Consider the following 56,631-nt stretch of genomic DNA (forward strand, 5'->3'; position numbering starts at 1 on the left):
TGCCCGGGCCGTGGCGGGCAGCCGGCCCGGGGCCTCCGGGCCCGGCGCGGCGCAGCGGCGCCCGCAAGGGGCGGCCGGCCCGCACCCCAGACCCGAGGCGGCCTCGGGGGGACGCCCGGTACGGGACCGTCAGCAGACGCCCGCGCCCGGCCAGCCCGGCGGCCGTGACCGCGGACGGCCCCGCGACCGTCAGCACACCCCCGCCCCGGGGCGGCCGACCACCCCGCGGCAGCGGCTGCTGCGGCAGCGGCTCGTCGTCTTCGTCACGGTGACGATCGGGGTGGCGCTCGCCATCGCGGCGGCCCAGGGGTGCGAGAACCGCAGCAACCAGGGCATGCGGCCCTCGGGCCTGCCGACGATGGTCGTCCTCCCCACCGGGCTGTCGGTGGACGGCGCGGCAGTGCCGGGCACGGCCTCGGCGACGCCCTCGGCGACGGCGTCGGTGACGGCCTCGGCGACGGCCTCGGCGACGCCCGTGGCGGCGGCGGCACGAGGCGGTACGGGAGCGGGCGCGGCGGCTTCGGGGACGGGTGCGGCCGACCTGGGGCTGGCTCCTGCGCAGGCGCCGGGCCCGGCCGTGGACTGGCCCAACCGGACCTACCCCGACGGCGCGGGCGGCCCCGGGATCGCCCTGCACGAGGGGCGCTCGGCCGCGGGCGGGCCGCAGGTGTCGCTCAGCTCGGTGCTGCCGACCCGGTACAAGGGCTCGCCGGCGACGGTGGTCGTGCTCCGCCGGGCCGAGGGCTCGGTACCGGTCGACCTCGTACAGCTGTACACCTTCTCCGGGGACAACCCGGTCGCCGCCGCCGCCCGCTCCTCGACGGCCGATCCGCAGGCCACGGCCTCCTGGCGGCTCGACGCCGGAGCGGTCGTCCGGGAGGAGCGCGTCGCCCAGACCGGGGCCGTCACCTCCACCCGCTACACCGTCCGCCCGGACGGCTCCCTCGACGAGTCCTGGCCCGGGGCAGGCGCCTCCGGCGGCACCGGCCTCACCGCCGCTCCCCCGGCCGCCGCGGCCCCGGCCCCGCCGACCACCGCAGCGGGCTGACGGCGGGCCGCGGGGGCGGAGCAGCGGGGAGTTCCGGCCATCGTCTCGCGCCCCCCTGATAACCCGGGGACCAGCACCACGCGAGACCGGACGGCAGGACGGCGAGCAGTCGCGGGCATCGGCCTTCCGCACCGCGCAGTTCCCCGCGCCCCTTGAAACGCCGAGGACCAGCACCACACGAGACCGGACAGCGGGACCGCGAGCAGCCGCGGGCATCGGCCTTCCGCACCGCGCAGTTCCCCGCGCCCCTTGATGACCCGGGGACCAACACCACGCGAGACCGGACGACGGGACGGCGAGCAGTCCCGGGCATCGGCCTTCCGCACCGCGCAGTTCCCCGCGCCCCTTGATGAGCCGGGGACCAACACCACACGAGACCGAACGGCAGGACCGCGAGCAGTTCCGGGCCGCGCAGTTCCCCGCGGGCGAGGGTGCGGCGGGCCGCTGCTACGGGGTCGTCACGGCATAGAAGGCGACGGCGGCGGCCGCGCCGACGTTGAGGGAGTCGATGCCGTGGGCCATCGGGATGCGGACGGCGTGGTCGGCGGCCTCGATCGCCCCGGGGGTGAGGCCGTCGCCTTCGGCGCCGAGCATCAGGGCGGTCTTGGGCAGGCTCTGCGGGGCCAGGCTCGACAGGTCGACGGCGCTCTCGGCGGGGGTGAGCGCCAGGAGGGTGAATCCGGCGTCGCGGACCGTCGTCAGGGCGGCGGGCCAGGGGTCGAGGCGCGCGTAGGGGACGGCGAAGACCGCGCCCATGGAGACCTTGACGGCGCGCCGGTAGAGCGGGTCCGCGCAGTCGGGTGAGAGCAGGACGGCGTCCATGCCGAGGGCGGCGGCACTGCGGAAGATCGCGCCGAGGTTGGTGTGGTCGACCAGGCCTTCGAGGACGGCGACCCGGCGGGCGCCCGCCAGCACGGCGGCGGCGTCCGGGAGGGGCTTGCGCTCCATCGAGGCGAGGGCCCCGCGGTGCACGTGGTAGCCGGTGACGGCCTCGGCGAGGGCCGGTTCGACGACGTGGACGGGGGCGTCGGCCTCCGCGATGACGTCGGCCATGACGTCCAGCCACTTGGAGGTCAGCAGCATCGACCGCATCCGGTAGCCGGCGGCGAGGGCGCGGCGGATGACCTTCTCCCCCTCGGCGATGAACAGGCCCTCGGCGGGCTCGCGCCGGCGGCGCAGTTCGACGTCGGTGAGGCCGGTGTAGTCGCCGAGGCGGGGGTCGGCCGGGTCGGTGATGGTGCTGGGTTCGGACACCCTGCGATCTTGCCAAGGCCGGGCGGTGAAGGCCAAACGGCGGAAAGAGTCGGACGGTTTGGCCTTGGCCCCGCGCCGATCGGAGTGCAAATATGACCGTATGGCCCGTTTTCCGGGTCGATCCTGGGCTCCGTCGGCCTCTGGTGCTTCTGGATCCGCCGGCTCCTCCGGTGGACGCCCTCATGGTCGGCAACAGCAGCAGAACGTCCGTCGCGCGTGGCCGGTGAACCTCCGGTCCGTGGCCGGTCAGGTGTTCGTGCTGCAGATCCTCGTGGTGCTGCTGCTCGTGGTGGCCGCCGGGGTGGCGCTCGTCGTGCAGTCCCGCAACGACGCGGACAACGAGGCCCGCAACCGGTCGGTCGCGGTCGCGCAGACCTTCGCCCACTCGCCGGGGATCGTCGAGGCGCTGCGCTCCCCCGATCCGACGGCGATCCTGCAGCCGCGGGCGCAGGCCGCGCGGGTGGCGTCGGGCGTCGACTTCATCGTCGTCCTGAACAACGACGGCATCCGCTACACCCACCCCAACCCGGCCCGGATCGGCCAGAAGTTCATCGGCACCTACGAACCCGCTCTGCAGGGCCACGTGGTGATCGAGCAGATCAGCGGGACGCTCGGCCCGCTGGTCCAGGCGGTCGTGCCGGTGTACGCGCCGGACGGCTCGGTGGTCGGGCTGGTGTCGGCCGGCGTGACGCTCGCGAACGTGAGCACCGCGAGCCAGCGGCAACTGCCGGTGGTGCTGGGCGCCGCCGCGGGCGCGGTCGTGCTGGCGACGCTCGGGACGGCGCTGATCAGCCGGCGGCTGCGGCGCCAGACGCACGGCCTCGGGCCGACCGAGATGACCCGGATGTACGAACACCACGCGGCCGTGCTGCACGCGGTGCGCGAGGGCGTGCTGATCGTCGGCGGGGACGGGCGCCTGCTGCTCTGCAACGACGAGGCGCACCGGCTGCTCGGCCTGCCGGCGGACGCCGAGGGGCGGCTGGTGACCGAGCTGGGGCTGGAGCGCGCCCCCGAGGAGCTGCTGACCGCGAACCTGCCGGTCACCGACCAGGTGGTGATGGCCGGGGAGCGGCTGCTGGCCGTCAACATCCGGCTCACCGACCGGGACGGCGGCCCGCCCGGCTTCGTCGCGACGCTGCGCGACTCCACCGAGCTGCTGGCGCTGTCCGGCCGGGTCGAGGTGGCGCAGCGGCGGCTGCGGCTGCTGTACGACGCCGGGGTGACGGTGGGGAGCACGCTGGACGTGACGCGGACGGCGGAGGAGCTGGCGCACGTCGCGGTGCCGCGGTTCGCGGACTTCGTGACGGTGGACCTGGCCGAGCAGGTGCTGGCGGGCGAGGAGCCGCCGCCGGGTCCGTCGCTGGGGCGGATGCGCCGGGCGGCGGTGGCGGGCGTCCGATCCGACGCGCCGTTCCACCCGGTGGGGACGGTGCTGGACGTGGTGCCGGCGACGCCGCTGGCGGGGGCGCTGCACAGCGGGGAGCCGGGCCTGGAGCCGCGACTGGCCGAGGCGGTGGAGTGGCGGGAGCAGGATCCGGAGCGGTCGGCGCGGGTGCTGGCGTACGGGGTGCACTCGCTGCTGCGGGTGCCGCTGCGGGCGCGCGGGGTGCTGCTGGGGGTGGCGCGGTTCTGGCGGGCGGACCGGGCGGAGCCGTTCGAGACGGACGACCTGGCGCTGGCGGAGGAGCTGGTGGCCCACGCGGCGGTGTGCATCGACAACGCGCGGCGGTTCACCCGCGAGCACGCGATGGCGGTGACCCTCCAGCACAGTCTGCTGCCGCGCAGCCTGCCGGTGCAGAACGCGCTGGACGTCGCGCACCGCTACCTGCCCGCGCAGGAGGGCGTGGGCGGGGACTGGTTCGACGTGATCCCGCTGCCGGGTGCGCGGGTGGCACTGGTGGTCGGGGACGTGGTGGGCCACGGGCTGCACGCGGCGGCGACGATGGGGCGGCTGCGCACGGCGATCCACAACTTCTCGACGCTGGACCTGCCGCCGGACGAACTGCTGGGGCACCTGGACGACCTGGTGAACCGGATCGACCAGGACGAGGCGGCGAGCGGGGAGAGCTCCGAGCTGGCCGGGGCGACCTGCCTGTACGCGATCTACGATCCGGTGTCGCGCCGCTGCACGCTGGCGAGCGCCGGGCATCCGCCGCCGGCCGTGGTCGGCCCGGACGGGCGGGTGGAGTTCCCGGAGCTGCCGACCGGGCCGCCGCTGGGGCTGGCGGTGCTGCCGTTCGAGACGGCCGAGCTGGAGCTGGCCGAGGGCAGCCGGCTGGTGCTGTACACGAACGGGCTCGTGGAGGACCGCGACCGGGACATCGACGAAGGGCTGGAGCGGCTGCGGGCGGCGCTGACCGGGCCGCCGCGCACGCCCGAGCAGACCTGCGCGGACGTGCTGGGCGCCCTGCTGCCGGAGCGTCCGCAGGACGACATCGCGTTGCTGGTGGCGCGGACCCGGGTGCTGGCGGCGGAGCGGGTGGCGGAGTGGGAGGTGCCGTCCGACCCGGCCGCCGTGGGGCCGGTCCGCAGGGCGGTGGCGGACCGGCTGGAGTCGTGGGGGCTGGACGAGGCCGCGTTCGTCACCGAGCTGATCCTGAGCGAGCTGGTGACCAACGCGATCCGGTACGGCTCCGGGCCGATCCGGGTGCGGCTGCTGCGGGACCGCTCGCTGATCTGCGAGGTGTCGGACGGCAGCAGCACGTCACCGCACCTGCGGTACGCGGCGACGACGGACGAGGGCGGGCGCGGGCTGTTCCTGGTCGCGCAGTTCGCGGACCGCTGGGGGACGCGCTACACGGCGACGGGGAAGGTGATCTGGACGGAGCAGCCCCTGGAGTAGCCGCCGGGGGACGCCGTCCGGGCGAGGAGTGGGACGTCGGACGGGCCGACTTCCCACTCCGCCAGGACTCCTACCGTCCGCCGGGACTCCTACCGTGCGCCGGGACTACTTCCGGAAGGCCGCCGCGAGGACGTTGACCACGTCGCCGATGACGATCACGGCCGGCGGCTTGATGCCCTCGGCCTCGACCACGGCGCCGACGGTGGCCAGGGTCGCGTCCACCCGGCGCTGGGCCGCGGTGGTGCCCTCCTGGACGATCGCGACCGGAGTGTCCCCGGCGCGGCCGTGCGCGACGAGCTCCGCCGCGATCGCGGCGATCTTGTCGACCGCCATGAGCAGCACCAGGGTGCCGCTCATCTTCGCCGCGGCCTCCCAGTTGGTCAGCGAGCGCTCGTCGCCCGGGCCGACGTGGCCGGAGATCACGGTGAACTCGTGCGTCATGCCGCGGTGGGTGACCGGCACCCCGGCGGCCGCCGGGACACTGATCGAGCTGGAGATGCCCGGCACGACGGTGACCGGCAGCCCGGCCTCGGCGCAGGCCAGCAGCTCCTCGCCGCCGCGGCCGAAGACGTACGGGTCGCCACCCTTGAGCCGGACCACGAACTTGCCCGCCTTGGCGTGCTCGATCAGCGTCCGGTTGATCGCCTCCTGGGCCATGAAGCGGCCGTAGGGGATCTTGGACGCGTCGATCACCTCGACGTGCTCGGGCAGCTCGGCCAGCAGCTCGCGCGGGGCGAGGCGGTCCGCGACGACGACGTCCGCGTCCGCGAGCAGGCGGCGGCCGCGCACGGTGATCAGGTCCGGGTCGCCCGGGCCGCCGCCGACCAGGGCGACGCCGGCGCCGTGCGCGCGGTACTGGCGGGCGGCCAGCGAGCCGTCCCGCAGGCCGTCCACGATGGCGTCGCGCAGGCCGGCGGAGTGGCGCGGGTCGCCGGTGAGGACGGCGACGGTGGCGCCCGCGTCCCGGCCGCTGGCCGGGGTCCAGGCGGTCGCGGCGGCGGCGTCGTCGCTGCGGGCGCAGAACACCCGCTCGCGGTCGGCCTCGGCGCTGACCCGCGCGTTCACCGCCGGGTCGTCGGTGGCCACCAGGGCGTACCAGGCGTCGGCCAGGTCCCCGTCCTGGTAGGGGCGGGCGTGCCAGGTGAGCTCGCCCGCGTCGGCCATCGCCTGGACGGCCGGGGTGGTGCTCGGCGATATCAGGTGCAGCTCCGCGCCGGTCGCGATCAGCGCGGGCAGCCGGCGCTGCGCGACCTGCCCGCCGCCGACCACGACCACGCGGCGGCCGGCGAGCAGCAGCCCGACCGGGTAGGGGGTACGGCCTTCGGTGCTGGGGTGCGGGGTGGGCGCGCTCATCGGCGGTGCTCCTGATCGGGAATGCGGGGTTGGGGTGCGGACAGACGCCGCTCCGCGGACCGGCGCGCCCTCGGGCCGGTCCGCGGAGCGGTGACGGGAACGTCAGGCCTTCTCGGTGACCCCGGCGGAGTCGAAGGTGGCTACATCGTGCATCGCGCGGGCCGCACTCTGCACCAGCGGCAGGGCCAGCAGGGCACCGGTGCCCTCGCCGAGCCGCAGGTCCAGGTCGATCAGCGGACGCAGACCGAGCCGCTCCAGCGCGGCCTGGTGACCGGGCTCGGCGGAGCGGTGACCGGCGATGCAGGCCGCCAGCACCTCGGGGGCGATCGCCTTGGCCACCAGGGCGGCCGAACCGGCGATCACGCCGTCCAGCACGACCGGGGTGCGCAGCGAGGCGGCGCCCAGCAGGAAGCCGGCGATCGCGGCGTGCTCCAGGCCGCCGATGGCGGCGAGGACGCCGATCGGGTCGGCCGGGTCGGGCCGGTGCAGGGCCAGCGCGGCACGGATGACCTCGACCTTGCGGGCGTGCGTCTCGTCGTCGATGCCGGTGCCGCGGCCGGTGACCTCGGCCGGGTCGAGGCCGGTGAAGACCGAGATCAGGGCGGCCGAGGCGGTGGTGTTGGCGATCCCCATGTCGCCGGTGACCAAGGCCTTGTTGCCGGCCGCGACGAGGTCGCGGGCGGTCTCGATGCCGACCTCGATCGCCTGGACGGCCTCCTCGCGGCTCATCGCCGGACCCTGGGTCATGTCGTCGGTGCCGGGCTTGACCTTGCGCGGCAGCAGACCGGTGGCCCGGCCCTGCTGGACGGCGTCGGGCAGCTCGGCGGCGACGCCGACGTCGACCACGCAGACCTCGGTGCCGATCTGCTTGGCGAAGGCGTTGACGACCGCTCCCCCGGCGAGGAAGTTGCCGACCATCTGGGCCGTCACCTCCTGCGGCCAGGGGCTGACGCCCTGGGCGTGCACGCCGTGGTCACCGGCGAAGATCGCGACGCAGGCGGGCTCCGGGACCGGCGGCGGGCACTTGCGGGACAGGCCGCACAGCTGGGCGGAGATGATCTCCAGCATGCCGAGCGAGCCGGCCGGCTTGGTCATCCGCTTCTGGCGGTCCCAGGCCTCGCCGAGCGCCTTGGCGTCCAGCGGGCGGATGCCGCGCAGGGTCTCGGCGAGCAGGCTCTGCGGCTCCTCGCCGGGCAGCGCGCGGTTGCCGTACTGCTCCTCGTGGACGACCCAGGACAGCGGGCGCTTCTTGGCCCAGCCCTGCTGCTCCAGCTCGGGCTCGTCCGGGAAGGAGTCGACGAAGCCGACGCACAGGTAGGCGACGACCTCCAGGTGCTCGGGCAGGCCGAGCTCGCGGACCAGCTCCTCGTCGTCGAAGAAGCTGACCCAGCCGACGCCCAGGCCCTCGGCGCGGGCGGCCAGCCAGAGGTTCTCGACGGCCAGGGCGGCCGAGTACGGGGCCATCTGGGGCTGGGTGTGGCGGCCCAGGGTGTGCCGGCCGCCGCGGGTGCGGTCGGCGGTGACCACGATGTTGACCGGGGTTTCGAGGATCGCCTCGATCTTGATCTCGCGGAACTGCTTGGCGCGGCCCTTGGGCAGCGAGTCGGCGTACGCCTCGCGCTGGCGCTCGGCCAGGGCGTGCATGCGCCGGCGGGTCTTCGCGGAGCGGATCACCACGAAGTCCCACGGCTGGGAGTAGCCGACGCTGGGCGCGGTGTGGGCGGCCTCCAGGACGCGGATCAGCACCTCGTGCGGGATCGCGTCCGGGCGGAAGCCGTTGCGGATGTCGCGGCGCTCGCGGATCACCTGGTGGACGGTGTCGCGGCCGGCGTCGTCGTAGCCGGGGGCGGCGGGGCCGCGGGGCTCGGCGGGCTCCTGCTCGGCGTCCTGGGGCTCGACCTGGGCGTCGTCCTGGACGTCGGCGGGCTGCTCGGCGGTGTCCTGGGCGGGCTCGGCGGCGGGCTCGGCCTCGACGGCGGCGGGCTCGGCGGGGACGGGCTCGGCCACGGGCTCGACGGCGGGCTGGGGCTCGGCCTCCGGGGTCTCGGCGACCGGGGCGTCCTGGACGGGCTCGGCCGCGGGCTCGACGGCCTCGGGGACCTCGGCCACCTCGGCGACGGACTGGGGCTGCTCGGCGTCGGGCACGACGGCCTCGACCGCCTCCACGACCTCGACCACCACGGCCTCGACGGCTTCGACGGCCACGGCCTCAACGGCCGGGGCCTCGACCGGAGCGGCCTCCTCCGGCTGCTCGGCCTCGACCGCGGGGACGGCCTGACCGGACGGCATCTCGCCGGTACCGGCGGCGGTCTCGGCGGCGGCCTGCGGCTCGGCGTGAGCGACCTCGACGACCTCGGCGGTCTCGGGGGTGACGGCCTCGACCGCCGCCACAACCTCGACGGCCACGGCTTCGGCTGCTTCGACGACCACGGCCTCAACGGCCGGGGCCTCGACCGGCGCGGCCTCCTGCGGCTGCTCGGCCTCGACCGGCACCGCCTCGACGGCGACGGCCTCGACCGTCTCGGCGGGCTGCACCGGCTCGGGCTCGACGACGCCCTCCGGCGTGCCCTCGGCGGGCGCTATGGGAGCGGGCTGCGGCGCGACGGCCTCCTCGGCCACCGGCGCCTGCTCGGTCGCCTCGACCTGCGGCAGGCCGTGCGGGGTCGGCGCGGCGAGGAAGGCGGAGATGCGGCGGGGCGGCTGCGCGGCCTGCGACTGCTCGTCGGCGGCGGGCGCCTCGACGGCCTCCGTCAGAACCGGCTCGACGACGGGCTCGACGGCGACCGGCTCGACAGCGACCGGCTCGACGACGACGGCCTGCGGCGCAGCCTCGGCCACCGGCTCGGCGGCGGGCTCGGTCACGAACTCGGCGACGGCCTGCGGCACGGCCTCGACCACGGCCTCGGCCACGGCCACGGCGACGGCGGCCTCGACCACCTCGACGACCTCGATCGCCCCGGCCGTCGGCACGGCCACGCCGCCCGTGACCGGCTCCCCGAGCGGCACCTGCACGCCACCCGGGATCTCCTGGGCGGCCTGCTGCGGGAGGTGGACGTCCGCCACCGCGAGCGGGACCTCGGCGACCGGCACGGCGTCGACGGCCGGCGGCATCGGCGCGACCGGGACGGGCTGCGCCAGGGGCGCCGCCATCGGCGCCTGGGCCTCGGCCGGGCGGCCGACGACCGGGATGCCGTGCGCGGGGGTGGCGCCCAGGGACGGGCCGCGGTCGGCGAGCGAGCGGACCGGCACCTGGCCGGTCATCATCGACGGGTCCGGGATCGGCGGACCGGCGTGCAGCGGGCGGCGCGGCGGCTGAGCCTGCGTCACCGGCTCCTGGAACACCGGGGCCGCCGGGGCGACGGGGGCGGCCTGCACGGCCTGCTGGTACTGCTCGGCGCCCGCCACCGGCGGGTCGACCGGCGGCCAGGACGGCTCGACCGGCGTGCCGTCCTGGAGCGGCGCGACCATCATCTGATCGGCCGGCAGCTGCTCGGCGGGGACGGCCACGGCCGGCTCGCCCCACGAGCCCTGCGGGCCGGGCATCAGCAGGACGTCGTCCTCGTCGTCGAGCCCGTCCGCCTGGTCGGGCTGGTCGAGGAAGTGGAAGGCCGGGCGCGGGGCGCCCTGGTCGACCGCCCAGCCCTCGCCGGGCACGCCGTACGCGGGCACGCCCTGCGGGTGGCCCTGCGCCGGGATGACGCCGACGGCGGGCGGCACCGCGCCGTGGAGGCCGGGTCCGGGCACCGAGGGGTTCGGGATCGCTCCGCCGTCCGTCACAACACCCGGCACGGGTGCGACGCCCTGCACGGGTGCAGCGACGACCCCCTCCGGGCCGCCGAGCGGGTCGGGCCCGGTGTGCAGGTGCTCCGGCAGTCCCTCGCCCGGGACATGGCCGCCATCGGTCATCGTCAAAGCTCCTTCCAGGCCGCTGCCGCGCCCTCGGCGACACGATCACCGACCGCAGCGCCCATCCGCACGGGCCGGGCCTGCACCGACCCGCCCCTCAACCACGTACGGCCGCCGCGCCGAGGCGCTGCGGCCAAAGTCATTCCGGTGAGCTGCCGCGCCCCGGCCCACGCACCTCCCCCTGTGGGGCGGCCCGCCATCTGAAACAACGACAACCCGGGGCGACCGGCACCACCGCACCGGACCCTACGGCATTCTCCAGGTCCGGCACGCGGCCCGTCGAATTGCCCACACTCCGAGCGCGGCCGGATAGCACCACGTCAAAAGGGTGACAAACCGACCGGATCGGGCAGGTCACCGACCACCGCCGCCGACCAGGACGCCACACTACCGGCCCGGCGCCGTCACCTCTCGAATCAGTGTCCGGATGCGACCTGGATCACCGCCGGCCCCCCTGCGGCATCCTCACCCGGAACACCGGCCGGGCCCCGGGCCTTCACACGATCTGCTCACCCCAGAGCAACAGCGCGCCCGCTCCGTCCGCCCCCAGTGCCACCCCTCCGCCGTCGGCGGCGAGCAGCGGGGCCGACTGCAGCAGGGCGCCGTCCGCCCGGTAGCCGGCCTCGGTGATCGCCCGGCGGAACTCCTCGGCCTCGGCGAAGGTGCGGGCCACGGTGACGAACCGTTCGGGTCTGCGGGCCAGCACCGCGCGGACGACCTGGAGGCCGCCCGCCTCGACCACGGCGACGTCCGGCTCCGGCAGTCCGCCGAGCACCTCGGGGCCCTGCCCGTGCACCGTCTCCACCTCGACGCCGTAGCGGCGCGCGTTGACGGTGATCCGGGCGCAGGCCGAGCGGGAGGCCTCGACGGCGACGACGGCCGCGCCGAAGCGGGCCGCCTCCACCGCGAGGGCGCCGCTGCCCGCGCCGACCGACCAGACCAGGTCCCCCGGACGAGCACCCAGACGGGCCAGCACCAGGGCGCGCGCGTGCGCGGGAAGCGCCTCCGATGCGCCGGGGTCGTCCGCCGCGCGCCCGGCGCCCGCGTAGGCGTCGCCGGGGAGCGCCCACCCGCGGTCCGCGCCGGGGAAGCCGAGCGGGCGCCCGGCGAGCCAGCCGGCCGCCTCGTCCACCGGCACGGCCGGGGCGCCGCTGTTGCCGCCGATCACCAGGACGACGTTGGGATCGCGCCACGCGTGGTCGGCGATCCGGTCGGAGGTGAGGACGGTGACGTCCTCGTCCGGCGTGCCGAGGCCCTCGCAGACGACGAACGTCCGGTGCACCCCGCGCAGCATGAGGGCGAGTTCGCCCGGCCCGGCGCCGGGGGCGGTGAGCACCGCGACCTTGGGATGGGCCCGGCAGATGTTGGCCGCGCGGCGCAGCCGACCGCCGTGGGCGCTGACCACCTGGGCGTCCTCCCACGGCATGCCGGCCCGGGCGAAGGCGGTGGCGACGGAGGAGACGGCGGGCAGGACCTCGAGTTCGAGGCCGTACTCGGGGCGGCGCAGGGTGCGGACGACGCCGAAGAAGCCCGGGTCGCCCTCGGCGACCACGACCGCGGCGCCGCGGTGCTCGGCGATCCGGCGGGCGGCCTGGCGGATGTTGCCGAGCACGATCCGCTCGGCGGCGGGCGGCACCGGAAGTGCGCCCAGTTGGTAGGGGGCGCCGGCGACCAGGGTCGCCGCGGCGAGGGCCGCACCGGCGGCCTCGGTCAGCGGCGTGCCGTCCCACCCGATGACCGTGATCCGGTCAGCCATCTGCGGCCGTTCTCCCTCGACTCGGTGCGCGCCCCGGTGCGCACCTCGGTGCGCCGACAAACCGCGCCGCAGTACGGCGCCGGACAGAGGCTACCGGGTGTGTTCCCGCCCCGCGCCGGGGGCACCTCCCGGCCGTCGGGCCGGGGGAGTGCCGCACACGTGTGCGCGAAGCCCGGGGGCGGCCCGGTGGGGAGTCAGTCGCGCAGGACGTAGCGGTGGTCGCCGTGCCGGCCGGAGTGCTCGGGCTCGGGGGCCTCCATGTCCTCGGGCAGGAGGCTCCACAGGATGACGTCACTGCGGCTCTCTCCCCCAGCCTGGCGGCCGGGAGGTGCCCCCACCACCTCGCCGGACTCCCCCCGGACTATCCAGGCGCTGCGCAGCACGCCCTCGCTGATCCCGCCGATCTTCTGGGCGACCTGCTGGGCGGCGGTGTTCCCGGCGGCGGTGCGCATCTCCAGGCGCAGGAAGCCGCGGTCCTCGAAGAGCCACTGGGCGACGCCGAGGACGGCCTCCGGCGCGTAGCCCTCGCCGCGCGCCCAGGCGGCGGTGACGTAGGCGATCTCGGTGCTGCGCAGCCGCCAGTCGGTGGCGCGCAGCTCGACCAGGCCGACCAGGCGCTGGGTGAGGTGCTCGGTGACGGCGAAGACGATGCCGCGCCCGGCGGCCCGGTGGGAGGGGGCGAGGGTGCGGGCGAGGTCGGCCGCGTACTGCTCGGTGAAGGGGTGCGGCAGGTCCGTCCAGGCGAGGACGAGGTCGTCGGCCATCATCGTGGCGAGACCGGGCGCGTCGTCCTCCGAAAGCGGCCGCAGCAACAGCCGTTCGGTGCTGATGGCGGTCTCGGGGAAGCTCGCTGCCATGCCGTCTCTCCTCGCCGGGTCGTGAACACAACACCGTACGCCTCCGGCGCGCCCCGGGTACCACGTGGTGCGCCGCCCGCACGACGGTACGTCAGAACGCCCCCGGGCCGGGCGCCCCTGGTGCATACTGCCCGACCGGGCCCCCGCCGGAGTGCGGCGGGGGCCCGGTCGGGCGGCACGGCGTGCGGAGTTGTCCGACGATCAGAAGGCCGGGACGACCGAGCCCTTGAAGGTGTCGTCGATGTACTTCTTCACCTCGGGCGAGTGCAGCAGCTCGGCGAGCTTCTTGACCCGCGGGTCGTTCTCCTTGCCCTTCTTGACGGCGAGGATGTTGGCGTACGGGTTGCCCTCGGCCTTCTCCAGCACGAGCGCGTCGGTGGCCGGCTTCAGGCCGGAGTCCAGCGCGTAGTTGCCGTTGATGACGGCGGCGTCGAGGTCGGCGACGGAGCGGGGCAGCTGGGCGGCCTCCAGCTCCTTCCACTTGAGGTGCTTCGGGTTGCCGGTGACGTCGGCCGGGGTGGCGGCGGTGGTGACGCCGTCCTTCAGCGTGATGAGCTGGTTGTCGGCGAGCAGCTTGAGGGCGCGGCCCTCGTTGGTGGCGTCGTTCGGCAGACCGACGGTGGCGCCGTCCGGCAGGTCGGCGATCGACTTGACCTTCTTGGAGTAGACGCCCAGCGGCTCCAGGTGCACCGGCTCGACCGAGACGATGTCGGTGCCGTGCTTCTTGTTGAAGTCCTCCAGGTACGGGACGTGCTGGAAGTAGTTGGCGTCGGCCGAGCCGTCCTGCACCGCGGTGTTGGGGGTCACGTAGTCGGTGACCTCCTTGATGTCGAGCTTCAGGCCCGCCTTGTCCGCGAGGTTGTCCTTGACGAACTTGAGGATCTGGCCGTGCGGGGTGGGGCTGGCGACGACGGTCAGCGGCGCGTTCGGGTCCGAGGACGACGAACCGGAGCTGCCGCAGGCGGCGAGCGAGAGGGCGATGCCCGCGGTGGCGAGGACGCTGGTGAACTTCAGGGCGTTGCGCACGAAAAGTGCCTTTCTGCGTGATGCGGGGAGCCGCGGCCGGAGTCGGGCGCGGGAGGTCTAGGGGGCGACGAGGTCCTCGTCGCGGGCCGCCGGGGTGCCGCGCAGCAGGCGGGTCCGGCCGCCGCCGGAGCGGCCGCGGTTGGCGAGGCGGCGGACGGCGAAGTCGCCGATCAGCTGGACGGCGGTGACGATGATCACCAGCTCGGCGACGATCACCCACATGAAGGCCGTCTCGAAGCGCTGGTAGCCGTAGTTGACGGCCAGGGTGCCGAGGCCGCCGCCGCCGACCGTGCCGGCCATCGCCGAGTAGCCGATCAGCGTGATGATCGTGGTGGTCACCGAGGCGGCCAGGCCCGGCAGCGCCTCCGGCAGCAGGGTCTTGCGCACGATCGTCCAGGTACCGGCGCCCATGGACTGGACGGCCTCGACCAGGCCGCGGTCGACCTCGCGGACCGAGGTCTCGACCAGGCGGGCGAAGAACGGGATGGCGCCGATCGTGAGCGGCACGGTCGCCGCCTGCCAGCCGATGGAGGTACCCACCAGCCAGCGGGTGAACGAGATCAGGGCGATCATCAGGATGATGAACGGCACCGAGCGGGCGATGTTCACGACGAAGGCGACGGCCTTGTTGACGGCCCGGTTGGCCAGCAGGCCGCCCTTGTCGGTCAGCACCAGCAGGACGCCCAGCGGCAGGCCGAGCAGCACCGTGAACAGCGCGGACAGGCCCACCATCTGGAAGGTCTCCTGCGTGGCCGGCCACATCAGGGCCTGCATCTGGTCCCAGGTCATGCCACCGCTCCGTCCGCCGCGCCCAGTACGTCCACCTGCAGGCCCTGCTCGCGCAGGTAGCCGATCGGCACCACGTTGTCCTGGTGGCCGCCGGACAGCTCGACCCGCATGCGGCCGACCATCCGGCCGGCGATGGTCTCCACCGCGGCGCCCAGGATGTTGATGTCGATCTGGTAGGTGCGGGCGAGCTGGGAGACGAACGGCTGGGCCGGGGCGTCGCCCTGGAAGGTGATCTCCAGCACGGTCGAACCGGGGTGGCCGGTGCCGAACTCGCTGAGCGGGAACAGCTCGCGGGCCAGCTCCGAACCGGGCTTGGCGAGCAGGTCGGTCAGCTCGCCCGCCTCGACCACCCGGCCGCCGCGCATCAGGGCGGCGGAGTCGCAGACGGACTTGATGACGTCCATCTCGTGGGTGATCAGCAGGACGGTCAGGCCGAGCTGCTGGTTGAGGTCGCGCAGCAGCTTGAGGATCGAGCGGGTGGTCTCCGGGTCGAGCGCCGAGGTGGCCTCGTCGGAGAGCAGCACCTTCGGGTCGCCGGCCAGGGCACGGGCGATGCCGACGCGCTGCTTCTGGCCGCCGGAGAGCTGGTTGGGGTAGCTGCGGGCCTTGTCGCCGAGGCCGACCAGGTCGAGCAGCTCGGCGGCCTTGCGGCGGCGCCCGGTGCGGTCGAGGCCGATGATCTCCAGCGGGAGCTCGACGTTCTGCTGGACCGTCCGCGAGGCGAGCAGGTTGAAGTGCTGGAAGACCATGCCGATCCGGCGCCGCGCCTCGCGCAGCTCCTTGCCGGCCCGGTTCTCGCCGCCGGACAGCGCGGTCAGCTCGACCCCGTCCACGGTGACGGTGCCGGAGGTCGGGCGCTCCAGCATGTTCACGCAGCGGATGAGGGTGGACTTGCCGGCGCCGCTGGTGCCGACGACTCCGTAGACCTCGCCCGGACGGACGTGCAGGTCGACACCGGCGAGGGCGGTCACCTCGCGGCCTCGGGAGCGGTAGACCTTCGTGAGGTCCGTGGTGGTGATCACAGCAGCTTCCGTGGGTCGGGGGCGGGCGGCGCGTCGACCGCCCGACCGGGTTGCGGTCGGCGGCGTCTACGGCGCTTCGCCAGGGGGATCCGGACCTGCCACCCCTTGATCGTGGCCGCTGGGCGGCCGGGCCGCGCGACGGCGTGGCCCTTACGAGTCATCGGCAGCCGCGGGTGGGCGGGCATGCGGACGCAGGGGGGTGCGGCAGGCTGGGCGCGCTCACACGAACGGGAGCGGCGCCGGGGTCTCGCTTCGGGGCGCGAGGAGTGGGGACGGTGGCCCTCAGCAGTGACACATTCGACGGCACATGGCACGCTCACCTGCCGGCATGGTGCCGGTGGGGGTCCAATTCGTCGTCGCAGTCATGTGAGCCAGTAAATCAGATGGGCTGTTCGAGGCCCAATTATCTGGATGCGCTGTCCGCAATGCGGACACGAATCGCTTTGACCTGCAAAAACGCGAATCGGCGCCGCCTCGGGACAGGCCGCATCGTGGCTGTCCTGGTCGTGGCGGCGCCGAATCCGCGGGGCGGCGCGAAGGGTTCAGGCGGTCGCGGCGAACGGCGTCGCGACGGGCTTCTCCAGGTGCACGAAGCTCAGGCTGCCGCTGACCTGCTCGACGCCCGTCTGCAGGTAGCCCTGGCGGGCGTACAGGCGAAGGTTCCCGAGGCTGCGGTGGCCGGTGAACAGGCGGTAGGCGGTGACGTGGCCACCGTCCTCCGCCAGGCGGCGCTCCAGCGCCTCCAGGAGGCGGCCTCCGAGGCCGTGCCGCTGCATCCGGGGGTGGACGACCAGACGCCCTATCCGGCCGATGCCGTCGTCGTCGACCCGGCCGCGGACGGTGCCGACGACCTCGTCGCCGAGGCGGGCGACCAGGAAGTGCTGCTCGGACAGTTCGGCGCGCAGGCTCTCCAGAGTCTGCGTGAGGGGCTCGATCGCCCAGTCGCCGTACAGCTCGGCCTCGGCCTGGTAGCCGAGGTACTGGAGCTTGAGGATCTGCTCCGCGTCCTCGGCGTCCGCCGCCGAGATGATCACGCTCATGCCCATGTGCTGGGGCCTCCCCATCGTCGTGCCCGGCGCGCAGAGGGTGACGCGCTCACGCTCAGTATCCGAGTGATCGCGACACCGTCAAGAGCTGGGTTCGCCAGCGCTCTACCCGGGTGTCAGCTCCTCTCAACCTTTTGGCGGCCGGACGTGGCGAGGGTCACGCGAGTGGAGGGAGGGGCGGCCGGGGGCCGGACGGCGGGGTTCGCGAAGCCCGCGCGGGGGCCGGAAGGGGGCCGGGAGGAGGTCGGGAGGAGGGGACGACAACCGGACGTGGCGAGGGTCACGCGAGTGGAGGCAGAGGCGGCCGGGAGCCGGACGGGGTGGGGCCGGCCCGGGGGGCGTCATGGGTAGCGCTCGGTGTGGAGGAGGGCGCGGAGGCAGGCGAGGCAGCGGGAGCGGGTGGGGCCGATGGAGCCGCGGGGCATGCCGAGGCGTGCGGAGAGTTCGCGGTACGTCGGCGGCGGGTCCTCGGCGAGGGCGGCGACCAGCTGGGGGCAGCGACCGGGCAGGGCGGCCACCGCGTCGCGGACGACGCGGCGGCGGCGCTCGGCGAGGAACTGGTCCTCGGCGGAGGGGACGGTCGGAAGGGTGGGACACACACCGTGCTTGACCTGTAAGGGCGGCGGCCGGTTACGCCCAGCCGGTCGCGCGTAACGGACGGGGGCGCGGCGGTCCGTCCGCCGCGCCCCTCCCCCACTGCACCAGGAGTCAGCCCTGGACCCACTCCTGCTGGACCGCCAGGTCCGCCTTCACCTCGCCGAGCTGTACGGCCACCGCGGACGGCGCCGTGCCGCCGCGCCCGTTGCGGGACGCGATCGCGCCGTGGACGCTGAGGACCGACCGGACCTCGGGCGTCAGGTGCGCCGAGATCGAGGCGAACTGCTCGTCCGTCAGGTCCGACAGCTCGATGCCCTGCGCCTCGCACACCTTGACGCAGGCGCCGGCCACCTCGTGCGCGACCCGGAACGGCACGCCCTGCTTGACCAGCCACTCGGCGATGTCGGTGGCGAGCGAGAAGCCGGCCGGGGCCAGCTCCTCCAGCCGCTCCCGGTGCACGGTGAGGGTGGCCATCATCCCGGTGAACGCGGGCAGCAGCACCTCCAGCGTGTCGCAGGAGTCGAAGACCGGCTCCTTGTCCTCCTGGAGGTCCCGGTTGTAGGCGAGCGGCAGCGCCTTGAGGGTGGCCAGCAGGCCGGTCAGGTTGCCGATCAGGCGGCCGGACTTGCCGCGGGCGAGCTCGGCGATGTCCGGGTTCTTCTTCTGCGGCATGATCGAGGAACCGGTGGAGAAGGCGTCGTGCAGCGTGATGAAGCCGAACTCCTTGGTGTTCCAGATGATCACCTCCTCCGCGATGCGGGAGAGGTTGATGCCGATCATCGCGGTCACGAACGCGAACTCGGCGACGAAGTCGCGCGAGGCCGTGCCGTCGATGGAGTTGCCGACCGAGCCGCCCTCGAAACCGAGGTCGGCGGCGACGGCCTGCGGGTCGAGGCCGAGCGAGGAGCCGGCCAGCGCCCCGGAGCCGTACGGCGAGACGGCGGTGCGGGCGTCCCACTGGCGCAGCCGCTCGGCGTCCCGGCCGAGGGCCTGCACGTGCGCGAGGACGTGGTGGGCGAAGAGGACGGGCTGGGCGTGCTGGAGGTGGGTGCGGCCCGGCATCGCGGTGTCGGGGTGCGCCTCGGCCAGCCCGACCAGGGCGTGCTGGAGGTCCAGGAGCAGTCCGCCGATGGTCTTCGCGTGGTCCCGCAGGTACATCCGGAACAGCGTGGCGATCTGGTCGTTGCGGGAGCGCCCGGCCCGCAGCTTGCCGCCGAGCTCGGCGCCGAGCCGCTCCAGCAGGCCGCGCTCCAGGGCGGTGTGGACGTCCTCGTCGGCGACGGTGCCGGTGAAGGTGCCGGCCCGGACGTCGGCGAGCAGCTTGTCGAGACCGGCCAGCATGCCGGCGAGTTCCTCGGCGCTGAGCAGGCCGGCCTTGTGCAGGACCCGGGCGTGGGCCTTGGAACCGGCGATGTCGTAGGGCGCGAGGCGCCAGTCGAAGTGGACCGAGGCGGAGAGCTTGGCCAGGGCCTCGGACGGGCCGTCGGCGAAGCGCGCGCCCCAGAGGCGGACGTCGGCGTTCTGGTCGGCGGTCATCGCGTGGGCTCCTTACGGGGTACGGGTGTTGGGGGACTCTAGCGGGGCGGGTCAGGCGAGGTCGCGGCGGGCGGCGAGCTTCGAGGACATCCCGAAGATCTCGATGAAGCCCTTGGACATCGACTGGTCGAAGGTGTCGCCGGTGTCGTACGTGGCGAGGTTGAAGTCGTACAGCGACTGGTCGGACTTACGGCCGTTGACGACGGCCCGGCCGCCGTGCAGCACCATCCGGATGTCGCCGCAGACGTACCGGTTGGCCTCGTCGACGAAGCCGTCCAGCGCGCGCTTGAGCGGGGAGAACCAGAGGCCGTCGTAGACGAGTTCGGCCCAGCGCTGCTCCACCTGCCGCTTGTAGCGGGCGAGTTCGCGCTCGACGGTGACGTTCTCCAGGGCCTGGTGGGCGGTGATCAGGGCGATCGCGCCGGGGGCCTCGTAGATCTCCCGGGACTTGATGCCGACCAGCCGGTCCTCGACCAGGTCCAGCCGACCGACGCCCTGGGCGCCCGCCCGCCGGTTGAGCTCCTCGACGGCCTCCAGGACGGTGACCTTGCGGCCGTCGATCGCGACCGGGACGCCGGCCTCGAAGGTGATGACGACCTCGTCGGCCTCGCACGGGGCGGCCGGGTCCTGCGTGTACTCGTAGACGTCCTCGATCGGGGCGTTCCAGATGTCCTCCAGGAAGCCGGTCTCGACGGCCCGCCCGAAGACGTTCTGGTCGATCGAGTACGGCGACTTCTTGGTGGTGGCGATCGGCAGGCCCTTGGCCTCGGCGAAGGCGATGGCCTTGTCCCGGGTCATCGCGTAGTCGCGGACCGGGGCGATGCACCTGAGGCCGGGGGCCAGGGAGTTGATGCCGACCTCGAACCGGACCTGGTCGTTGCCCTTGCCGGTGCAGCCGTGGGCGACGGTGGTGGCGCCGTGCTTCTTCGCGGCGGCGGCCAGGTGCTTGACGATGACCGGCCGGGAGAGCGCGGAGACCAGCGGGTACTGGCCCTGGTAGAGCGCGTTGGCCTTGATGGCGGGCAGGCAGTACTCGTCGGCGAACTCGTCCCGGGCGTCCGCGACCTCGGCCTCGACGGCGCCGCAGTCCAGCGCGCGCTGACGGATGACGTCGAGGTCCTCGCCGCCCTGGCCGACGTCGACGGCGACGGCGATGACCTCCGCGCCCGTCTCCTCGGCGATCCAGCCGATGCAGACGGACGTGTCCAGTCCGCCCGAGTAGGCGAGTATGACGCGCTCGGTCACGGCTTTCTCCTCTCAACTCCACGTTCGGGGCCGTACAGGTTTGCGGCGATGGGCATAAGTATGCACTACGCCGTATGAAACACAAAACCCCGGCCGGTGGAGTGCTCCACCGGCCGGGGCTGAGGGGTCCTGCGCGGGTCGTGCGGGGTCGGACGCGTTACTGCGCCTTCGCCTGGGCGAGTTGCATGAGGTGGTCGGCGAGCGCCTGCCCGCCGGACGGGTCCCGGCTGATCAGCAGGACGGTGTCGTCGCCCGCGATCGTGCCGATGATCTCGAACACCTCGGCCTGGTCGATCGCCGAGGCGAGGAACTGCGCGGCGCCCGGCGGGGTGCGCAGCACGACCAGGTTGCCGGAGGCGGTGGCGGAGACCATGAGCTCGCCGGCCAGCCGGGCCATCCGGCCCTCGCTGGCCGACTCCCCCATCGGGGCGCGCGGCGTGCGGTCGCCGCCCTCGGCCGGGACGGCGTAGATGAGCGCGCCGTCCCGGTTGCGGATCTTGACCGCGCCCAGCTCGTCCAGGTCCCGGGAGAGGGTGGCCTGGGTCACCACGAGTCCGTCGTCGGCGAGCAGCTTGGCGAGCTGGCTCTGCGAGCGCACGGGCTGGCGGGTGAGCAGGTCCACGATCCGGCGGTGGCGCGCGGTGCGGGTCTGCGGCACCTGCGGCGTCGGGCCGGCGGCGGACGGGCCGGGGTTGGAAGCGGTCATGTGATTATTCTCCCGGACTACCGTCGGCTCGCATCGGCCGGGGCGCCCTCGCGCACCGATCGGAGGATGCCGGGCAGCGCCGCGAGGAAGGCGTCCGCCTCCTGCTCGGTCAGCACGAGCGGCGGAACGAGCCGGACGGCGTCCGGGACGGCGGCGTTGACCAGGAACCCGGCCTCCTGCGCGACGGCCTGGACCTGCGCGGACACCGGCTCGGTGAGCACGATGCCGAGCAGCAGGCCGGCGCCGCGCACGTGCGAGACCAGCGGGTCGCCGAGCGCCTCGACGCCTTGGCGCAGCCGGTCGCCGATCTTGCGGACGTGCTCCAGGAGGCCCTCGGACTCGATCGTGTCGAGCACCGCGAGCCCGGCCGCCGCGGCCACCGGGTTGCCGCCGAACGTGGTGCCGTGCTGGCCCGGGGTGAGCAGCTCGGTGGCCGGCCCGAAGGTGAGCAACGCGCCCATCGGCAGGCCGCCGCCGAGCGCCTTGGCGAGGGTGACGACGTCCGGCTCGACACCCTCGACGGCCTGGTGGGCGAACCAGTGCCCGGTGCGGCCGACGCCGGTCTGGATCTCGTCCAGGACGAGCAGCGTGCCGGTGGCCCGGGTGATCTCGCGCGCGGCGAGCAGGTAGCCCTCGGGCAGCGGGATCGCGCCGTTCTCGCCCTGGATGGGCTCCAGGAAGACGGCGGCGGTCTCGGTGGTGACGGCCGCGCGCAGCGCCTCGACGTCGCCGAACGGGACGTGGGTGACGTCGCCGGGCAGCGGGCGGAACGGGTCCTGCTTGGCGGGCTGGCCGGTGAGCGCGAGCGCGCCCATCGTCCGGCCGTGGAAGCCGCCCTCCAGGGCGACCAGGTGGGTGCGGCCGGTGCGGCGGCTGATCTTGAACGCGGCCTCGTTGGCCTCGGCGCCGGAGTTGCAGAAGAACACCCGGCCGCCCTCGCGGCCGTCCAGCTCCAGCAGCCGCTCGGCGAGGGCGATGGTCGGCTCGGCCATGAAGAGGTTGGAGACGTGGCCGAGGGTGGCGATCTGCCGGCTCACGGCCTCGACGACGGCCGGGTGGGCGGTGCCGAGGGCGTTGACGGCGATGCCGCCGAGCAGGTCGGTGTACTGCTTGCCGTCCGCGTCCCACAGCGTGGCGCCCTCGCCGCGGACCAGCGGGATGCGCGGGGTGCCGTAGTTGTCGGTGAAGGCGTGCTGCCAGCGCTCGGCGAGCTGCTCGTTGTGCGTCATGCCAGTCCCCCGGTCACGGTCGGTTCGTCGTCCGGCACGACCATCGTGCCGATGCCCTCGTCGGTGAAGATCTCCAGCAGGAGGCTGTGCGGCACCCGGCCGTCCAGCACCCTGGCGGTGCCCACGCCGGAGCGGACGGCGCGCAGGCAGCCCTCCATCTTGGGGAGCATGCCGCTGGCCAGGCCGGGCAGCAGCGCCTCCAGCTCGCTTGCGCCGAGCTGGCTGATCACGTCGTCGGAGTCGGGCCAGTCCTTGTACAGGCCCTCGACGTCGGTGAGGACGACCAGCATCTCGGCGCCGAGCGCGACCGCGAGGGCGGAGGCGGCGGTGTCGGCGTTGATGTTGTAGACGTGGCCGTCGGTGCCGCGCGCGATCGAGGAGATGACCGGGATGCGGCCGTCGGCGATGAGCGCCTTCACCGCGCCGGCCTCGATGTTGACGATGTCGCCGACCAGGCCGATGTCGACCTGCTCGCCGTCCACCACCGCGTAGCGCTTGACGGCCGTCATGGTGTGCGCGTCCTCGCCGGTCATGCCGACGGCGAACGGGCCGTGCTCGTTGAGCAGGCCGACCAGTTCGCGCTGCACCTGCCCGGCGAGCACCATCCGGACGACGTCCATGGTCTCGGGGGTGGTGACGCGCAGGCCGTTGGTGAAGCTGGACTCCAGGCCGAGCTTGTCCAGCTGGGCGCTGATCTGCGGGCCGCCGCCGTGCACGACGACGGGGTGCAGGCCGGCGTAGCGGAGGAAGACGACGTCCTGGGCGAAGGCCGCCTTGAGGCTGTCGTCGACCATCGCGTTGCCGCCGAACTTGATCACGACGGTCTTGCCGTGGAAGCGCTCCAGCCACGGCAGCGCCTCGATCAGCGTTATGGCCTTCGGCAACGCGGTGTTGTTGCGGGCCTGTTCGCCCTTGGGTGCGATCTGCACGGGTTTCCCTCGTCGATGGGGGTCCCCCCGGCCAGAGGCTGGGGAGGATGGCGCGGAACGGATGCCGCGGCTCGGGTTGCGCGGACCAGGATGGCGTGGGCGAAGTGACGCCGGTCAGGTCGAGTAGGCGCTGTTCTCGTGAACGTAGTCGGCCGTCAGGTCGTTGGTCCACAGCGAGGCGCTCGCCGTACCGGCGTTGAGGTTCGCGGTGATGACGACGTCCCGGCCGCTCATGTCCACCAGGTCGCGGTCCTCGCCGACGCCGCCGTCCTTGCAGACCCAGACGCCGTTGATGGCGACGTCCAGCGCGTCGGGGTCGAAGGCGGCGCTGGTGGTGCCGATCGCGGCCAGCACCCGGCCCCAGTTGGGGTCCTCGCCGTGGATGGCGCACTTGAGCAGGTTGTTGCGGCCGATCGTGCGGGCGACGTCGACGGCCTCGTCCTCGGTGGCGGCGCCGGTGACGTCGATCCGGATGTCCTTGCTCGCGCCCTCGGCGTCGGAGATCAGCTGGCGGGCGAGGTCGGCGCTGACGGTGCGGACGGCCTCGGCGAACTCGGCCGCGTCCGGAGTGACGCCGCAGGCGCCGGAGGCGAGCAGCAGCACGGTGTCGTTGGTCGACATGCAGCCGTCGGAGTCGATCCGGTCGAAGGTGGTGCGGGTGGCGCCGCGCAGGGCCGCGTCGAGGGCGGCGGCGTCGGCGACGGCGTCGGTGGTGAGCACGACCAGCATGGTGGCGAGGCTCGGGGCGAGCATGCCCGCGCCCTTGGCCATGCCGCCGACCGTCCAGCCGGCCGGGCTGGTGACCTGGGCGGTCTTGTGGACGGTGTCGGTGGTCTTGATGGCGATCGCGGCGGCCTCGCCGCCGGTCGCACTGAGCTCCTGGGCGGCCAGGGCGACGCCGGGCAGCAGGATGTCCATCGGCAGGCGGACGCCGATCAGGCCGGTGGAGGCGACGGCGACCTCGGCCGCGTTGACCTTCAGTTCCTCGGCCGCCTTCTCGGCGGTGGCGTGGGTGTCCTGGAAGCCGAGCGGGCCGGTGCAGGCGTTGGCGCCACCGGAGTTGAGGACGACGGCGGAGACCAGGCCGCCCTTGAGGACCTGCTCGGACCACAGGACGGGCGCGGCCTTGACGCGGTTCGCGGTGAACACTCCGGCGGCGGCGAACGAGGGGCCGTCGTTGACGACGAGGGCGAGGTCAGGGGTGCCGGAGGCCTTGATGCCGGCAGTGACCCCGGCGGCGCGGAAGCCCTTGGCGGCCGTCACTCCGACGCCGACAGGACTGGTCACGGCGGGACTGGTCACGGTGCGACTCCGTTCAGGGGAAGGCCCAGGTCCTCGGGCAGGCCGAGGGCGATGTTCATGCTCTGCACCGCGCCGCCGGCGGTGCCCTTGACGAGGTTGTCGATCGCGCTGATCGCGATGATCCGCCCGGCGGCCGGGTCCAGGGCGACCTGGACGAGGGCGGTGTTGGCGCCGTACACGCTGCTGGTCTGCGGCCACTGGCCCTCGGGCAGCAGGTGGACGAACGGCTCGGTCCCGTACGCCTCGGCGTAGGCGGCGCGCAGGCCCTCGGCCGTCACGCCGGGGCGGGCCTTGGCGGAGCAGGTCGCGAGGATGCCGCGCGGCATCGGGACGAGCGTGGGCGTGAAGGAGACGGTGACCGGCTCGCCCGCGAGCGGGCTGAGGTTCTGCGCCATCTCGGGGGTGTGCCGGTGCACGCCGCCGACGCCGTACGGGCTCACGTTGCCCATGACCTCGCTGCCGAGCAGGTGCGTCTTGGCCGCCTTGCCCGCGCCGGAGGTGCCGGAGGCGGCGACCACGACGGCCTCGGGCTCGGCGAGCCCGGCGGCGTAGGCCGGGAACAGCGCGAGGGAGACGGCCGTCGGGTAGCAGCCGGGCACGGCGATCCGGTTGCTGCCCTTCAACGCGGCCCGGTGGCCGGGCAGTTCGGGCAGGCCGTAGGGCCAGGTGCCGGCGTGCGCGGAGCCGTAGAACTGCTCCCAGTCGGCGGCGGCCTTGAGCCGGAAGTCGGCGCCGCAGTCGACGACCAGCACGTTCGGGCCGAGCGCCTCGGCGACCGCCGCGGACTGGCCGTGCGGCAGCGCGAGGAACACCACGTCGTGGTCGGCCAGCACCTCGGGGGTGGTGGGCTCCAGGACACGGTCGGCGAGCGGGATCAGGTGCGGCTGCAGCGCACCCAGCCTCGTACCGGCGTTCGAGCCGCCGGTCAGCGCCCCGATCTCCATCTCGGGGTGGCCGAGCAGCAGGCGCAGCACCTCGCCGCCCGCGTATCCGCTCGCGCCGGCGACGGCGACTCGCAATGCCATGGCGTTCCTCCTTGGTCGTGGCATGAATATACGCAGCACGGAACATTCATGCAAGGAGTATGTGCGGAGACCACCCGCCGGGACCGGCGGGCGGTCGGCCGGGCTCAGCGTTTGACGGCTCGCAGCACCACGAACTTGGGGTTCCCGGCCACGAGTTGGCAGTTGCCGAACAGGCGGCGCAGCTTGGCGTGGTAGCCGAGGTGGCGGTTGCCGACCACCCAGAGCTCGCCGCCCGGGCGCAGGGCGCGGCGGGCGCCGGTGAACATCCGCCACGCGGTGGCGTCGGTGGTCGCCTGGTGCGAGTGGAACGGGGGGTTGTTCAGGACGAGGTCCACCGAGCCGGGGGCGATCACCCCGGGCGCGAGCGCGTCCGCCGTCAGGAACTCGGCCCTGGCCTCGGTGCCGAGGTTCGCCCGGAACGTCTCCTCGGCGGAGGCGACGGCCTGGTGGGACTCGTCGACGAAGAGCAGTTCGGCGCCCGGGCCCGCCAGGGCGGCGGCGGTGCCGACCACGCCGTTGCCGCAGCCCAGGTCGACCACGCGGTCGCCGGGGGCGGGGACCGGCAGGTGGCCGAGGAAGAAGCGGGTGCCGATGTCGAGGCGCTCGGCGCAGAAGGTGCCGGCGTGGTTGACGACCGTGCGCCCGGAGACCGGGCCGATGTCGGCGGGCAGGGCGTAGCGGTGCGGCCACGGGCTGGGGCCGGGGTCGAGCGCCGGGTCGGGGGTGCAGAAGATCAGCCGGGCCTTGCGGACGGCCAGCGAGGTCCGGGTGGGGCCGAGGACCTTCTCGAAGAGTTCGAGGGTGGAGGTGTGGATCTCGGTGACCATGCCCGTGCCGATCACGACCGTGCCGGGGTGGACGGCGGGGGCGAGCCGGTGCAGCTGGTCCTCCAGCAGGGCGAGGCTCTTGGGGACGCGCACCAGCAGGACGTCGATCCGCTCCGGCGGGGTGTCCCGGGTGGTGAGCAGCCGGTCCGGGTCGGCGAGGGCGCCGGCGCGGGCGAGGTTGGCGCGGGTGGCCTCGCGGCCGAGGTGGGAGTCGCCGATCTGCACGGGCCGGTGCGCGGCCAGCGCGGTGGCCAGGGCGCCCCAGCGGTCGCCGAGGACGGCGACGCGGCGGCCGGCCAGCTCGGTGGCGGTGCCGCCGGCGCTGTCGGCCTCGCCGGCGAGGTGGCGCAGCAGGTACTCGTCGGCGGCGTCCCAGGCGCGCAGCCGCTCGCGCGGGTCCTCGGGGTACCTGGTGAGGTCGAAGGTGCCGAACGGGGTGGTGAACGGCGCTGTGGCGGCGGGCGTGCTCTGGGGATTCATCGTCTTCTCAGGCTAGCCGACGAGCCGACGGGGAACGGATTCGGACGGATACTGGAAGAGCCCCGACCGAGAGGGGTGAGGGCGATGGACTGGAAGCTCGAAGTGGTCGTGCTCCCGGTGGCGGACGTGGACCGCGCGAAGGTGTTCTACGAGGAGCAGGCCGGCTTCACCGTCGATCACGACACCCGGCTGCGCGACGGGGTCCGGGTGGTGCAGCTGACGCCACCGGGCTCCCGGTGCTCGATCGTCGTCGGCAAGGGCGTGATCGAGGCACCGCCCGGGTCCGTCAAGGGCCTGCAGCTGGTGGTGGCGGACATCGACAAGGCGCACGCCGAACTGGCGGCGCGCGGCGTGGAGGTCAGCCCGGTGCAGCACTTCGAGGCCGGGGTGCGGGTGAACGGGCACGGCGAGGCCTGGAACTCGTTCGTGTTCTTCAACGATCCGGACGGGAACGGCTGGGCCGTCCAGGAGGCGCCGGCGGCCGTACGCGCTGCATAGAGCCATGGTCCTAGACTTCCGGAATGGCTGAAGACGAGGGAAGCGTCCGCGTGGACAGCTGGATCTGGTCGGTCCGGCTCGTGAAGACGCGCGCGCTGGCGGCGGCCGCCTGCCGGGCGGGGCACGTCCGCGTGAACGGCGAGCGGGCCAAGCCGGCCCAGCCGCTGCGGGCGGGCGACGAGGTGCGGGTCCGCGAGGAGGGGTACGAGCGGGTCGTCGTGGTGCGCAAGCCGATCCGCAAGCGGGTCGGGGCGTCCGTGGCGGCCGAGTGCCTCACCGACCTGAGCCCGCCCCGCCCGCCGCGCGAGCTCGTCGCCCCGTTCTTCGAGCGCGACCGCGGCGCCGGACGCCCCACCAAGCGCGAGCGCCGCGACCTCGACGAGCTGCGCGGGCGCTGAGCTACCGGACGGGATACGCGGCCTGCACGGCGAGCCGACGCGGGGCGTCGTCGCCGATCCGGGTGAGCAGGTCGTCGAGGTCGAGGAACACCTCCCAGGGCGCGCGGCCGGTGGCGGTCGCGAGGCGCTCGACCACGCGGTCCTCCAGGTCGCGGACCCGGCTGTTCTTCTACGCCTTGTCGGCCAGGCTGACCAGCAGCTCCTCGACGGTGGCGCCCGGCTCGCCCCAGCTCGCGTGGCTGCGGGCGAAGCGGGCCAGCCGCTCGGGGACGCCGCGCTCGCGCAGCAGGGCGTGGCCGGCGGGCTCGTGGGCCGAGCCGGGGCCGGAGAGCTCCTCGGGGTGGACGGTCTTGCCGATGTCGTGGGTGGCGGCGCCGTACAGCAGCGCCTCGCGGTCGAGGTCCAGGCCGGTGGCGGCGCAGTGGTCGGCGATCGTCGCGGCGACTTCGTGGACGAGCGCGAGATGCGCGCGCAGCCGGGGCGGGGCGTCGAGGGCGTCCAGGAGGTCGACGACGGCCGGGGGCAGGGGCGGCAGTGCTGGGGTCACGCCGCAGGCTAACCCGTACGGGTGAGGCGTTGTCAGTGCTGCCGTCTAGTGTGCGGAGCAGTGAGTGCGGGAGGGTCCCGGCGCCGGGAGGGGGGTGCCGGGGCCCACCCGCGATCCGACCTGCGGCCCGCGGAGGTGCTCGGGGAGACGGCTATTTCTTGAACGCGACGCCCGCGTACGCGGACACGTCCTGCCAGCCTTCGGGGAGGTCGGTGGTGGAGACGTGGCCGGCGGTGGGGCGCCAGAGCGGGAGCTGGACGAGGCCGGGGCCGGCGAACTCGAAGTCGCCGAAGAAGGGTTCGACGCTCGCGCGCGGGCGCAGCACCAGCGGGGCGCTCGCGCCCTTGTAGATGCGGGCGCCCTCGTCCACGCTCTGCCGCGAGGCGAAGTCGGGGCTGCCGTGGGAGAGGATCAGGGCGCTGCCGGGGGCGAGCGCGTCGCGCAGGGTGGCGACGATCTTCTGCGCGCCCTCCTCGTCGCGGACGAAGTGCAGGACGGCCACCAGCATCAGCGCGACCGGCTCGGCCAGGTCGACGGCGGCGCGCAGGGCCGGGTGGCCGAGGATCGCCTCGGGGTCGCGCAGGTCGGCCTCGATGACCGAGGTGTGTCCGGCGGGGTGGCCGGCCAGCAGCGCGCGGGCGTGGGTGGCGACGATCGGGTCGTTGTCGACGTACACGACGTGCGCGTCCGGGGCGACCTTCCGCGCGACCTCGCTGGTCGAGCCCGCGGCGGGGATGCCGGTGCCGATGTCGACGAACTGCCGGATGCCCCGGCCGGCCGCGAACTCGACCGCGCGGCCGAGGAATTCCCGGTTGGTGCGGGCCAGCAGCGGCAGCGCCGGGTAGGCGGCGATGGCGGCCTCGGCGGCCTTGCGGTCGGCCTCGAAGTTGTCCTTGCCGCCCAGGTAGTAGTCGTACATCCGGGCGGTGTGGGGTATCCCGGTGTCGAGCTCGGTCGGCGGCTGCCAGTCCTCCGCCCCGACCCAGTCCCAGTCCGAACCGCCGGTCGCCGTGTCCGCCGTGTCCTCGTGCATGTCGTTCCGCCCCCATTGCTCACTGCGCTTCCCGCGGCGGGAACGCCCCGCCGCGGTGGTGCCCCGCCCCCGTAGCACGCGGTGCGACCGGATCGTATCCGACGACACGCCGTGGAAACACGGCGAGTTCAGGTTTACGCAGCCCCCACCGAGAGGTGTGTGTGCACGTCAAACAGGGTGTCAACGCGCGTGTTCCCGGATCGCCGCCCCGGCGCGTCGTCTCTATGCTGGCTGCCGATGACTGCCGATCGCCGCGCCGTACTGCGCACCGCCGCCAAACTCGCCGCCCTCTCCGCCGCCGGCGGGGTCCTCACCGCGTGCGGGAGCGGCGCGCCCCGCCGCGCCGACCCGGGCTCGCTCGCCGTGCACCCGGGCAACGTCGACCCGCAGCAGCACGGCGATCCGCAGCACACCACGGACCCCGCGTGGAACGGCGGCGAGGGCCCGGCCTCCCCCGATCCGGCCGCGCCGCAGCCCACCGCCACCGCGGCCCCCGACGCCGCCACCGCGCCGCCCGCCCCGCCCGTGCTGCCGCCGCTCGCCCCCGGCACCCCGCTGGAGGTCGCGTACGGGCCGCGCACCGGCAAGAACGTGGCGCTGACGTTCCACGGCAGCGGCGACCCCAAGCTCGCCACCGCCCTGCTGGAGATCGCCGAGCAGCGCGGCGCCAGGCTGACCGTCATGGCCGTCGGCAGCTGGCTCGACCAGCAGCCGCAGATGGCCCGGCGGATCCTCGACGCCGGCCACGAGCTGGGCAACCACACCCAGAACCACCTCAACATCTCCGCGATGAGCCCGGACCAGGCCCGTGCCGAGATCGCCCAGTGCGCGGAGCGGCTGCAGCGCCTCACCGGCTCGATCGGCCGCTGGTTCCGCCCGTCCGCCGCCCAGTACGCCACGCCGATGGTGCGCGAGCAGGCGAAGGCCGTCGGCTACGAGCACGTGCTCTCCTTCGACGTGGACCCGCGCGACTACGCCGACCCGTCCGCCGCCGAGCTGCAGCGGCGGGTCCTCAACTCGGTGCGCGGCGGCTCGGTGGTCGCACTGCACATGGGCCACCAGTGCACGGTGGACGCCCTGCCGGCCATCCTGGACGGCCTCGCCAAGGCCGGCCTCGGCCCGGTGACCGCCAGTCAGCTCTGCGCCTGACCCGGCCCCCGGCGCACCACCGGCGTGCCATGCTTCGCGCATGCGCTACATCATCATCGGGGCGGGCGCGGTCGGCGGCACGATCGGTGCCCGGCTGCACGAGAGCGGGCGCGACGTCGTGCTGGTCGCGCGGGGAGCGCACTTCGCGGCGCTGCGCGAGCACGGGCTGACGTTCGGCGCACCGGACGGCACCCGGACGCTGCCGGTCCCGGCCGTGTCCGGGCCGGAGGAGCTGGAGCTGCGCCCGGACGACGTCCTGGTGCTCGCCGTCAAGACGCAGGACACCGCCGGCGCGCTGGCCGCGTGGGCGCCGCGCCCGGTCGCCGGCGGCGGCACGGCGGGCGAGCGGCTGCCGGTGGTGTGCGCGCAGAACGGGGTGGAGAACGAGCGGCTCGCGCTGCGCCGCTTCCGCGAGGTGCTGGCGGTGTGCGTCTGGATGCCGTCCACCCACCTGGAGCCGGGGCGGGTCAGCGCCGGCGGCACGCCCGTCAGCGGGGTGCTGCGGATCGGCGCCTACCCGGCGGGCGCCGGCGGGCGGGCCGACCGGATCGCCGCGGACCTGGAGCGGGCGGGCTTCAGCGCCCCGGTCGAGGCCGACGTGATGGGCTGGAAGTACACCAAGCTGCTCGGCAACCTCGGCAACGCCCTGAACGCCGTCGCCGGCCCGTACGAGGGCGAGCTGCGCCGCGGACTGTACCGGAACCTGATGGCGGAGGGCGCGGCCGTGCTGGCCGCCGCCGGGATCGCGCACCACGACCCGGAGGAGATGGTCCGGCTGGTCGACGCGACGCTGCGGATCGAGCCGGTCGCGGGGGCCCCGCGCGGCGGCAGCTCGACCTGGCAGAGCCTGGCGCGCGGGGCGGGCTCGATCGAGACGGACTACCTGAACGGCGAGATCGTGCTGCTCGGACGGCTGCACGGGGTGCCGACGCCGGCCAACGAGGCGTTCCAGCGGCTGGCCGAGGAGTTCGCCCGCACCGGCCGGGCGCCGGGCAGCCTGACCGACGAGGAGCTCGCCGCGATCTGAGCCCGACCCCGGGCGGGCCGCCGAAGGCCTCAGGCCATCGGGTCGTCGTCCTTGTACGGGCGCAGCCGCAGCGTCCTCGCGTCCGTCCCGCGGATCTCCTCCGCGCGGCGGACGAGCTCCGCCAGGTCGTCGCGCCCGGCGTGGATGAAGCGTCCGTGCAGCGCGTCGAACCGGCCCCGCGCCGCGTCGACGGTGACCGCGACCATGTACGGGATCGAGCCCCAGGCCTTCATGTCCCGGAACATCGGCATCCCGGCCGTCATGTCGGTGGCCACCGCGCCGGGGCTGATGTCGAGCACGACGACGCCGTGCTCGGCGAGCGAGTCCGCCATGTTGTCGGAGAGCTTGAGCAGCGCGCCCTTGGACGTCGCGTACGCGGTGTAGTGGCCGTCCGGGCGCAGCGCGAAGCCGGAGTTGAGGTTGACGACGCGGCCGCGGCGGCGCTCGACCATGCCGGGCAGGACGCAGCGCAGGAGGTTGTAGGGGCCGCGCAGGTTGGTCTCGACGACCTGCCACCACTGGTTGGGGTCGGTCTCCCAGATCGGGGCCTCGGTGCGGTCCACCTGCCCGGCGTTGTTGACCAGCAGGTCGACCGGGCCGAGGTCGCGCTCGACGAGCCGGACGGCCTCGCGCACCGAGCCGGGGCGGGTGACGTCGGCCGTCACGGCGACGCCGCGCGAGCCGTGCCGGACGCACTCCTTGAGCGTGTCGGTGAGCGTCGCGTGGGTGCGGCCGACCAGGCCGACGGCCATGCCCTCGGCGGCGAGCCCGATGGCGATCTCGCGGCCGATCCCGCGGCCGGCTCCGGTGACCAGGGCGACCTGCCCCGTGAGCGATCCCGTCGGCACTGCGCGCTCCCTCGTCCGTCCCCGGCCCCCGTCTGCGGCATTCTGTCGGGCGCCGGGCGGCCGCGGGTCCGGGCGCACGGGCGGGCGGAGCGCCGTCACCCGTTCGGGTGCGTGGTGCCGGGCGCGGCACCGGGCCGGGGAGGGGGTGACCTACTGGCCGGTAGGGAGTAGTAACGTCGTCGGGACGGTGCACCGGTGCACCCATTCCGGCACACCGGCCCGTAGTCCAGCAGCACCGCTGGGCCGACCAGCGCCACGCTGGGCCACCTGTCGCTGGGCGACCCCCAGCACCACCGAAGGGCAACTAGTGAGTGACATCGCGCGCGTCGGAGTGATCGGCTGCGGCCTGATGGGGTCGGGCATCGCGGAGGTCTTCGCCCGGGCCGGGCTGGACGTCCTGGTGTCCGAGGCCAGCGGGGAGGCCCTGGAGTTCGGCCGCACCCGGCTGACCAACTCCCTGGAGACGGCGGTCAAGCGCGGCAAGCTGGCGCCCGAGCAGCGGGACGAGGCCCTGGCCCGGCTGTCCTTCACCACCGACCTGGCCGACTTCGCCGACCGCGACCTGGTCGTCGAGGCGGTCGCCGAGCGCGAGGACATCAAGGTCCAGATCTTCCAGACCCTGGACCAGGTGGTCCAGCGCCGCGACGCGATCCTCGCCTCCAACACCTCGTCGATCCCGATCGTCAAGCTGGCCGCCGCCACCTCGCGGCCCGAGCAGGTCATCGGTCTGCACTTCTTCAACCCGGCGCCGGTGCAGAAGCTGGTCGAGGTCATCCCGACCCTGACCACCTCGGGCGCCACCACCGAGCGGGTCGAGGCCTTCGCCACCGAGGTGCTCGGCAAGGAGCCGATCCGCGCCCGCGACCGGGCCGGCTTCGTCGTCAACGCCCTGCTGGTGCCGTACCTGCTGTCCGCGGTGCGGATGTTCGAGTCGGGCGTGGCCACCGCCTCCGACATCGACAAGGGCATGGAGGCCGGCTGCGCCCACCCGATGGGCCCGCTGCGGCTGTGCGACCTGATCGGCCTGGACACCATCGTGTCGATCGCCGAGTCGATGTACGACGAGTACAAGGAGCCGCTGTACGCCGCTCCCCCGCTGCTGTCCCGGATGGTCGACGCCGGCCTGCTCGGCCGCAAGTCCGGCCGCGGCTTCTACGACTACACCGCGAGCGTCTGAGCCGTCCGGCCGACGCACGAAAGGGCGCGCCCGCACCGGATCTCCGGTGCGGGCGCGCCCCTTTTCCGGCGCTCCGGCTACTGGACCCCGGCCGAGGCGCAGGCCGCCGCGAACTGCTGGGTGCAGATGTCGGCCGCCTTGTAGAGGCCGCCGCCGACCACCGTGGCCTCGACCTTCGCCTTGGTCACCACGATCGGGGTGAGCAGCAGCGAGGGGATCTGCAGCCCGTTGCTGGAGGTGAGGGTGGTCGCGGTCGTGCTGATGTCCATGCCCTCGGCGAGCTGGACGGCGATGCTGCCGGCCGCGTCCGTCTCCGGCTTGTACGGCTTGTAGATGGTGTAGGCCTGCTCGCCGGTGAGGATCCGGCGCACCGCGTCGATGGACGCGTCCTGGCCGCCCACGGGGACGTTCTTGATGCCCGCGGTCTTCAGCGCGTCGATGACGGCGCCGGCCATGCCGTCGTTCCCGGCGTAGACGGCCTGGATGCCGTCCTTCCCGAGGCTCTGGATGGCCTCGTTCATCTTCGCCGTGGCGACGTCGGTCTTCCACTCGCCGGACTGCTCGTAGGCGATCTTCTTGACCTTGCCGTCCAGCACCTGGTGCGCGCCCGCCTTGAACTGCGCGGCGTTGGGGTCGGACTCGGCGCCGTCGATCATCACGACGTTGGCCGAGGAGGCCTTGGAGCCGAGCGCGTCGAGCAGGGACTGGCCCTGGAGCTCGCCGGTGCGCTCGTTGTCGAAGGACACGTACGCGGCGACCTTGCCCTGCGCCAGCCGGTCGTAGGACACGACCTTGATGCCCTTGGCGTTGGCGGCGTCGACCCACGGTGCGGTGACCTTGGCGTCGACCGGGTCGAGCAGGATGACCTTCACGCCCTTGGCGACCAGGTCGTCGAACTGCTTCTTCTGGGTGATCGCCTCGCCGCCCGCGTTGGCGTAGTCGAGGGTGCACTGGGTGCAGAGGCCGGTCACCGTCTGCTGGATCAGCGGCTTGTCGAACGCGTCGTAACGCGTGGAGGAGGCGTTGTCGGGCAGGAGGAGACCGATGGCCTCGCCGCCTCCGCCGGAGGCCGGCTTCTGCGCCGCGCCGGTCTGCCCGCAGGCCGCGAGGGTGAGTGCGAGCGACACGGCGGCCGTGCCCGTGGCCGCGAGACGCATGGCTCTGTTCATGTTCGGTGGTGCCTCCTGTACTGCGCCGCGAACGGTGCGGCAGGGGAGGGAGTCAAGCCCCACCGGGCGAATGCGTCAATAAGGGGAGGAGACTTCGTTATCCCCATGCTCGATTCGTTATGGGATGAACAGGACTTTCACACTTTCGAAGATCGAATTCGGGGTGGATATTGATAATTCAGGGGACTTATTAACCGTGGACCAGGGTGCGGTGGGCCAGGGGGGGATCCCCTCCGGCCCACCGGGGGCTCAGCTCGCTATCGAGTAGCTGTCGCCGTAGACCTTCCAGTGCAGCGGCGGGTTGAGGTCGAAGTTCCCCGCGTCGAGGAAGACCGTCTGCTCGGTGTCGACCCTGCTGGTGTCGGAGTGGGCCTCCTCCTTCTTCATGACCACCTTGCGGGCCTCCAGGAAGGCCTTGAGGTAGGTGGCCTCGTCACCACCCTGGGCCGGGGTCCTGGCCTTCTTCATGGCCGCGGCGCGAATGCCGCCGAAACTGTCGGACCCGTCTCCGGGGCCGTGCATGACGATGGCGTCGTAGTAGGCGAACTGGCCGAGCGCGCGCAGCCCGTCCGCCTTGGCCCGGCCGACGGCGGGGTTGAAGTACACCCGGTCGCGCTCGTCGTTCTGGGCCTGCTGGAAGACCGGGTCCTTGGCGGCGGCGGCCCAGTCCTTGACGAACGGGGTGCCGAGACCGGCGTGCGACGCGCTGCCGTTGACCTTCTTCAGCGCCGGCAGGTACTTGGCGAGGACGTTGCCGGGCTTGAGCGCGGTGTAGTGCTGGACGAGGTCGAGCATGTCGCCCGTGCCGGAGCAGAACCCGATGATGCCGGCGGTGTAGCCGCGCCCGTCACCGATGTCCTCGATGTACTTGTACTGGGCCTTCCAGTCCAACGAGGAGTTCTCCGCACTCGACACCAGCCGCATCGCGATGTCCTTCTCGTGCGGGTCGTCGAGTCCGACTCCCTTGAGCCGGACGGCCGCCGTCGGCGCGGCGCCGGCCGCACCGGCGGCGACGACCACGGCGGGTGCGGCCACCAGGACGGCGGCGAGGGCTATGCCGACGGCACGGCGGGGCTGAGGACGCATGTGCACGCTCCGTTTCCCGTGGGGGTTAGGAAACTTTCCTAACGAGAAATTAGCGCCCAACAGCCCCGCTGCCGCAAGGGTTTTGACACACCCTCCTCAACTTCTCCGTCAGACGGCCCGGCGGCGCACCCACCACACCGCCGCCGCGCAGGCCGCGATCCCCAGGGCCAGCATCCAACCGGCCTCGATGAACTGGAACGGCCAGAAGCGGTCCGCCGGCTGGTACACCTGGTGCGCGGTGTAGCCGCCGTCGCGCACCATCGCCTGGAGGTGGGCGAAGTCGCCGCCGCGGTCGTAGAACTCGCCCGTGCCGATCCGGTTCCCGGCCGGGTCCGAGTACCAGACGTCCAGCACCCAGCGCCCGTCCAGCGAGAGCGGCGTCATCGTGTGCACGGCCTCCTCCAGGGGCGGCCGGTAGTGCGTCCGGAACACCTGGGCGACGAACGGCAGGGCCACGGAGCCCGCGAGCCCGACGCCCACCGCCACCACCGTGCGGCGCAGCACCGCGCCCGCGAGCAAGGCCAACCCGAAGGTCAGCAGCACCCGGCCGGCCATCACCGGCCAGGTCTGCATGAAGATGTCCGGGTTGAACTGCCCCGCCTCGCGGACCAGCGGCTCGCTCCACCACCGTTGCACCACCCCGAACAGCGCGGCCACGACCACGACGGCGCCGCCGACCACGGTCACCGCGCCGACCGTCCAGCGGGAGCGTCCGGCGCCCTGGGTCCACGCGAAGCGGACCGTGCCGTGCTCGAACTCCCTCGCCAGCAGCGGCCCCCCGGCGAAGGCGCCGAACCCGCCGCCGAGCACGTAGAGCACCCCGTCGAGGGTCTGCAACGGCATGCCGTACCGGTGGATGAACTGCTTGTACGTGGCCAGGCACGCGACGGTGTCCGGGTCGCAGGAGTCGGCCCCGAGGCGGTGCAGGCCGGTGTGGACGTACCAGCCGTGCAGCAGCATCGCGACGGACAGCACCGCCATCACGCCGACCAGGGTCAGCACGGCCGTGCGGTGGCGGATGGCGGCGGCGCGCAGGACGGCGCTGCGGCGCGGCGAGGCGGTGGCCGCACCAAGGGCGATTGCGCTCACGACTGCAGGACCTTCTCGTTCGGACGGACGGCCCCGCGCGGGCCGGGGAGGGCGGAGGCGGCCGGCTCGCGCAGGTAGGCGATCACCAACTCCTCCAGGCCGACGCGCTGTTGGCGCCAGCCGTCGGAGACCGGGGCGTCCAGGCCGCCGGTGCGGACCAGCAGGTGGGACTGGACGCCGGCCCGGCGGTCGCGGACCACCGGCAGCCGCCCGGCCACCGCGTCCGCCTCGGCGGTCGGGCCGGTGAGCATCCGGTGGCCGGCCACCAGGTCGTCCACCTCCCCCGCCACCTGGACCCGGCCGCCGCCGAGCACCACCAGGTAGTCGCAGCTCTGCTCCAGCTCGTTGACGGCGTGCGAGGAGAAGACCACCGAGAGGCCGTCCTCGGCCACGGCGGTCAGCAGCACGGCCATGAAGTCGTGCCGGGCGAGCGGGTCGAGCGCGGCCAACGGCTCGTCCAGGAGCAGGAGTTCGGGCCGCTTGGCGAGCGCCAGGGCGAGCGAGACCTGGGCCTGCTGGCCGCCGGAGAGGCGCCCGTACTTGCGGTCCAGGGGGATGCCGAGGCCCTCCAGGTGGGTGCGCGCCCGGTCGGCGTCCCAGCGGCGGTTGAGGTGACGGCCCATCGCGAGCAGGTCGCGCACGCGCAGGCCCGGGTAGAGCGCGGCGTTCTGGGCCACGAAGCCGATCCTGTCCAACGCCTGGGGAGAGCCGGGGAGTTGACTGCCGAGCACGGTCATCGCGCCCGCACTGGGCAGGGTCAGGCCGGCCGCCAGGCCGAGCAGCGTGGTCTTGCCGGCGCCGTTCGGGCCGACCAGGGCCACGACGTGCCCGGCCGGGACGGCGAGGTTGCAGTCCCGCAGCGCCCAGGAGCGGCGGTAGCGCTTGCCCAGCCCGCCGCAGTCGATCACCGTGTCGGCGGCCGTCACGCCACCACCCCGTCCCGGCCTTCACGCAGGTCGCGCAGCGCGTCCTCGAACACCGCGGCCATCCCCCCCTCGTCCAGCCCGGCGGCCCGCGCCGAGCGCATCCAGTCCAGCAACCCCCGCCGCAGCACAGCCCGTTCGCGCAGCGGCACCACCCCGGCGGGCAGCCCGCGCACGAACGTGCCCTGCCCGCGGCGGCCCGCCGCGAGCCCCCGGTGCTCCAGCTCCCGGTACGCCTTCAGCACGGTGTTGGGGTTGATCGCCAGCCCCGCCACCACCTCCCGCACCCGGGGCAGCCGGTCCCCCTCCGTCAACCAGCCCATGCGCAGCGCCTGTTCGACCTGCTGCACGAGCTGGAGGTAGGTCGGGACGCCGGAGGCCGGGTCGAGGCGGAACTCGATCGGCGAGGGCTGCTCATCGGCTTTATCTACTTCCATAGGTAAAGAGATAAGCGACGAGGTGATCGATCGTCAAGTCGGGAAGGCCGGAGAACGGGAGAGCGGGGAGAGCCGGCAGGCCCGCCGGGGAAACGCGAGAGGGCCCCGCCCCGGACCTCGCGGTCCAGGACGGGGCCCTCTCGGGCGCTGCGGGATCAGGCCCCGCGCAGCACCGCTCCCGTACGGGTGACGGCCTCGGCGACGGCGGCCTCGCGGGCGGCCGTGGCCTCGTCGGCGGTCAGGGTGCGGTCGGCGGCGCGGAAGCGCAGCGCGTAGGCCAGCGACTTCTTGCCCTCGCCGACCTGCTCGCCGGTGAAGACGTCGAACAGCCGGATGGCCTCCAGCAGTTCGCCCGCGCCGGTGCGCAGCGCGGCCTCCACGTCCGCGGCCGGGACGGCCGTGTCGACGATCAGCGCGACGTCCTGGGTCGCCACCGGGAAGCCGGAGACGGCCGGGCCGCTGACCTTCTCGGCGCCGTCGGCGGTGAGCAGGTCGACGTCGATCTCCATCGCGGCCGTGCGGGCCGGCAGGCCGAGCGCCTTGACGACGCGCGGGTGCAGCTCACCGGCGTGGCCGACGACCCGGTCGGTGCCCGCGACGACGAGCTCGGCGCAGCGGCCCGGGTGCCAGGGCGCCAGCTGGCCCTGGCGCACGGTCAGCTCGACGCCGGCCGCGCGGGCCACCGTGCGGGCCGCCTCGACGGCGTCCGCCCAGGAGGCCTGGGCACCGGCGCCCCACCAGCCGGAGGGCATCCGCTCGCCCGCGAGGGCGACGGCGACCCGGCGCGGCTGGTCCGGCAGCGCGGCGTCCAGCGCGGCCAGCTCCTCGTCGCTCGGGCGCCGGTCGACGGCCGGGCGCGGGGCCACGGCCGGCTCGTCCTTGGGCAGGAAGACCGTGCCGGTCTCGTAGACCGCCAGGTCGGTGTTGCCGCGGCCGACGTTGCGGCGCAGCGCCCCGAGCAGGCCCGGCAGCAGCGTGGTGCGCAGCGCCGGCTCCTCGTCGTTGAGCGGGTTGACCAGCTTGACGGTCCGGCGGCGGCGGTCGTCCGCCTCCAGGCCGAGCGCCTCGAAGGCGGGCTCGCCGAGGAAGGGGTAGTTGTTGACCTCGACGTAGCCGGCCCCGGCCAGCGCGACGCCGATCCGGCGGTGGACGCGCTGGGCCTCGGTCAGCCCCTTGCCCGGCGGCACGTTCGGCATCCGGGCGGGGACGTTGTCGTAGCCCTCCAGCCGGATGACCTCCTCCGCGAGGTCGTACGGGTCGGTGAGGTCGGGGCGCCAGGTCGGCGGGGTGACCTCCAGGACGTCGGCGCCCGCGACCGAGCAGCCGATCTCCTGCAGGCGCCGGGTGACGGTCTCGCGGCCGTACGCGGTGCCGGCGACCCGGTCGGGCAGGTCCGCGGCGATGGTGATGGTACGCACCGGGTGCGGCGCGGCGATGTCGGTGACCCCGGCCTCGGCGGTGCCGCCGGCGATCAGGACCAGCAGGTCGACGGCGCGCTGCGCGGCGGCGCGGGCGGCCTCCGGGTCGACGCCGCGCTCGAAGCGCTTGGACGCCTCGGAGGGCAGCTTGTGCCGCTTGGCGGAGCGGGCGATGGCGACCGGGTCGAAGTGCGCCGCCTCGATGATCACCTCGGTGGTGCCCGGACCGGCGGCCGGGTCGAGGATCTCGGTGGAGGCGCCGCCCATGACGCCGGCCAGGCCGATCGGGCCGCTGTTGTCGCAGATCAGCAGGTCCTCGGCGGCGAGCTTTCGCTTGACGCCGTCCAGGGTGGTGAGGGTCTCGCCCTCGGCCGCCCGGCGGACCGTGATCGGGCCGTCCACGCGCTGCTTGTCGTAGGCGTGCAGCGGCTGGCCGACCTCCAGCATCACGTAGTTGGTGATGTCGACGGTCAGCGAGATCGGACGGATGCCGGCCTTCTGGAGGCGGCGCTGCAGCCAGATCGGGGACTTGGCGTTCGGGTCCACGCCGACGACCGTGCGGGCCACGAAGCGGTCGCAGCCGGCCGGGTCGTTGACCTTGACCAGGTAGCCGAAGGAGTTCGCCGGCGGCACGTCGAGCAGCGCCGGGTCGGCCAGCGGCAGCCCGTACGCGGCGGCGGCCTCGCGGGCCACGCCGCGCATGGACAGGCAGTAGCCGCGGTCCGGGGTGACGGCGATGTCGAGCACCTCGTCGACGAGCTGGAGCAGCTCGATCGCGTCGGTGCCCGGCTCGAACTCCGGCGGGAGCACGATGATGCCCGCGTGGTCGTCGCCCATGCCGAGCTCGCGCGCGGAGCAGATCATGCCGGCCGAGGTGTGGCCGTAGGTCTGGCGGGCCGCGATCGGGAACGGGCCGGGCAGCACGGCGCCCGGGAGCACGACCACGACCTTGTCGCCGACCGCGAAGTTGGTCGCGCCGCAGACGATCTCCTGCGGCGCGCCGGTGCCGTTGGCGTCGCCGACGTTGACGAAGCAGTGCCGGATCGGCTTCTTGAAGCCGGACAGCTCCTCGATGGAGAGCACCTCGCCGACCACCAGCGGGCCCTTGAGGTCGCCGCCGAGCTGCTCGACGGTCTCGACCTCCAGGCCGGCCCGGACCAGGCGCTCGGCGACGTCACGACCGGTCTCGCCGGCCGGCAGGTCGACGTACTCGCGCAGCCAGGAAAGCGGGACGCGCATCAGATCTCCATCCCGAACGGGAGGGTGAAGCGCACGTCACCCTCGACCATGTCGCGCATGTCGGCGACGTTGTGACGATTCATCAGGATCCGCTCCAGGCCCAGGCCGAAGGCGAACCCGCTGTAGCGGTTCGGGTCGACGCCGCAGGCCACCAGCACGCGCGGGTTCACCACGCCGCAGCCGCCGAGCTCGATCCAGCCCTCGGAGGAGCAGGTGCGGCACGGGCGGTCCGGGTTGCCGACGCTCTCGCCGCGGCACACGAAGCACTGCAGGTCGATCTCGGCGCTCGGCTCGGTGAACGGGAAGTACGAGGGGCGCCAGCGCAGTTCCAGGCCGGTGCCGATCAGCTTCTCGACCAGCACCTCGATGGTGCCCTTGAGGTCGGCGAAGGTGATGCCCTCGTCCACCGCGAGGCCCTCGACCTGGCGGAAGACCGGGGTGTGGGTGGCGTCCAGCTCGTCCGTGCGGTAGACCCGGCCCGGGCACACGACGTAGACGGGGGGCTCGCGGTCGAGCATGGTGCGGGCCTGGACCGGGGAGGTCTGGGTGCGCAGCACCACGCCGGAGTCGGCGGAGCCGTCCGGGGCCTGGACGAAGAAGGTGTCCTGCATCGAGCGGGCCGGGTGGTCCGGGCCCAGGTTGAGGGCGTCGAAGTTGAGCCACTCGGCCTCGACCTCGGGGCCCTCGGCGACCTGGTAGCCCATCGCGACGAAGGTGTCCTCGATGCGCTCGGCCAGCGTGGTCAGCGGGTGGCGGGCGCCGCGCGGGGTGCGGTCGTAGGGCAGCGTGACGTCCACCGCCTCCTCGACCAGCACGCGGGCGTCGCGCTCCGCCTCCAGCTCGGCCTGCCGCTTGGCGAGGGCCTGGTTGACGGCGCCGCGGGCCTGGCCGATCAGCTTGCCTGCGGCGGCCTTGGCGTGCGGGGGCAGGGCGCCGATCTCGCGGTTGGCGAGGGAGAGCGCGGAGCGGTCGCCGGTGTGGGCGACCTTGGCCTGCTTCAGCTCGTCGAGCGTGGTGGCGGCGGCGAAGGCGGCGACGGCCTCGTCCCGCGCCTGCTCCACCACCTCGGGCTTGAGGGCCTCGACCTCGACCGGGTCGTACGACTTGTTGGGTGCCGACATCTCTATCTTCCCGTGCTCCTGCTCGTCCGTGCTCAGGTGATTGGGCTCGCCTTCGCGTCACGCCCGGCGTGGCCGGGGCACGGGCAGCCGATCTCCGTTCACGGGAAGGGATGTCCGCGGCACGGCCGCGCAGGGCGTTGCGCAACGCCAAAGGTCGAGTGTAGTCGCAGCGCGTTGCGCGGCTGCCGTCAAGCCCGTCCGGACCCGACCACAACATGCTGTGTTCGTCGTTCATGCTCTTTCAGAGCATGAAGTCGGGCACCCCGGCGGGCAGGATAAATCGGAACCGGGCACCGCCGCCGGGCGCGCGGTCGACGCGGATCGAGCCGCCGTGGGCCTCCACGATGCCCTTGACGATGTAGAGGCCGAGGCCGGTGCCGCCGCGCTTGGAGCCGCGCCAGAAGCGGGTGAAGACGCGCGGCATCGACTCCTCGGGGATGCCGCTGCCTTCGTCGCTCACGGTGACCGCTGTGCCTTCCACGATGCGGGGCGGGGTGCCGGAGCGCTCCCAGACGGGTGCCTCGACGACCTCCTTGGCCGGTGCCACCTCGATCGTGACAGTTCCCTCGCCGTGCCGCACCGCATTTTCCAGCAGGTTGGCGAGCACCTGGTCGACCTTGTCCGGGTCCGCCCACAGCACGGTCAGCGGCTCGGTGATCCGGACGTCGAAGCGCTCCTCGGGGATGCCGGTGGCGACCTTGCGCTCGACGTGCCGGCGCACCGCCGCGGCCACGTCCACGACCTGCTTGCGCAGCTCCAGCCGGCCCGCGTCGATCCGCGAGATGTCCAGCAGCTCGGCGATCAGCCGGGTGACCCGGTCCGCGTCGGCGTCGACGGTCTCCAGCATCAGCCGCTTCTGCCCGTCGGTGAACCGCTCCCACTTGGCCAGCAGCGTCGCGGTGAAGCCCTTGACGCTGGTCAGCGGCGAGCGCAGCTCGTGCGCGACGGTGGCGATCAGCTCGGCGTGGCTGCGCTCGGTGCGCCGGCGGTCCTCGGTGCCGCGCAGGGCGATCACCAGGCGCTCCAGGGGCCCCAGCGGCACGGCCCGCACGTAGCGGGCGGAGACCAGCACCTCCCGGCCGCCGGGCAGCAGCAGGTTGCGCTCGGGCTGGCCGGTGCGGATCGCGAGGCCGCCGTACGGGTCGGTCAGCTGCCACCAGCGGCGCCCGTCGAGGTCCTCCAGCGGGAGGACGTCGTCCAGGGCGCTGCCCAGCGCGGCCTCCGGGGGCACGCCGGTGATCCGGGCCGCGGCCCGGTTGAAGCGGACCACCCGGCCGAGCGCGTCGGCGACCACCAGGCCGTCCGGCAGGTCGTCCGGGTCGAGCTCGGGCCCGTTGCCGACCATGGGTGTCCTCCCCGATTACCCACCGTGCCGTTCCCCCCACCGAGGCAGACCCTAGCGCCTCCATGCCCCCGGTAGTAGGGCCTGGCGGGTGGATCGTGCGGGGTGCCGTCAGCCGTTCGAGCGACAGCCGCCGGGCCCGCGCTGCGCCCGGGCCGAGGCGTAGAGGCAGACGGCCGCGGCGGTGGCCAGGTTGAGGCTCTCGGCGTGTCCGTGGATCGGCACGCGCACGACCTCGTCGGTGAGCGCGCGGGTCTCTTCCGGGAGCCCCCACGCCTCGTTGCCGAACACCCATGCGCCGGGTGCGCCCAGGGTGCCCTCGTCGAGCTCCTGGTCGAGGTCCCGCTCCCCCGCGCCGTCGGCGGCGAGCACCCGGATCCCGGCCGCGCGCAGCTGCCCGACGGCCTCCTCGACCGGCACGCCGACGGCGACCGGCAGGTGGAACAGGCTGCCGACGGAGGCCCGGACGGCCTTCGGGTTGTACAGGTCCACGGAGGCGTCGGTGAGCACCACGGCGTCCGCGCCGGCCGCGTCGGCGGTGCGCAGCACGGTGCCGGCGTTCCCGGGGTCGCGCACGTGGGCGAGGATCGCGACGAGCTTCGGGCGGGCCGCCAGGACGTCGGCGAACGGGGTGTCGATGAAGCGGCAGAGCGCGACGATGCCCTGCGGGGTCACCGTGTCGCAGATCCCGGCGATCACCTCGTCGGTCGCGGTCAGCACCGCGAGCCCCTCGTCCAGCGCGGACTCCACGATCCCGGCGTGCCGCTCGGCGGCCTCCGGGGTCACGTACACCTCGACCACCGCGTGCTCGCCCGAGCCCGGCAGCCGGCCGTACGCGACGGCCTCCCGGACGGCCTGCGGGCCCTCGGCCAGGAAGCGGCGCTCCTTGGTGCGCTGGTTCCGCTTGGCGAGCCGGCGGGCGGCGACGACGCGCGGCGAGCGCAGGGAGGTCAGCAGGGGGGTGTCGGTGCTCGGCATGGTCTCGTTCTCTGGGGCTCTGTGAAGGGGGCGCTGAGGGACGGGGGCGCTGAGGGACGTGCGCCGAGGGACGCGGCGCCGAAGGACGGGGAAAACGCAGAACCGGACCCGCAGGAGAGCCTGCGGGTCCGGTCGGAGCTCAACCGATCCTGGAGGATCAGGCGGCGTCGGCGGCGGCCTTCGGGGCGTTCACGTCGGCCGGCAGCGCCTTCTGGGCGACCTCGACCAGGGAGGCGAACGCACCCGGGTCGTTGACGGCCAGGTCGGCCAGCATCTTGCGGTCGATCTCGACGCTGGCGGCCTTCAGGCCCTGCACGAAGCGGTTGTAGGTGATGCCGTTGGCACGGGCCGCAGCGTTGATGCGCTGGATCCACAGCTGACGGAAGTCGCCCTTGCGCTTCTTGCGGTCGTTGAAGTTGTAGACCAGCGAGTGGGTGACCTGCTCCTTGGCCTTGCGGTACAGGCGCGAGCGCTGGCCACGGTAGCCGCTGGCGCGCTCCAGGATGACCCGGCGCTTCTTGTGGGCGTTGACTGCCCGCTTGACGCGTGCCACTTGATTACTCCTTGGGTTGGACCACGGACTACTTCACGTGGTCCGTCATTCGAATGGGTCGGGAAGGATCAGCTGCCCCGCACACGGCTCACGCCGGGCGGGAGGGCGATCACTTGCCGAGAAGCTTCTTGATCTTCTTGGCGTCAGCGGGGGCCAGCTCGACGGTCCCGGCCAGCTTGCGGGTCAGCGTCGAGGGCTTGTGCTCCAGGAGGTGGCGGCGACCGGCGCGCTCGCGCAGCACCTTGCCAGAGCCACTGATCTTGAAGCGCTTGCTGGCGCCACTGTGCGTCTTCTGCTTCGGCATTTCGCCGTATCTCCTCGTCGGTCCCGTCCACGCCCGCGCGGTGTGCGCCACGCGGGCGTGAACTGGATGGATCTGCGGTGACCGGGCGGGGCGCCCCGTCACCGTGGTGGGCCGGTCTCCCGAGCGCCCTGGCCGTGAAGGCTCAGGCGTCCTGGGAGGCCTCGGCCGGCTGCTCGACCTCGGCAGCGGCCTCGACGTCGGCCTCGGCGGCCTCCGCTTCGGCGGCCTCCGCCTCGGCAGCGGCGTTCTCGGCCTCAAGCGCTGCGTCCTCGTCCTCGTCCGCGGCGGCGTCGGAGCCGGCGGTCCGGCCCAGTCGCTCGGCCTTGCGGGCGTCCGCGAGGGCGCGGGCCTCGGCCATCGCCTCGGTCTTCTTCTTGTGCGGGCCAAGAACCATGATCATGTTCCGGCCGTCCTGCTTCGGCGAGGACTCGACGAAGCCCAGGTCCTGGACGTCGTCGGCGAGCCGCTGCAGCAGACGGAAGCCCAGCTCGGGGCGGGACTGCTCACGACCGCGGAACATGATCGTGATCTTGACCTTGTCGCCCTGCTTGAGGAACCGGACGACGTGACCCTTCTTGGTGTCATAGTCGTGCGGGTCGATCTTCGGCCGGAGCTTCATCTCCTTGATGACCGTGTGCGCCTGGTTCTTGCGCGCCTCACGGGCCTTCATGGCCGACTCGTACTTGAACTTGCCGTAGTCCATGAGCTTGCACACCGGCGGCCGGGCGGTCGCCGCGACCTCGACCAGGTCGAGGTCGTACTCCTGCGCGAGCTCCAGCGCCTTGGCAAGCGGCACGATGCCGACCTGCTCGCCGCTGGGACCGACGAGTCGCACCTCCGGAACGCGAATCCGGTCGTTGATGCGGGGCTCGGTGCTGATGGGGCCTCCTCGGTTGCACCTTCTGCGATGCGGCCGTCGGACGGCGGTCGCACGTAGTGGACTCGACCACTGGGCGGGGCTTCATTCGTGCTGCGCTGCCCGGCACCTGCTCGGCACCATCTGCACCCGCGACACGAAAAAAGCCCCGCTCGGTACAAGCGGGGCTCCACACAATCCGGGGGCGGCACCCGGTGAGGGGCGCTGCGGCGACTCGGCGCCGTGGCGCCCGTCGCGGACCGGGACCCGTCGACCGCGAGGTCGACCAGGTGGGAGACTGTCGCGGTTGCCCTCTCGGGCCTCCTGGGTGGAGCCTCCACTTGCTGGCCAGGTGCCCATGCGGGATCCCGGCCGGTCAGTCTCGAAGCATACAGCGCCGGAAGGTCGAACGCCATTCCGCCCCGGCACACCCCGCGTTTCCGCGCTCTTCCGCGCCTTCCACGCGCGCGCACCGCACTTTTCGGCGCATTCCGGGGCCCTTGTACGCTCCAGGTGTACACGGACACCGGCACGACGGAACGAGCCCCCCTTGAGCAGCGAGCCCACCCAGAACCCCGGCGCGGACGACGACGCGATCGGCTTCGACGACCTGACGCGGGACATCGCCGAGGTCCCCGCCGTCGAGGTGATCACCACCGTCGCCGTGCACCTGATGAGCGCCGCGGCCGTCAAGTGCGGCCTCGCCGAGGGCGGCGACAAGGACAAGGACCTCGACGAGGCCCGCAAGCTGATCACCGCGCTCGCCGGGCTGGTCACCGCCGGCGCCCCGGAGATCAGCAACTTCCACGCCGCCCCGCTGCGCGACGGCCTGCGCTCGCTGCAGCTGGCCTTCCGCGAGGCCTCCATCGTGCCGGACGCGCCGGGCGCCGGGCCGGGCGAGAAGTTCACGGGGCCGGTCTACTCCTGAGCGGTTCCCTAGGGGGCACCTACCAACGTTGGTAGGTGCTCCCCGTTCGTTTCTACCGCCGGTACAGCGGCTCCCCCGGCAGCTGCGCGCTCGCCGGCAGCACCGCCAGGTCGAGGCCGCGGTCCAGCCGGACGCGGAGCACCGGGTCCGCCGCCACTGCGCGGCCGACCCGCCGGGCCGCCTCCTGCACGCCCGCCTGGTCGAGCTCCGGGTCGAACACCACCGCGAGCACCCCGTCCGAGCCCTCGCCCGGCCCCAGCAGACCGGACACCACCTGCGGCTGGTCCGCCAGCAGCGCCCGCACCGCCTCGCGCACCTCGGGGTCGCGCAGCGGCGGCAGGTACGGCCGGTTCTCGGCGAGCGCACGAAGGCGGGCGCCGGTCAGCTGGTAGGGCACCGGGCCCGCCGGGTCGATCAGCAGGGTGTCGGCCTTCTCGGAGTACGCGACCATCGCCGCCTGCGGGGCCGCCACCGGCGCCGGGCGGGCGTCGGCGCGCCAGCGGGCCAGCGTCTCCAGCGACGTGAACGCCGGCAGCGCGCGGCGCCCGTCCGGGGCCTCCAGCACCGGCACCGCCATGTCGCTGGTCTTGTCGTGCTTGTGCCCGTGCTCGTCCACCTCGACCTCGCCGAGCAGGGCGACGATCGGGACCATCAGCCGGGTCGGGGTGAGCGCCGCCAGCACCTCGGGCTCGGCCGAGCGGTCCTGCGACCAGCGGGCGAGCGCCGCGGTCAGCGCCGCGTCCGCCGTGCCGTCGTCGTCGCCGAAGCCGGGGTTCGGGATGCTCTTGCCGACGAACGCCGGGTTGGAGAAGTCTTTGCGGTCCACCCGGCCGACCCTATGCCACCCCGTCCCGGGAGCCGCACAAATCCGCACGCGCCCCCTACCCACGGGTAGCCGGGTGTGGCAGCCTGCGCGCATGGTGATGCTCGAACCCGCTCCCAGCGCCACCCCGGTCTCCGACCGCGCCCGGTACGACCGGGCCACCGCACACCTGGACGGGCCGGTCGCCGTCGTCGACCTCGCCGCCTTCGACGCCAACGCCGCCGACCTCGTGCGCCGCGCGGGCGGCAAGCCGATCCGGGTCGCCAGCAAGTCGCTGCGCTGCCGCGCCCTGCTGGAACGCGCGCTCGCCACCGACGGCTTCGCCGGGGTAATGAGCTTCACCCTCGACGAGTCGCTCTGGCTCGCCCGCACCGGCCTGCGCGACGTCCTGCTCGCCTACCCCTCCGCCGACCGCGACGGCTTCGCCGCGCTGACCGCCGACCCGGAGCTCGCCCGCGAGGTCACCGTCGTCCTCGACGACCCCGCCCAGCTCGACCTGATCGACAAGGCCCGCGCCGGCGACGCCGAGGTCCGGGTCTGCCTGGAGCTCGACACCGCGCTGCACCTGCTCGGCGGACGCGTCCGGATCGGCGCCCGCCGCTCGCCGCTGCGCACCCCCGAGGACCTCGGCGCCTTCGCCGAGACCGTCCAGCGCCGCCGGGGCTTCCGGGTCGTCGGCCTGATGGCGTACGAGGGGCACGTCGCCGGGGTCGGCGACCGGGTGCCCGGACGGCCGGTGCGCTCACGGGTGATCCGGCTCATGCAGGCCAAGGCCCGCACCGAACTGGCCGAGCGGCGCGCGGCCGTGGTCCGGCGGCTGCGGCAGGTCGCCGAGCTGGAGTTCGTCAACGGCGGCGGCACCGGCAGCGTGGAGAGCACGGTGGCCGAGCGCGCCGTCACCGAGGTCGCGGCCGGCTCCGGGCTCTACCTGCCCCGGCTGTTCGACAACTACCGCTCGTTCGACGGCCGTCCGGCCGCACTCTTCGGCCAGCCGGTCGTCCGGCGGCCCGGCGTCGGCGTGGTGACCGTCCTCGGCGGCGGCTACGCAGCCTCCGGCCCGGCCGGCGCCGACCGCTCCCCGACGCCGTACCTGCCCGAGGGGCTGCGCTACGACCCGACGGAGGGCGCGGGCGAGGTCCAGACCCCACTGCTCGGCGCCGCCGCGGACGACCTGCTGATCGGCGACCGGGTCTGGTTCCGGCACGCCAAGGCGGGCGAACTGTGCGAACGCTTCGCCGAACTGCACCTGATCGAGGGCGACCGGGTACTCCGGACCGTCCCGACGTACCGGGGCGAGGGGAAGACGTTCCTCTGACGCTTCGTCCGGTTCTGCCCTACGGTGGTGCCGAGATTGGGCGACGACAAGGGAGCGGCATGGACGCCGAGATCACTGAGATTGCGACGAGGGGCGCGACCGTCCTGGCCGGCCTCATGGTCACCTCGGCCTGGGACCGGGTCAAGCCGCGCGTTGCCGCGATGTTCGGCCGCAAGGCGGAGTCGGTCGCCGAGGAGCTGGACGAGACCCAGGCCGAGCTGGTCGCGGCGCAGGAGGGCGACAGCGAGTCCGCCGCCCGGAGCGCGCAGGGCGAGTGGGAGCCGAAGCTGCGCCGACTGCTGGCGAACGACCCGGCCATGGTCACTCAACTCGTCGCAATCCTCGACGAGTTCGCTCCGAAGCAGGACGACCAGGCAGCCAACGTGACGATCATCAACAACACGATCAAGGATGGGAACCACCAGAACGTGATCCAGGCCGGCTTCTACAACGACCGGACCCGCTGACCTTTCCGCAGCCTTAAACAGGCCCGATGGAACACCTAACCCGGTGTCCCGTCGGGCCTTTGCGCTGCTCGGGGCCATACAGTCCGTCAATAACCGCATGACGCAGAGCTATTGCCATCTGGTCCAGACCAATCCTACGCTCTGCCCGGGGGTCCGCGATCCGGGCCGCGACTCCCGAACGGGCAGGCGTGTCCGCTCCCCCACACCCGCCCGGAACGACGGTCGAGGAGTCCCCACCCCATGTCCATCAAGCGAAGTGCCCTGTCCGTCGGCGCCGTCGGCGCCGCGGTCCTCGCGATGGCGGCGGCCACCGCCGGCACCGCCAGTGCCCACGGCACGATGACCGGGCCCGTCAGCCGGGTCGCGGCCTGCTACGCCGAGGGTCCCGAGCACCCCGTCTCCCAGGTCTGCAAGGACCTCGTCGCGGCGAGCGGCACCCAGCCGCTCTACGACTGGAACGAGGTCAACATCGCCAACGCCAACGGCAACCACCAGGCGCTGATCCCGGACGGCAAGCTCTGCTCGGCCAACCGCGACAAGTACCAGGCCCTGGACTGGCCGCGCACCGACTGGCCGGCCACCGCCGTCGCCGCGGGCGCCTTCACCTTCCAGTTCCGCACCACCGCGCCGCACGTCGGCACCCAGACCGTCTACATCACCAAGGAGGGCTACGACCCCACGAAGCCCCTCAAGTGGTCCGACCTCGACCCGACGCCGGTGGCCCAGGTACAGGTCGACCGCACCGCCACCAGCGGGTACTACACCTACCCGGGCACGCTGCCGCAGCGCACCGGCCGCCAGCTGCTGTACATGATCTGGCAGCGCAGCGACAGCCCGGAGGCGTTCTACAGCTGCTCGGACGTCGACTTCGGCAAGCCCGCCGCGGCCGGCGGCGCGCCGGTGTCCGCGCTCGCCGCGCAGGCCCCGGCCGCGCCGAGCGACGCTCAGATCGCCGCGGACGCCCCGAAGTCCACGGTCGCCCACCACGGTCACGGCGGCGACCCCAACTCCCCGGCCGGTCTCGTGGTGCCGACCGCCTCCGCGGCCGTCGGCACGTCGGCCACCGGTCCGCTGCTGCTCGCCGGCGCGGCGGCGATCAGCGTCGGCTGGGCCGGCATGGTGCTCCGGCGCCGTCGTGTCGAGGCTGTTCGACGCGACTCCTGAGGGCCGGATGCGGGGCCGGACCGGCCCACCCCCGTCCGGTCCGGCTGCCCGCGTGCGAAGTGAGCGAACGACGGCGGCCCACCCGGAGGTTCCGGGTGGGCCGCCGCTGGTGCGTGAGGAGTCGCCGCCGCTCAGGTGGCGGTGGTGGTCGTGCCGCCCGTGCCCGGGTCGCCGGAGCCGCCGGTGCTGCCCGAGCCGCCTGCGCCGCCCGCCCCACCGGTGCCGCCGCCGGGCAGCGGGATCGAGGGCAGCTTGCCCTTGTAGTCGCCGATGCCCTTGACGATGGTGTCCATCACCGCGGGGTCCGGCGCCTTGTCCGCGATGTCGAAGCCGAAGTGCACCGAGACCAGGCCGGTGCCGTCGGCGGACGGGAAGACCACGGTCTGCACGTAGCCGTTGTTGCCGGTGGGCGCGTCGACCTTCCAGCGGACGAGGTAGCCGCTCTTGCCGTTCACGGTGACGGCCTCGGACTTGAGCTCCTGGTGGCCGGTGATGTCGCCGTAGGCGTCCTTGGCGGCCTGGGTGATGTCGCTCTTCGCCGCTGCCTGGACGTCCGTGGCGCCGTCGATGTGGCCGGTGTTCACGCCGCCCAGGGTGCAGGTGCCGGTACCGCCGCCCGCGCAGGTGTAGGTGCCGACGCTCATCGACGCGAAGCCGTCGCGGGTGCTGCCCGCGTCCCAGCCGGACGGGACGGGCAGGGTGATCCGGTTGACCAGGTCGATCGCGCCGCCGGAGCCGGGGCGGGTCTTGCCGTTGCCGCCGGAACCACCGGAACCGTTGCCGCCGTTGCCGCCGCTGCCGCCCTTGCCGTTGCCGCCACCGTTGCCGCCGGAGCCGCCGCCCCCGGGGCCGCCGTTGCCGCCGCCCAGGCCGGGGAAGTCGTTCCACGGGCCGTTCTCCCAGGGCGCGGCCTGCGGCTTCGCCACGCGCTGCGTGCGGTCGCCGTGGCCGTCCATCGCGAGGTACGTCACCCCCGAGCCGACGCCCAGGCCGACCAGCGCCGCCACGACGGTCGCCACGACCAGCTTGGAGGGCTTGCGCCGGGCCTTGGCCGGCGGCGGCACCTCGGCGCCGTACGCGGTGCCGAAGGGCGGCGGCTCCGGGTAGCGGACCGTCCCGCTCTCCAGCACCTCGCCCTCCAGGACCGTCGGCCCGCCGGCCGCCGCCGCGGGCTCCTCGGCCGTCCCCGGCCCCGGAGCGTCGGCGGCCGGGGGCTCCGGCGTCGGCGCGTCCGAGGGTGCGGGCCGGGTGCTGGCCGTCCAGCCCTTGCCGTCCCACCAGCGCTGCGGTCTCGGGTCGCTGCTGGTGTCCTTGGGGTCCGGGTACCACCCGGCGGGAATCTGCTCACTCACACCAAAGAATGTAAAGGCAGGCGGATAAACGCGAAATCAGCACAAGCGTGAATTCCCGTGCTTCCGGATGAGATTACGGTGAGAAGCACCCTGGACGGCCCCCGGGCCGCTCCCGGCGGGGCGGCGGCCCGGCGGGGCGGTCTACAGCGGCGTGACGTACGCCCCGGCGATGCCGCCGTCGACCAGGAACTCGCTCGCGGTGATGAACGACGAGTCGTCACTGGCCAGGAACGCCACCGCCGCCGCGATCTCCTCCGGGCGGGCGAACCGGCCCAGCGGGATGTGCACCAGGCGGCGCGCGGCCCGCTCCGGGTCCTTCGCGAACAGCTCCCGCAGCAGCGGGGTGTCCACCGGCCCCGGCGACAGTGCGTTCACCCGGATCCCTTCCCGCGCGAACTGCACGCCCAGCTCGCGGGACATCGCGAGCACCCCGCCCTTCGAGGCGGTGTAGGAGATCTGCGAGGTCGCCGCGCCCATCCGGGCCACGAAGCTCGCCGTGTTGATGATCGAGCCCCGCCCGTGCCGGCGCATGTACGGCAGCGCCGCCTTGCAGCACAGGTAGACGGAGGTCAGGTTGACCTCCTGGACCCGCCGCCACGCCTCCAGGCCGGTGGTCAGGATCGAGTCGTCCTCCGGGGGCGAGATGCCGGCGTTGTTGAAGGCCACGTCGACGCTGCCGCACGTCTCGTAGGCCTCGTCGAACAGCGCCTCGACCATGTACGGGTCGGTGACGTCGGTGTGCACGAACAGGCCGCCGACCTCCTTCGCCGCCGCCCTGCCGCTCGCCTCGTCGAGGTCCGCGCACACCACCTTCGCGCCCTCGGAGGCCAGCCGGCGCGCCGCGGCCAGGCCGATGCCGCTGCCCGCGCCGGTGATCACGGCGGTGCGGCCGACCAGGCGTCGGCAGACCACGTCCTCGTGCGCGGAACCCTTCCCGGTCATCGGCCTCACATCCGTTCGAAGGAGCGGTAGCGCTCCCAGTCGGTCACGGCGCCGTCGTACGCGGACTGCTCGACCCGGGCCATGTTCAGGTAGTGCTCCACCACGTCGTCGCCGAAGGCCGTCCGGGCGAGCTCGCTGCCGGCCCACAGGTCGGCGGCCTCGCGCAAGGAGCCGGGCACCCGGGCGTACTCCTCGACGGCGTACGCGTTGCCCAGGCACGGCGCGGGCAGATCCAGCTTCTCCTGGACGCCGTGCAGGCCGGCCGCGATCATCCCGGCCACCGCGAGGTACGGGTTGACGTCCCCGCCGGGCACCCGGTTCTCCATCCGCAGGCCGGGGCCGTGACCGACCACCCGGTAGGCGCAGGTGCGGTTGTCCCGGCCCCAGGCCACCGCCGTCGGCGCGAACGAGCCGGGGCGGTACCGCTTGTACGAGTTGATGTTCGGCGCGTACAGCAGGCCGAACTCGCGCAGCGCGACGAGCTGTCCGGCCAGGAAGTGCCGCATCGTGTCGGTCATCCGGCCGTCCCGGTCCGCGAACGCGGGCGCCCCGACGGCGTCCCGCAGCGACAGGTGGATGTGGCAGCTGTTGCCCTCGCGCTCGTCGTACTTGGCCATGAAGGTGAGCGCGCAGCCCAGCTGGGCGGCGATCTCCTTCGCGCCGGTCTTGTAGACGCTGTGCTGGTCGCACGTGGTGAGGGCGTCGGCGTAGCGGAAGGCGATCTCGTGCTGGCCGAGGTTGCACTCGCCCTTCGCCGACTCGACGGTCAGGCCCGCGCCCGCCATCTCGTTGCGGATGCGCGACAGCAGCGGCTCGACCCGGGCGGTGCCGAGCATCGAGTAGTCGACGTTGTACAGGTTCGCCGGGGTCAGGCCGCGGTAACCGCCCAGCCAGGCCTGCTCGTAGGTGTCCCGGAAGACCAGGAACTCCAGTTCCGTGCCGATGTCGGCGGCCAGCCCGTGCTCGGCCAGGCGCGCGATCTGGCGGCGCAGCAGCTGGCGCGGCGCCGCGTCCACCGGGTGACCGCCGTGCCGGGCCAGGTCGGCGGTGACCTGGGCGGTGCCGGGCTGCCACGGGGTCAGGCGCAGCGTGGCGAGGTCGGGGCGCATCGCGAAGTCGCCGTAGCCGGTGGCCCAGGAGGAGAAGGCGTAGCCGTCGACGGTGTTGAGGTCGACGTCGACGGCCAGCAGGTAGTCGCAGGCCTCGGCGCCGTTCTCGACGACCTCGTCGAGGAAGAACCGGGCGGCGAACCGCTTGCCCTGCAGACGGCCCTGCATGTCGGTGAAGGCGAGGGCGACGGTGTGCACCTCGCCGGCGTCCACCAGGGTGCGCAGTTCGTCCAGCGTGAGCGGGGCCCGCGGCGGCCCGCCTGCGGCGGCGTTCTCGGACATGGCGACGGAACCCTTCTCCTCGATCACTCTTCGAGATCAGGCGGTCACAGCGAACCGTACGGCCTGCGGCTCGCGGGGCGGAAGAGGGCGGGCGGGTGTGGCGCGCCGGGATGCGTGGTTGACGTGGGAAGGGACGTGACGGGTGCAGAATGCGCGCCATGGATCGCAGGCCTTTCATCGGCGTCAGCACCTACGTGGTGGAAGCGAGTTGGAGCGACTGGCGGGGCCGCCGGGTGGCACTCGTGCCCGAGCGGTACACCGCCTACGTCCAGGACTCCGGCGGCATCGCCGTCCTCCTCCCGCCGGACGCCCCGGAACGCGCGCCCGACGTCCTCGCGCGGCTCGACGCCCTCGTCATCGCCGGCGGGCCGGACCTCGATCCGGCGTACTACGGCGCGGCGGCCCACCCGCGCACCGAGGTCGACTCGCCGGAACGGGACGTGTGGGAGGTCGCGCTGCTGCGCGGCGCGCTCGCGGCGGGCATGCCACTGCTGGGGATCTGCCGGGGCATGCAGGTGCTCAACGTCGTGTGCGGGGGGACGCTCGTCCAGCACCTGCCGGACATCGTCGACGTGGACATGCACAACGGCTCGCCGGGCAGGTACGGGACGCACCCGGTGCGGCCGGTGCCCGGGACGCTGCTGGGCGGGCTGCTGCCGGAGAGCGAACTGGAGGTGCCGACCTTCCACCACCAGGCGGTGGACCGGGTCGGGGCCGGCCTGCGGGTCTCGGCGCACGCGCCGGACGGCACGGTGGAGGCGGTGGAGGGGCCGGGGTTCACGCTGGGCGTGCAGTGGCACCCGGAGCAGGGGGACGACCTGCGGGTGATGCGGGCGCTCGTGCGGGCGGCGACGGCGGCGCAGTTGGACGCCGTCGTGCTGGCGTAACGGCAACTCGCCTTCTGCGCCCGCGCCTTGTCACCTTCCCCGCGCCCCGGATCCGAGGCGCGGGGACCCGCCGGTCAACCGGCCGCGGGGACGGGGATCCGGATCTGAGCCGCCGCCTCCAGGAGGGTGGGGAGCATCCGGGTGGCGTGGGCGGCGTAGCCCGCCGGGGACGGGTGGACGCCGTCGGGGCTCAGGAGGGTGTCGGCCCGGTCCCGGAACTCGGGGCCCGACGTGGGGGCCAGGTGGGCGCCGGTGCGGACGGCGGTGCGGGTGTGACGGCGGGCGAGGCGGCCGGAGCGGACGTGGCCGATCCAGCGGGCCGGGCGGCGGAAGCCCGGCGCGTAACCGGGGTCGGGGCACGGCACGACGACCAGTTCCCAGCCGGCCTCCCGCAGCGCCTGCGCCAGGTGGGCGAAGCGGCGGGCGGCCCGGCCGAGCGGCGCGGGCAGCAGGACGTCGTTCCCGCCGACGATCAGCACCGCGATCCCCGGCCGCAGCCGCGCCGCCCGCAGCACCTGCCGGCCGACGGCGGACGTGGTGGCGCCGGCCCGGGCGTGGACGCGCAGGAGGACCGGGCGGCCGGTGCCCTCGGCGAGGCCTTGGGCGAGCCGGGCGCCGAGGGTCTGCCCCGGACGCCGGGCGCCGACGCTCTGGGCGAGCGAGTCGCCGAGCACGAGCAGCGTCAGCGGCCGGTCGTCGCCGGGGGCGGCGGGTTCGGTGGACCCGGTGGGCTCGTACCGCCCGTCCGGCGCGGGGACCGACCAGTCGGCGGGCGGGCGGCGGAACACCAGGCGGGCGTAGAGCCGGGCGAGGGGGAGGAACATCGGGGCTCCGGGTTCAGGCGGCGGTGAGCACGACGGCGGCGTTCTGGCCGCCGAAGCCGCTGGAGACGGACAGGGCGGTGGGGACGGCCAGCGGGCGCGGCGCCTTGGTGACGACGTCGAGGTCGACGGCGTCGTCGAGCCGGTCGAGGTTGGCGGTGGGCGGGACGAGCCGGTGCTGGAGGGACAGGACGGCGACCGCCGCCTCGATCGCCCCGGCCGCGCCCATCGTGTGGCCGATGACGCTCTTGTTGGCGGTCACCGGCGGCGGCCGGTGGAACACCTGCCGCAGGGCGGCCGCCTCGGCCGGGTCGTTGAGCGGGGTGCCGGTGCCGTGCGCGTTGACGTGCCCGATCTCGTACGGCGCCAGCCCGGCGTCGGCGAGGGCGGCCCGCACGGCGCGGGCGAGGCCGTCGCCGCCGGGGTGCGGGGCCGTGAAGTGGTGGGCGTCGCTGGAGGCGCCGTGCCCGGCGAGGAGGGCGCGCGGGCGCACCCCGCGGGCCCGGGCGTGGCCGAGGCGTTCGAGGACGAGGACGCCCGCGCCCTCGGCGAGCACGAAGCCGTCCCGGTCGGC

The 56,631-nt window shown here is 73.8% G+C and carries 51 protein-coding genes and 1 pseudogene (1 of these 52 only partly in view); 12 read left to right on the top strand and 40 right to left on the bottom strand.

Going from position 1 to position 56,631, the window contains the following annotated elements:
• Positions 1-1,048, top strand: a pseudogene (locus ACFXDE_RS14890) (hypothetical protein); the annotation flags it as partial.
• Positions 1,049-1,495: 447 nt separating this feature from the next.
• Here the strand turns inward: ACFXDE_RS14890 and ACFXDE_RS14895 are convergent.
• Positions 1,496-2,302 (bottom strand): TrmH family RNA methyltransferase, encoded by an 807-nt coding sequence (locus ACFXDE_RS14895; protein ID WP_380494274.1) that lies wholly within the window; start codon positions 2,300-2,302, stop codon positions 1,496-1,498.
• Positions 2,303-2,402: 100 nt separating this feature from the next.
• Between ACFXDE_RS14895 and ACFXDE_RS14900 the strand changes: the two genes are divergently transcribed.
• Complete coding sequence (locus ACFXDE_RS14900; protein ID WP_380443628.1) at positions 2,403-5,144, top strand: SpoIIE family protein phosphatase; 2,742 nt, start codon at positions 2,403-2,405, stop codon at positions 5,142-5,144.
• 105 nt (positions 5,145-5,249) lie between these two features.
• Here the strand turns inward: ACFXDE_RS14900 and cobA are convergent, their stop codons facing one another.
• The 17 genes from cobA to ACFXDE_RS14985 form a co-directional block, all read right to left on the bottom strand.
• Positions 5,250-6,497 (bottom strand): uroporphyrinogen-III C-methyltransferase, encoded by a 1,248-nt coding sequence (gene cobA, locus ACFXDE_RS14905; RefSeq protein WP_380494277.1) that lies wholly within the window; start codon positions 6,495-6,497, stop codon positions 5,250-5,252.
• Between the two features lie 102 nt (positions 6,498-6,599).
• The gene (gene cobT, locus ACFXDE_RS14910) at positions 6,600-10,403 is read right to left on the bottom strand and encodes a nicotinate-nucleotide--dimethylbenzimidazole phosphoribosyltransferase (RefSeq protein WP_380494279.1); all 3,804 of its coding nucleotides are present in this window, start codon (positions 10,401-10,403) and stop codon (positions 6,600-6,602) included.
• A gap of 496 nt (positions 10,404-10,899) precedes the next feature.
• Positions 10,900-12,159, bottom strand: a complete 1,260-nt coding sequence (gene cbiE, locus ACFXDE_RS14915) for a precorrin-6y C5,15-methyltransferase (decarboxylating) subunit CbiE (RefSeq protein WP_380443624.1) — start codon at positions 12,157-12,159, stop codon at positions 10,900-10,902.
• A 194-nt stretch (positions 12,160-12,353) separates the two neighbouring features.
• Complete coding sequence (locus ACFXDE_RS14920; protein WP_380443622.1) at positions 12,354-13,016, bottom strand: GNAT family N-acetyltransferase; 663 nt, start codon at positions 13,014-13,016, stop codon at positions 12,354-12,356.
• Between the two features lie 201 nt (positions 13,017-13,217).
• Complete coding sequence (locus ACFXDE_RS14925; protein WP_380443620.1) at positions 13,218-14,042, bottom strand: MetQ/NlpA family ABC transporter substrate-binding protein; 825 nt, start codon at positions 14,040-14,042, stop codon at positions 13,218-13,220.
• A 57-nt stretch (positions 14,043-14,099) separates the two neighbouring features.
• Positions 14,100-14,831 carry a methionine ABC transporter permease gene (locus ACFXDE_RS14930; RefSeq protein ID WP_380443618.1) on the bottom strand — a complete coding sequence of 244 codons (732 nt, stop codon included), beginning with the start codon at positions 14,829-14,831 and terminating at the stop codon, positions 14,100-14,102.
• Complete coding sequence (locus ACFXDE_RS14935; RefSeq protein WP_380494282.1) at positions 14,828-15,853, bottom strand: methionine ABC transporter ATP-binding protein; 1,026 nt, start codon at positions 15,851-15,853, stop codon at positions 14,828-14,830. The genes ACFXDE_RS14930 and ACFXDE_RS14935 overlap by 4 nt, the downstream gene beginning before the upstream one ends.
• A gap of 542 nt (positions 15,854-16,395) precedes the next feature.
• Positions 16,396-16,899 carry a GNAT family N-acetyltransferase gene (locus ACFXDE_RS14940; protein ID WP_380443614.1) on the bottom strand — a complete coding sequence of 168 codons (504 nt, stop codon included), beginning with the start codon at positions 16,897-16,899 and terminating at the stop codon, positions 16,396-16,398.
• 341 nt (positions 16,900-17,240) lie between these two features.
• Positions 17,241-17,498 carry a hypothetical protein gene (locus tag ACFXDE_RS14945; RefSeq protein WP_380443612.1) on the bottom strand — a complete coding sequence of 86 codons (258 nt, stop codon included), beginning with the start codon at positions 17,496-17,498 and terminating at the stop codon, positions 17,241-17,243.
• 109 nt (positions 17,499-17,607) lie between these two features.
• Positions 17,608-19,032 (bottom strand): argininosuccinate lyase, encoded by a 1,425-nt coding sequence (gene argH, locus ACFXDE_RS14950; protein ID WP_380494286.1) that lies wholly within the window; start codon positions 19,030-19,032, stop codon positions 17,608-17,610.
• A 51-nt stretch (positions 19,033-19,083) separates the two neighbouring features.
• Positions 19,084-20,277, bottom strand: coding sequence for an argininosuccinate synthase (locus ACFXDE_RS14955; protein ID WP_380494288.1), 1,194 nt, complete (start codon positions 20,275-20,277; stop codon positions 19,084-19,086).
• 157 nt (positions 20,278-20,434) lie between these two features.
• Complete coding sequence (locus ACFXDE_RS14960; protein ID WP_329928713.1) at positions 20,435-20,983, bottom strand: arginine repressor; 549 nt, start codon at positions 20,981-20,983, stop codon at positions 20,435-20,437.
• Between the two features lie 17 nt (positions 20,984-21,000).
• Positions 21,001-22,212, bottom strand: coding sequence for an acetylornithine transaminase (locus ACFXDE_RS14965; protein WP_380494290.1), 1,212 nt, complete (start codon positions 22,210-22,212; stop codon positions 21,001-21,003).
• Positions 22,209-23,141 carry an acetylglutamate kinase gene (gene argB, locus ACFXDE_RS14970; RefSeq protein ID WP_380443604.1) on the bottom strand — a complete coding sequence of 311 codons (933 nt, stop codon included), beginning with the start codon at positions 23,139-23,141 and terminating at the stop codon, positions 22,209-22,211. The genes ACFXDE_RS14965 and argB overlap by 4 nt, the downstream gene beginning before the upstream one ends.
• A gap of 114 nt (positions 23,142-23,255) precedes the next feature.
• A complete protein-coding gene (argJ, locus tag ACFXDE_RS14975) occupies positions 23,256-24,428 on the bottom strand; it encodes a bifunctional glutamate N-acetyltransferase/amino-acid acetyltransferase ArgJ (RefSeq protein WP_380494440.1) in 1,173 nt (390 codons plus the stop codon).
• Between the two features lie 11 nt (positions 24,429-24,439).
• A complete protein-coding gene (gene argC / locus ACFXDE_RS14980; RefSeq protein WP_380443602.1) occupies positions 24,440-25,468 on the bottom strand; it encodes an N-acetyl-gamma-glutamyl-phosphate reductase in 1,029 nt (342 codons plus the stop codon).
• A 104-nt stretch (positions 25,469-25,572) separates the two neighbouring features.
• Positions 25,573-26,775, bottom strand: a complete 1,203-nt coding sequence (locus tag ACFXDE_RS14985) for a methyltransferase (protein ID WP_380494293.1) — start codon at positions 26,773-26,775, stop codon at positions 25,573-25,575.
• A gap of 84 nt (positions 26,776-26,859) precedes the next feature.
• On the opposite strand from ACFXDE_RS14985, the gene ACFXDE_RS14990 reads away from it, so the two are divergent.
• Both ACFXDE_RS14990 and ACFXDE_RS14995 read left to right on the top strand, forming a co-directional pair.
• On the top strand, positions 26,860-27,273 hold the full coding sequence (locus tag ACFXDE_RS14990) for a VOC family protein (protein ID WP_380443598.1): 414 nt from the start codon (positions 26,860-26,862) through the stop codon (positions 27,271-27,273).
• A 23-nt stretch (positions 27,274-27,296) separates the two neighbouring features.
• Positions 27,297-27,671, top strand: coding sequence for an RNA-binding S4 domain-containing protein (locus tag ACFXDE_RS14995; protein ID WP_380494295.1), 375 nt, complete (start codon positions 27,297-27,299; stop codon positions 27,669-27,671).
• Between the two features lies 1 nt (position 27,672).
• Here the strand turns inward: ACFXDE_RS14995 and ACFXDE_RS15000 are convergent, their stop codons facing one another.
• The 3 genes from ACFXDE_RS15000 to ACFXDE_RS15010 form a co-directional block, all read right to left on the bottom strand.
• Entirely contained in the window at positions 27,673-27,807 is a 135-nt protein-coding gene (locus ACFXDE_RS15000; protein WP_380494297.1) for a hypothetical protein, read from the bottom strand.
• 33 nt (positions 27,808-27,840) lie between these two features.
• Positions 27,841-28,218: an HD domain-containing protein gene (locus ACFXDE_RS15005; protein ID WP_380494300.1), complete on the bottom strand. Its 378-nt coding sequence runs from the start codon at positions 28,216-28,218 to the stop codon at positions 27,841-27,843.
• 151 nt (positions 28,219-28,369) lie between these two features.
• Positions 28,370-29,251 carry an SAM-dependent methyltransferase gene (locus ACFXDE_RS15010; protein WP_380443592.1) on the bottom strand — a complete coding sequence of 294 codons (882 nt, stop codon included), beginning with the start codon at positions 29,249-29,251 and terminating at the stop codon, positions 28,370-28,372.
• A gap of 237 nt (positions 29,252-29,488) precedes the next feature.
• Here ACFXDE_RS15010 and ACFXDE_RS15015 point away from each other — a divergent pair, with 237 nt between their 5' ends.
• Together ACFXDE_RS15015 and ACFXDE_RS15020 are read left to right on the top strand one after the other, a co-directional pair.
• Positions 29,489-30,400 carry a polysaccharide deacetylase family protein gene (locus tag ACFXDE_RS15015; RefSeq protein ID WP_380494302.1) on the top strand — a complete coding sequence of 304 codons (912 nt, stop codon included), beginning with the start codon at positions 29,489-29,491 and terminating at the stop codon, positions 30,398-30,400.
• A gap of 40 nt (positions 30,401-30,440) precedes the next feature.
• On the top strand, positions 30,441-31,427 hold the full coding sequence (locus ACFXDE_RS15020) for a ketopantoate reductase family protein (RefSeq protein ID WP_380494304.1): 987 nt from the start codon (positions 30,441-30,443) through the stop codon (positions 31,425-31,427).
• Positions 31,428-31,456: 29 nt separating this feature from the next.
• Here the strand turns inward: ACFXDE_RS15020 and ACFXDE_RS15025 are convergent, their stop codons facing one another.
• Entirely contained in the window at positions 31,457-32,275 is an 819-nt protein-coding gene (locus ACFXDE_RS15025) for an SDR family NAD(P)-dependent oxidoreductase (RefSeq protein ID WP_380443586.1), read from the bottom strand.
• Between the two features lie 307 nt (positions 32,276-32,582).
• Here ACFXDE_RS15025 and ACFXDE_RS15030 point away from each other — a divergent pair, with 307 nt between their 5' ends.
• Positions 32,583-33,452 (top strand): 3-hydroxybutyryl-CoA dehydrogenase, encoded by an 870-nt coding sequence (locus ACFXDE_RS15030; RefSeq protein ID WP_380443584.1) that lies wholly within the window; start codon positions 32,583-32,585, stop codon positions 33,450-33,452.
• A 77-nt stretch (positions 33,453-33,529) separates the two neighbouring features.
• Here the strand turns inward: ACFXDE_RS15030 and ACFXDE_RS15035 are convergent, their stop codons facing one another.
• From ACFXDE_RS15035 to infC, 12 genes are all read right to left on the bottom strand, one after another.
• On the bottom strand, positions 33,530-34,621 hold the full coding sequence (locus ACFXDE_RS15035; protein ID WP_380494307.1) for a sugar ABC transporter substrate-binding protein: 1,092 nt from the start codon (positions 34,619-34,621) through the stop codon (positions 33,530-33,532).
• 249 nt (positions 34,622-34,870) lie between these two features.
• Positions 34,871-35,707, bottom strand: a complete 837-nt coding sequence (locus tag ACFXDE_RS15040) for a chitosanase (protein WP_380494309.1) — start codon at positions 35,705-35,707, stop codon at positions 34,871-34,873.
• 108 nt (positions 35,708-35,815) lie between these two features.
• Complete coding sequence (locus ACFXDE_RS15045) at positions 35,816-36,796, bottom strand: hypothetical protein (RefSeq protein ID WP_380494311.1); 981 nt, start codon at positions 36,794-36,796, stop codon at positions 35,816-35,818.
• Positions 36,793-37,722, bottom strand: a complete 930-nt coding sequence (locus ACFXDE_RS15050; RefSeq protein ID WP_380494313.1) for an ATP-binding cassette domain-containing protein — start codon at positions 37,720-37,722, stop codon at positions 36,793-36,795. Before ACFXDE_RS15050 ends, ACFXDE_RS15045 begins: the two co-directional genes overlap by 4 nt.
• A complete protein-coding gene (locus tag ACFXDE_RS15055) occupies positions 37,719-38,156 on the bottom strand; it encodes a GntR family transcriptional regulator (protein WP_380494315.1) in 438 nt (145 codons plus the stop codon). Before ACFXDE_RS15055 ends, ACFXDE_RS15050 begins: the two co-directional genes overlap by 4 nt.
• Positions 38,157-38,311: 155 nt before the next feature.
• Positions 38,312-40,813: a phenylalanine--tRNA ligase subunit beta gene (pheT, locus tag ACFXDE_RS15060; protein ID WP_380494316.1), complete on the bottom strand. Its 2,502-nt coding sequence runs from the start codon at positions 40,811-40,813 to the stop codon at positions 38,312-38,314.
• Positions 40,813-41,934: a phenylalanine--tRNA ligase subunit alpha gene (gene pheS, locus ACFXDE_RS15065; RefSeq protein ID WP_329928694.1), complete on the bottom strand. Its 1,122-nt coding sequence runs from the start codon at positions 41,932-41,934 to the stop codon at positions 40,813-40,815. The genes pheT and pheS overlap by 1 nt, the downstream gene beginning before the upstream one ends.
• Before the next feature lie 241 nt (positions 41,935-42,175).
• Complete coding sequence (locus tag ACFXDE_RS15070; RefSeq protein ID WP_380443571.1) at positions 42,176-43,279, bottom strand: ATP-binding protein; 1,104 nt, start codon at positions 43,277-43,279, stop codon at positions 42,176-42,178.
• A 108-nt stretch (positions 43,280-43,387) separates the two neighbouring features.
• Entirely contained in the window at positions 43,388-44,254 is an 867-nt protein-coding gene (locus tag ACFXDE_RS15075) for a TrmH family RNA methyltransferase (RefSeq protein ID WP_380443569.1), read from the bottom strand.
• A 157-nt stretch (positions 44,255-44,411) separates the two neighbouring features.
• Complete coding sequence (rplT, locus tag ACFXDE_RS15080; RefSeq protein WP_030055649.1) at positions 44,412-44,807, bottom strand: 50S ribosomal protein L20; 396 nt, start codon at positions 44,805-44,807, stop codon at positions 44,412-44,414.
• 109 nt (positions 44,808-44,916) lie between these two features.
• Positions 44,917-45,111 (bottom strand): 50S ribosomal protein L35, encoded by a 195-nt coding sequence (gene rpmI, locus ACFXDE_RS15085; protein ID WP_030055648.1) that lies wholly within the window; start codon positions 45,109-45,111, stop codon positions 44,917-44,919.
• A gap of 142 nt (positions 45,112-45,253) precedes the next feature.
• Entirely contained in the window at positions 45,254-45,991 is a 738-nt protein-coding gene (gene infC, locus ACFXDE_RS15090) for a translation initiation factor IF-3 (RefSeq protein ID WP_380443649.1), read from the bottom strand.
• 526 nt (positions 45,992-46,517) lie between these two features.
• Here infC and ACFXDE_RS15095 point away from each other — a divergent pair.
• Entirely contained in the window at positions 46,518-46,895 is a 378-nt protein-coding gene (locus ACFXDE_RS15095) for a DUF1844 domain-containing protein (protein ID WP_329928691.1), read from the top strand.
• A 52-nt stretch (positions 46,896-46,947) separates the two neighbouring features.
• Here ACFXDE_RS15095 and ACFXDE_RS15100 read toward each other — a convergent pair whose 3' ends face one another.
• Positions 46,948-47,721 carry an SseB family protein gene (locus ACFXDE_RS15100; RefSeq protein WP_380494320.1) on the bottom strand — a complete coding sequence of 258 codons (774 nt, stop codon included), beginning with the start codon at positions 47,719-47,721 and terminating at the stop codon, positions 46,948-46,950.
• Between the two features lie 97 nt (positions 47,722-47,818).
• Here ACFXDE_RS15100 and ACFXDE_RS15105 point away from each other — a divergent pair, with 97 nt between their 5' ends.
• From ACFXDE_RS15105 to ACFXDE_RS15115, 3 genes are all read left to right on the top strand, one after another.
• Positions 47,819-49,033, top strand: a complete 1,215-nt coding sequence (locus ACFXDE_RS15105; RefSeq protein ID WP_380494442.1) for an alanine racemase — start codon at positions 47,819-47,821, stop codon at positions 49,031-49,033.
• 59 nt (positions 49,034-49,092) lie between these two features.
• Positions 49,093-49,500 carry a hypothetical protein gene (locus ACFXDE_RS15110; protein ID WP_380494322.1) on the top strand — a complete coding sequence of 136 codons (408 nt, stop codon included), beginning with the start codon at positions 49,093-49,095 and terminating at the stop codon, positions 49,498-49,500.
• Between the two features lie 240 nt (positions 49,501-49,740).
• Positions 49,741-50,664, top strand: a complete 924-nt coding sequence (locus ACFXDE_RS15115) for a lytic polysaccharide monooxygenase (protein WP_380494324.1) — start codon at positions 49,741-49,743, stop codon at positions 50,662-50,664.
• Positions 50,665-50,795: 131 nt separating this feature from the next.
• On the opposite strand, the gene ACFXDE_RS15120 is transcribed toward ACFXDE_RS15115, so the two are convergent.
• From ACFXDE_RS15120 to ACFXDE_RS15130, 3 genes are all read right to left on the bottom strand, one after another.
• Positions 50,796-52,016, bottom strand: a complete 1,221-nt coding sequence (locus ACFXDE_RS15120) for a DUF2510 domain-containing protein (protein WP_380494326.1) — start codon at positions 52,014-52,016, stop codon at positions 50,796-50,798.
• 141 nt (positions 52,017-52,157) lie between these two features.
• Positions 52,158-52,958, bottom strand: a complete 801-nt coding sequence (locus tag ACFXDE_RS15125; RefSeq protein WP_380494328.1) for a 3-oxoacyl-ACP reductase — start codon at positions 52,956-52,958, stop codon at positions 52,158-52,160.
• Between the two features lie 5 nt (positions 52,959-52,963).
• Positions 52,964-54,349 (bottom strand): glutamine synthetase family protein, encoded by a 1,386-nt coding sequence (locus ACFXDE_RS15130; RefSeq protein WP_380494330.1) that lies wholly within the window; start codon positions 54,347-54,349, stop codon positions 52,964-52,966.
• A gap of 158 nt (positions 54,350-54,507) precedes the next feature.
• On the opposite strand from ACFXDE_RS15130, the gene ACFXDE_RS15135 reads away from it, so the two are divergent.
• Positions 54,508-55,236, top strand: a complete 729-nt coding sequence (locus ACFXDE_RS15135; protein WP_380494332.1) for a gamma-glutamyl-gamma-aminobutyrate hydrolase family protein — start codon at positions 54,508-54,510, stop codon at positions 55,234-55,236.
• A 74-nt stretch (positions 55,237-55,310) separates the two neighbouring features.
• Here the strand turns inward: ACFXDE_RS15135 and ACFXDE_RS15140 are convergent, their stop codons facing one another.
• Positions 55,311-56,060: an SGNH/GDSL hydrolase family protein gene (locus tag ACFXDE_RS15140; protein ID WP_380494334.1), complete on the bottom strand. Its 750-nt coding sequence runs from the start codon at positions 56,058-56,060 to the stop codon at positions 55,311-55,313.
• A 13-nt stretch (positions 56,061-56,073) separates the two neighbouring features.
• Positions 56,074-56,631, bottom strand: partial view of a beta-ketoacyl-[acyl-carrier-protein] synthase family protein gene (locus tag ACFXDE_RS15145; protein ID WP_380444325.1) — the 3' portion only. Its footprint extends 666 nt past the window's final position; only the last 558 of its 1,224 coding nucleotides appear in the window; its start codon lies off the right edge, out of view; the stop codon is at positions 56,074-56,076.

Source organism: Kitasatospora sp. NPDC059408 (assembly GCF_042751525.1).
Classification (GTDB): Bacteria; Actinomycetota; Actinomycetes; order Streptomycetales; family Streptomycetaceae; genus Kitasatospora.

Bases quoted from the DNA above. Each gene is read 5' to 3' on its own strand.
- ACFXDE_RS15075 (WP_380443569.1), bottom strand. From the start codon at position 44,254: ATGCCGAGCACCGACACCCCCCTGCTGACCTCCCTGCGCTCGCCGCGC.
- ACFXDE_RS15105 (WP_380494442.1), top strand. From the start codon at position 47,819: ATGCTCGAACCCGCTCCCAGCGCCACCCCGGTCTCCGACCGCGCCCGG.
- pheS (WP_329928694.1), bottom strand. From the start codon at position 41,934: ATGTCGGCACCCAACAAGTCGTACGACCCGGTCGAGGTCGAGGCCCTC.
- cbiE (WP_380443624.1), bottom strand. From the start codon at position 12,159: ATGGCTGACCGGATCACGGTCATCGGGTGGGACGGCACGCCGCTGACC.
- ACFXDE_RS15055 (WP_380494315.1), bottom strand. From the start codon at position 38,156: ATGGAAGTAGATAAAGCCGATGAGCAGCCCTCGCCGATCGAGTTCCGC.
- cobT (WP_380494279.1), bottom strand. From the start codon at position 10,403: ATGACCGATGGCGGCCATGTCCCGGGCGAGGGACTGCCGGAGCACCTG.
- ACFXDE_RS15110 (WP_380494322.1), top strand. From the start codon at position 49,093: ATGGACGCCGAGATCACTGAGATTGCGACGAGGGGCGCGACCGTCCTG.
- cobA (WP_380494277.1), bottom strand. From the start codon at position 6,497: ATGAGCGCGCCCACCCCGCACCCCAGCACCGAAGGCCGTACCCCCTAC.
- ACFXDE_RS14985 (WP_380494293.1), bottom strand. From the start codon at position 26,775: ATGAATCCCCAGAGCACGCCCGCCGCCACAGCGCCGTTCACCACCCCG.
- ACFXDE_RS15035 (WP_380494307.1), bottom strand. From the start codon at position 34,621: ATGAACAGAGCCATGCGTCTCGCGGCCACGGGCACGGCCGCCGTGTCG.
- ACFXDE_RS15135 (WP_380494332.1), top strand. From the start codon at position 54,508: ATGGATCGCAGGCCTTTCATCGGCGTCAGCACCTACGTGGTGGAAGCG.
- ACFXDE_RS14940 (WP_380443614.1), bottom strand. From the start codon at position 16,899: ATGGGCATGAGCGTGATCATCTCGGCGGCGGACGCCGAGGACGCGGAG.
- ACFXDE_RS15010 (WP_380443592.1), bottom strand. From the start codon at position 29,251: ATGCACGAGGACACGGCGGACACGGCGACCGGCGGTTCGGACTGGGAC.
- rpmI (WP_030055648.1), bottom strand. From the start codon at position 45,111: ATGCCGAAGCAGAAGACGCACAGTGGCGCCAGCAAGCGCTTCAAGATC.
- argC (WP_380443602.1), bottom strand. From the start codon at position 25,468: ATGGCATTGCGAGTCGCCGTCGCCGGCGCGAGCGGATACGCGGGCGGC.
- ACFXDE_RS14990 (WP_380443598.1), top strand. From the start codon at position 26,860: ATGGACTGGAAGCTCGAAGTGGTCGTGCTCCCGGTGGCGGACGTGGAC.
- ACFXDE_RS15130 (WP_380494330.1), bottom strand. From the start codon at position 54,349: ATGTCCGAGAACGCCGCCGCAGGCGGGCCGCCGCGGGCCCCGCTCACG.
- ACFXDE_RS14960 (WP_329928713.1), bottom strand. From the start codon at position 20,983: ATGACCGCTTCCAACCCCGGCCCGTCCGCCGCCGGCCCGACGCCGCAG.
- argH (WP_380494286.1), bottom strand. From the start codon at position 19,032: ATGACCGCCGACCAGAACGCCGACGTCCGCCTCTGGGGCGCGCGCTTC.
- ACFXDE_RS14920 (WP_380443622.1), bottom strand. From the start codon at position 13,016: ATGGCAGCGAGCTTCCCCGAGACCGCCATCAGCACCGAACGGCTGTTG.
- ACFXDE_RS15015 (WP_380494302.1), top strand. From the start codon at position 29,489: ATGACTGCCGATCGCCGCGCCGTACTGCGCACCGCCGCCAAACTCGCC.
- ACFXDE_RS14900 (WP_380443628.1), top strand. From the start codon at position 2,403: ATGGCCCGTTTTCCGGGTCGATCCTGGGCTCCGTCGGCCTCTGGTGCT.
- ACFXDE_RS14965 (WP_380494290.1), bottom strand. From the start codon at position 22,212: ATGACGCACAACGAGCAGCTCGCCGAGCGCTGGCAGCACGCCTTCACC.
- ACFXDE_RS15140 (WP_380494334.1), bottom strand. From the start codon at position 56,060: ATGTTCCTCCCCCTCGCCCGGCTCTACGCCCGCCTGGTGTTCCGCCGC.
- ACFXDE_RS15125 (WP_380494328.1), bottom strand. From the start codon at position 52,958: ATGACCGGGAAGGGTTCCGCGCACGAGGACGTGGTCTGCCGACGCCTG.
- pheT (WP_380494316.1), bottom strand. From the start codon at position 40,813: ATGCGCGTCCCGCTTTCCTGGCTGCGCGAGTACGTCGACCTGCCGGCC.
- ACFXDE_RS15040 (WP_380494309.1), bottom strand. From the start codon at position 35,707: ATGCGTCCTCAGCCCCGCCGTGCCGTCGGCATAGCCCTCGCCGCCGTC.
- ACFXDE_RS14930 (WP_380443618.1), bottom strand. From the start codon at position 14,831: ATGACCTGGGACCAGATGCAGGCCCTGATGTGGCCGGCCACGCAGGAG.
- ACFXDE_RS15115 (WP_380494324.1), top strand. From the start codon at position 49,741: ATGTCCATCAAGCGAAGTGCCCTGTCCGTCGGCGCCGTCGGCGCCGCG.
- ACFXDE_RS15070 (WP_380443571.1), bottom strand. From the start codon at position 43,279: ATGGTCGGCAACGGGCCCGAGCTCGACCCGGACGACCTGCCGGACGGC.
- ACFXDE_RS14995 (WP_380494295.1), top strand. From the start codon at position 27,297: ATGGCTGAAGACGAGGGAAGCGTCCGCGTGGACAGCTGGATCTGGTCG.
- ACFXDE_RS15020 (WP_380494304.1), top strand. From the start codon at position 30,441: ATGCGCTACATCATCATCGGGGCGGGCGCGGTCGGCGGCACGATCGGT.